Annotated in this window: 55 protein-coding genes and 2 pseudogenes (2 of these 57 cut by a window edge); 53 read left to right on the forward strand and 4 right to left on the reverse strand. The window is 72.7% G+C overall.

The genetic code is table 11. From position 1 onward, the window contains the following. Positions 1–599, forward strand: the 3' portion of a protein-coding gene (secF, locus tag K318_RS0107840) for a protein translocase subunit SecF (RefSeq protein ID WP_029089078.1). The gene continues 436 nt to the left of window position 1, outside the view; the window shows 599 of its 1035 coding nt (coding positions 437–1035); its start codon lies off the left edge, out of view; it ends in the stop codon at positions 597–599. 74 nt (positions 600–673) lie between these two features. Further along, complete coding sequence (locus K318_RS0107845; protein ID WP_029089079.1) at positions 674–2953, forward strand: RelA/SpoT family protein; 2280 nt, start codon at positions 674–676, stop codon at positions 2951–2953. Here K318_RS0107845 and K318_RS0107850 read toward each other — a convergent pair. Both K318_RS0107850 and K318_RS0107855 read right to left on the reverse strand, forming a co-directional pair. Beyond that, positions 2935–3519: a hypothetical protein gene (locus K318_RS0107850; RefSeq protein ID WP_029089080.1), complete on the reverse strand. Its 585-nt coding sequence runs from the start codon at positions 3517–3519 to the stop codon at positions 2935–2937. The genes K318_RS0107845 and K318_RS0107850 overlap by 19 nt on opposite strands. A 66-nt stretch (positions 3520–3585) precedes the next feature. Beyond that, complete coding sequence (locus tag K318_RS0107855) at positions 3586–4953, reverse strand: DUF349 domain-containing protein (protein WP_029089081.1); 1368 nt, start codon at positions 4951–4953, stop codon at positions 3586–3588. Between the two features lie 108 nt (positions 4954–5061). Between K318_RS0107855 and K318_RS0107860 the strand changes: the two genes are divergently transcribed. After that, entirely contained in the window at positions 5062–5736 is a 675-nt protein-coding gene (locus K318_RS0107860; RefSeq protein ID WP_029089082.1) for an MBL fold metallo-hydrolase, read from the forward strand. 27 nt (positions 5737–5763) lie between these two features. Beyond that, positions 5764–7116: a histidine--tRNA ligase gene (gene hisS, locus K318_RS0107865; protein ID WP_029089083.1), complete on the forward strand. Its 1353-nt coding sequence runs from the start codon at positions 5764–5766 to the stop codon at positions 7114–7116. Between the two features lie 49 nt (positions 7117–7165). Here hisS and K318_RS0107870 read toward each other — a convergent pair whose 3' ends face one another. After that, positions 7166–7516: an ArsR/SmtB family transcription factor gene (locus tag K318_RS0107870; protein ID WP_029089084.1), complete on the reverse strand. Its 351-nt coding sequence runs from the start codon at positions 7514–7516 to the stop codon at positions 7166–7168. A 60-nt stretch (positions 7517–7576) separates the two neighbouring features. Between K318_RS0107870 and aspS the strand changes: the two genes are divergently transcribed. From aspS to K318_RS0108005, 27 genes and pseudogenes are all read left to right on the forward strand, one after another. Next, complete coding sequence (aspS, locus tag K318_RS0107875; RefSeq protein WP_029089085.1) at positions 7577–9352, forward strand: aspartate--tRNA ligase; 1776 nt, start codon at positions 7577–7579, stop codon at positions 9350–9352. A gap of 69 nt (positions 9353–9421) precedes the next feature. After that, positions 9422–10759: a replication-associated recombination protein A gene (locus K318_RS0107880; RefSeq protein ID WP_084499864.1), complete on the forward strand. Its 1338-nt coding sequence runs from the start codon at positions 9422–9424 to the stop codon at positions 10757–10759. 166 nt (positions 10760–10925) lie between these two features. After that, positions 10926–11552: a 30S ribosomal protein S4 gene (gene rpsD / locus K318_RS0107885; RefSeq protein ID WP_029089087.1), complete on the forward strand. Its 627-nt coding sequence runs from the start codon at positions 10926–10928 to the stop codon at positions 11550–11552. Between the two features lie 148 nt (positions 11553–11700). Further along, on the forward strand, positions 11701–14355 hold the full coding sequence (gene alaS, locus K318_RS0107890; RefSeq protein ID WP_029089088.1) for an alanine--tRNA ligase: 2655 nt from the start codon (positions 11701–11703) through the stop codon (positions 14353–14355). Further along, entirely contained in the window at positions 14352–14816 is a 465-nt protein-coding gene (ruvX, locus tag K318_RS0107895; RefSeq protein ID WP_029089089.1) for a Holliday junction resolvase RuvX, read from the forward strand. The genes alaS and ruvX overlap by 4 nt, the downstream gene beginning before the upstream one ends. Before the next feature lie 27 nt (positions 14817–14843). After that, positions 14844–15986, forward strand: coding sequence for an endolytic transglycosylase MltG (mltG, locus tag K318_RS0107900; protein WP_245579811.1), 1143 nt, complete (start codon positions 14844–14846; stop codon positions 15984–15986). Next, positions 15979–16830: a hypothetical protein gene (locus tag K318_RS20280; RefSeq protein WP_035281132.1), complete on the forward strand. Its 852-nt coding sequence runs from the start codon at positions 15979–15981 to the stop codon at positions 16828–16830. Before mltG ends, K318_RS20280 begins: the two co-directional genes overlap by 8 nt. Beyond that, the gene (locus tag K318_RS23630) at positions 16827–17507 is read left to right on the forward strand and encodes a prepilin peptidase (RefSeq protein ID WP_051297702.1); all 681 of its coding nucleotides are present in this window, start codon (positions 16827–16829) and stop codon (positions 17505–17507) included. Before K318_RS20280 ends, K318_RS23630 begins: the two co-directional genes overlap by 4 nt. Before the next feature lie 10 nt (positions 17508–17517). Further along, a complete protein-coding gene (gene aroC, locus K318_RS0107915) occupies positions 17518–18702 on the forward strand; it encodes a chorismate synthase (RefSeq protein ID WP_029089091.1) in 1185 nt (394 codons plus the stop codon). A gap of 14 nt (positions 18703–18716) precedes the next feature. Next, positions 18717–19412 carry a shikimate kinase gene (locus K318_RS20290; RefSeq protein ID WP_084499866.1) on the forward strand — a complete coding sequence of 232 codons (696 nt, stop codon included), beginning with the start codon at positions 18717–18719 and terminating at the stop codon, positions 19410–19412. Further along, positions 19409–20527, forward strand: a complete 1119-nt coding sequence (aroB, locus tag K318_RS0107925; RefSeq protein WP_029089092.1) for a 3-dehydroquinate synthase — start codon at positions 19409–19411, stop codon at positions 20525–20527. The genes K318_RS20290 and aroB overlap by 4 nt, the downstream gene beginning before the upstream one ends. Before the next feature lie 77 nt (positions 20528–20604). Next, positions 20605–21168, forward strand: a complete 564-nt coding sequence (efp, locus tag K318_RS0107930) for an elongation factor P (protein ID WP_029089093.1) — start codon at positions 20605–20607, stop codon at positions 21166–21168. Beyond that, entirely contained in the window at positions 21165–21563 is a 399-nt protein-coding gene (nusB, locus tag K318_RS0107935; RefSeq protein ID WP_029089094.1) for a transcription antitermination factor NusB, read from the forward strand. The genes efp and nusB overlap by 4 nt, the downstream gene beginning before the upstream one ends. 127 nt (positions 21564–21690) lie before the next feature. Continuing rightward, complete coding sequence (pyrR, locus tag K318_RS0107940; RefSeq protein WP_029089095.1) at positions 21691–22257, forward strand: bifunctional pyr operon transcriptional regulator/uracil phosphoribosyltransferase PyrR; 567 nt, start codon at positions 21691–21693, stop codon at positions 22255–22257. After that, positions 22254–23249: an aspartate carbamoyltransferase catalytic subunit gene (locus K318_RS0107945; RefSeq protein WP_029089096.1), complete on the forward strand. Its 996-nt coding sequence runs from the start codon at positions 22254–22256 to the stop codon at positions 23247–23249. The genes pyrR and K318_RS0107945 overlap by 4 nt, the downstream gene beginning before the upstream one ends. Beyond that, a complete protein-coding gene (locus K318_RS0107950) occupies positions 23246–24562 on the forward strand; it encodes a dihydroorotase (protein WP_029089097.1) in 1317 nt (438 codons plus the stop codon). Before K318_RS0107945 ends, K318_RS0107950 begins: the two co-directional genes overlap by 4 nt. Then, positions 24550–25044: a PH-like domain-containing protein gene (locus K318_RS0107955; RefSeq protein ID WP_029089098.1), complete on the forward strand. Its 495-nt coding sequence runs from the start codon at positions 24550–24552 to the stop codon at positions 25042–25044. The genes K318_RS0107950 and K318_RS0107955 overlap by 13 nt, the downstream gene beginning before the upstream one ends. Before the next feature lies 1 nt (position 25045). Next, entirely contained in the window at positions 25046–26227 is a 1182-nt protein-coding gene (carA, locus tag K318_RS0107960) for a glutamine-hydrolyzing carbamoyl-phosphate synthase small subunit (RefSeq protein ID WP_051297703.1), read from the forward strand. 22 nt (positions 26228–26249) lie between these two features. Next, a complete protein-coding gene (carB, locus tag K318_RS0107965; protein ID WP_029089100.1) occupies positions 26250–29525 on the forward strand; it encodes a carbamoyl-phosphate synthase large subunit in 3276 nt (1091 codons plus the stop codon). After that, entirely contained in the window at positions 29525–30379 is an 855-nt protein-coding gene (gene pyrF, locus K318_RS0107970) for an orotidine-5'-phosphate decarboxylase (protein ID WP_029089101.1), read from the forward strand. Before carB ends, pyrF begins: the two co-directional genes overlap by 1 nt. Positions 30380–30433: 54 nt before the next feature. Continuing rightward, a complete protein-coding gene (gene mihF / locus K318_RS0107975) occupies positions 30434–30766 on the forward strand; it encodes an integration host factor, actinobacterial type (RefSeq protein ID WP_029089102.1) in 333 nt (110 codons plus the stop codon). A gap of 19 nt (positions 30767–30785) precedes the next feature. Then, positions 30786–31358 (forward strand): guanylate kinase, encoded by a 573-nt coding sequence (gmk, locus tag K318_RS0107980; protein ID WP_029089103.1) that lies wholly within the window; start codon positions 30786–30788, stop codon positions 31356–31358. Beyond that, positions 31355–31633: pseudogene (rpoZ, locus tag K318_RS25885) on the forward strand (DNA-directed RNA polymerase subunit omega); the annotation flags it as partial. The gene gmk and the pseudogene rpoZ, both read left to right, overlap by 4 nt. A 155-nt stretch (positions 31634–31788) precedes the next feature. Beyond that, complete coding sequence (coaBC, locus tag K318_RS0107990) at positions 31789–33060, forward strand: bifunctional phosphopantothenoylcysteine decarboxylase/phosphopantothenate--cysteine ligase CoaBC (RefSeq protein ID WP_029089104.1); 1272 nt, start codon at positions 31789–31791, stop codon at positions 33058–33060. 9 nt (positions 33061–33069) lie between these two features. Then, the gene (gene metK / locus K318_RS0107995; RefSeq protein ID WP_029089105.1) at positions 33070–34275 is read left to right on the forward strand and encodes a methionine adenosyltransferase; all 1206 of its coding nucleotides are present in this window, start codon (positions 33070–33072) and stop codon (positions 34273–34275) included. Between the two features lies 1 nt (position 34276). Then, the gene (locus tag K318_RS20300) at positions 34277–36355 is read left to right on the forward strand and encodes a primosomal protein N' family DNA-binding protein (RefSeq protein WP_051297704.1); all 2079 of its coding nucleotides are present in this window, start codon (positions 34277–34279) and stop codon (positions 36353–36355) included. A 36-nt stretch (positions 36356–36391) separates the two neighbouring features. Next, positions 36392–36799: a GNAT family N-acetyltransferase gene (locus K318_RS0108005; RefSeq protein ID WP_029089106.1), complete on the forward strand. Its 408-nt coding sequence runs from the start codon at positions 36392–36394 to the stop codon at positions 36797–36799. Between the two features lie 132 nt (positions 36800–36931). On the opposite strand, the gene K318_RS23635 is transcribed toward K318_RS0108005, so the two are convergent. Beyond that, positions 36932–38992, reverse strand: a complete 2061-nt coding sequence (locus tag K318_RS23635; protein WP_029089107.1) for an HNH endonuclease signature motif containing protein — start codon at positions 38990–38992, stop codon at positions 36932–36934. A 457-nt stretch (positions 38993–39449) separates the two neighbouring features. Between K318_RS23635 and K318_RS20310 the strand changes: the two genes are divergently transcribed. From K318_RS20310 to gltB, 22 genes and pseudogenes are all read left to right on the forward strand, one after another. After that, entirely contained in the window at positions 39450–40067 is a 618-nt protein-coding gene (locus K318_RS20310) for a TetR/AcrR family transcriptional regulator (RefSeq protein ID WP_084499870.1), read from the forward strand. Next, positions 40064–40837 (forward strand): ABC transporter ATP-binding protein, encoded by a 774-nt coding sequence (locus tag K318_RS20315; protein WP_084499872.1) that lies wholly within the window; start codon positions 40064–40066, stop codon positions 40835–40837. Before K318_RS20310 ends, K318_RS20315 begins: the two co-directional genes overlap by 4 nt. After that, complete coding sequence (locus K318_RS0108025) at positions 40834–41598, forward strand: ABC transporter permease (protein ID WP_051297706.1); 765 nt, start codon at positions 40834–40836, stop codon at positions 41596–41598. The genes K318_RS20315 and K318_RS0108025 overlap by 4 nt, the downstream gene beginning before the upstream one ends. Before the next feature lie 74 nt (positions 41599–41672). Next, positions 41673–42584 (forward strand): annotated as a pseudogene (gene fmt / locus K318_RS20320) (methionyl-tRNA formyltransferase); the annotation flags it as partial. Between the two features lie 232 nt (positions 42585–42816). After that, positions 42817–44427 (forward strand): RsmB/NOP family class I SAM-dependent RNA methyltransferase, encoded by a 1611-nt coding sequence (locus K318_RS0108035; protein WP_029089109.1) that lies wholly within the window; start codon positions 42817–42819, stop codon positions 44425–44427. A gap of 50 nt (positions 44428–44477) precedes the next feature. Continuing rightward, a complete protein-coding gene (gene rpe / locus K318_RS0108040; protein ID WP_029089110.1) occupies positions 44478–45158 on the forward strand; it encodes a ribulose-phosphate 3-epimerase in 681 nt (226 codons plus the stop codon). A gap of 29 nt (positions 45159–45187) precedes the next feature. Next, entirely contained in the window at positions 45188–45853 is a 666-nt protein-coding gene (locus K318_RS0108045; protein ID WP_035281255.1) for a nicotinamide mononucleotide transporter family protein, read from the forward strand. 33 nt (positions 45854–45886) lie between these two features. Then, on the forward strand, positions 45887–46150 hold the full coding sequence (locus K318_RS0108050) for a phosphoribosyl-ATP diphosphatase (protein WP_029089112.1): 264 nt from the start codon (positions 45887–45889) through the stop codon (positions 46148–46150). Between the two features lie 36 nt (positions 46151–46186). Beyond that, positions 46187–47035 carry an ATP phosphoribosyltransferase gene (hisG, locus tag K318_RS0108055; RefSeq protein ID WP_029089113.1) on the forward strand — a complete coding sequence of 283 codons (849 nt, stop codon included), beginning with the start codon at positions 46187–46189 and terminating at the stop codon, positions 47033–47035. After that, a complete protein-coding gene (locus K318_RS20325; protein ID WP_084499876.1) occupies positions 47028–47534 on the forward strand; it encodes a PH domain-containing protein in 507 nt (168 codons plus the stop codon). The genes hisG and K318_RS20325 overlap by 8 nt, the downstream gene beginning before the upstream one ends. Next, positions 47531–48730, forward strand: a complete 1200-nt coding sequence (locus tag K318_RS0108065) for a CaiB/BaiF CoA transferase family protein (RefSeq protein ID WP_029089114.1) — start codon at positions 47531–47533, stop codon at positions 48728–48730. The genes K318_RS20325 and K318_RS0108065 overlap by 4 nt, the downstream gene beginning before the upstream one ends. A gap of 1 nt (position 48731) precedes the next feature. After that, entirely contained in the window at positions 48732–50234 is a 1503-nt protein-coding gene (locus tag K318_RS0108070; protein ID WP_029089115.1) for a carboxyl transferase domain-containing protein, read from the forward strand. Beyond that, positions 50231–51001, forward strand: a complete 771-nt coding sequence (hisF, locus tag K318_RS0108075) for an imidazole glycerol phosphate synthase subunit HisF (protein WP_029089116.1) — start codon at positions 50231–50233, stop codon at positions 50999–51001. Before K318_RS0108070 ends, hisF begins: the two co-directional genes overlap by 4 nt. Further along, positions 50979–51329, forward strand: a complete 351-nt coding sequence (gene hisI / locus K318_RS0108080) for a phosphoribosyl-AMP cyclohydrolase (protein WP_029089117.1) — start codon at positions 50979–50981, stop codon at positions 51327–51329. Before hisF ends, hisI begins: the two co-directional genes overlap by 23 nt. Beyond that, positions 51304–52836 carry an anthranilate synthase component I gene (locus K318_RS0108085; protein ID WP_029089118.1) on the forward strand — a complete coding sequence of 511 codons (1533 nt, stop codon included), beginning with the start codon at positions 51304–51306 and terminating at the stop codon, positions 52834–52836. The genes hisI and K318_RS0108085 overlap by 26 nt, the downstream gene beginning before the upstream one ends. Then, positions 52833–53339, forward strand: a complete 507-nt coding sequence (locus K318_RS0108090; RefSeq protein ID WP_051297707.1) for a Trp biosynthesis-associated membrane protein — start codon at positions 52833–52835, stop codon at positions 53337–53339. The genes K318_RS0108085 and K318_RS0108090 overlap by 4 nt, the downstream gene beginning before the upstream one ends. Before the next feature lie 65 nt (positions 53340–53404). Then, positions 53405–53665, forward strand: a complete 261-nt coding sequence (locus tag K318_RS0108095) for an HGxxPAAW family protein (protein WP_051297708.1) — start codon at positions 53405–53407, stop codon at positions 53663–53665. Then, on the forward strand, positions 53662–54468 hold the full coding sequence (gene trpC, locus K318_RS0108100; RefSeq protein WP_029089121.1) for an indole-3-glycerol phosphate synthase TrpC: 807 nt from the start codon (positions 53662–53664) through the stop codon (positions 54466–54468). The genes K318_RS0108095 and trpC overlap by 4 nt, the downstream gene beginning before the upstream one ends. Before the next feature lie 7 nt (positions 54469–54475). Beyond that, complete coding sequence (trpB, locus tag K318_RS0108105) at positions 54476–55726, forward strand: tryptophan synthase subunit beta (protein ID WP_029089122.1); 1251 nt, start codon at positions 54476–54478, stop codon at positions 55724–55726. Beyond that, positions 55723–56502, forward strand: coding sequence for a tryptophan synthase subunit alpha (gene trpA, locus K318_RS0108110; RefSeq protein ID WP_029089123.1), 780 nt, complete (start codon positions 55723–55725; stop codon positions 56500–56502). Before trpB ends, trpA begins: the two co-directional genes overlap by 4 nt. After that, entirely contained in the window at positions 56486–56770 is a 285-nt protein-coding gene (locus K318_RS0108115; protein WP_029089124.1) for a hypothetical protein, read from the forward strand. The genes trpA and K318_RS0108115 overlap by 17 nt, the downstream gene beginning before the upstream one ends. 183 nt (positions 56771–56953) lie before the next feature. Continuing rightward, positions 56954–57251, forward strand: the 5' end (the start) of a protein-coding gene (gene gltB / locus K318_RS0108120) for a glutamate synthase large subunit (protein ID WP_029089125.1). The gene runs 4361 nt beyond the window's last position; only the first 298 of its 4659 coding nucleotides appear in the window; the start codon lies at positions 56954–56956; its stop codon lies off the right edge, out of view.

Consider the following 57251-nt stretch of genomic DNA (forward strand, 5'->3'; position numbering starts at 1 on the left):
TCGTGATCTTCGTGGCGCTCGCGATGGTCGTCATGGCCGTCTACTTCCGCACCTGGAAGATGTCGATCGCCGCGATCGTGGGCGTGGCCGCCGTCATGCTCATCACGATCGGGATCTACTCGGCCACCGGATTCGAGGTCACGCCCGCGGCGATCATCGGCTTCCTCACGGTGCTGAGCTTCTCGATCTACGACACCGTCGTGGTGTTCGACAAGATCCGGGAGAACACCGCCGGCTTCCGCGACAACGTGCACATGACGTTCTCGGAGCTCGTGAACCTCGGCGTCAACCAGACGACGGTGCGCTCGATCAACACCTCGATGATCTCCGCCCTGCCCATCGGCGCGATCCTCTTCATCGGCGTGTTCATGCTGGGCGCGGGCACGCTCGTCGACATCTCGCTGTCGCTGTTCATCGGACAGATCGTCGCGGGCCTGTCGACGCTGTTCGTCGCCGCCCCCCTCTACGCCGCGCTCCGCTCGCGGGAGCCTGCGGTGCGCGAGCAGGAGGCCGCCGTCATCGCCCGCCGGAAGGAGAAGGGCCTCCCGGACCGCCCGCCGGTCCTCATGAGCGAGGCGCCGGTGAGCGCCGGCCGCTGATCCCATTGCCTCTCGGGGGTGTGCGTGGCATAGCATGAGTGCTCAGGCACCGCCGAGGGACGAGGAGGACGGTCGTGGCACAGGTCGATGAGACCTCCAGGCGCAGAGGGATCGGGCGGCTGGCGTTCTGGACCGCGCGGTCCCAGCAGGACCCGTCCCGCCCCAAGGCGCTCGGGCCCCTGCTGCAGGCGCTCGAGGCCGCGCACCCGGGCAGCGACACGCAGCTCGTGGTGCGGGCCTACCGCACGGCGGAGGGCGCCCACACGGGGCAGATGCGCAAATCCGGGGACCCCTACATCACGCATCCCGTCGCGGTCGCGACGATCCTCGCCGAGATCGGGATGGACCCGACCACGCTGGCCGCGGCCCTCCTCCACGACACCGTCGAGGACACGGACTACTCGCTCGCACAGCTGAGGGAGGACTTCGGCGAGGAGATCGCCGTCATGGTCGACGGCGTCACGAAGCTCGACAAGATCGAGTACGGGGCCGCGGCGCAGTCCGAGACCGTCCGCAAGATGATCGTCGCGATGAGCCGGGACATCCGCGTCCTCGTCATCAAGCTCGCGGACCGGCTGCACAATGCGCGCACGTGGAAGTACGTGGCGGCCTCCTCGAGCTCGAAGAAGGCCAAGGAGACGCTGGAGATCTTCGCGCCGCTGGCCCACCGCCTCGGCATGAACACGATCAAATGGGAGCTCGAGGACCTCTCCTTCCAGGTCCTGTACCCCAAGGTGTACGAGGAGATCGTCCGCCTCGTGGCCGAGCGCACCCCCGAGCGGGAGAAGTACCTCGGGATCGTGTCGAAGGAGCTCGGCGAGGGGCTGAGCGAATCGCAGATCGACGCGACGATCTCGGGCCGGCCCAAGCACTACTACTCGATCTACCAGAAGATGGTCGTCCGCGGCCACGAGTTCGCGGACATCTACGACCTCGTGGGCGTGCGCGTCCTCGTGGACACGGTGCGCGAGTGCTACGGCGCGCTCGGCATCGTCCATGCGAAGTGGTCTCCGGTGGCCGGCCGGTTCAAGGACTACATCGCGATGCCCAAGTTCAACATGTACCAGAGCCTGCACACCACCGTGATCGGTCCCTACGGCCGCCCCGTCGAGATCCAGATCCGCACGCGAGAGATGCACCGGCGCGCGGAGTACGGCGTGGCCGCGCACTGGAAGTACAAGGACCGGCCGGCGGCGCGCGCGGCCGGCGGGCGCACGGCCAAGGTGGGCGACACCGGCGCCGTCGACGACGTGACATGGCTGCGGCAGCTGCTCGACTGGCAGAAGGAGGTCACGGATCCCGACGAGTTCCTCGACAGCCTCCGCTTCGAGGTGAACTCGAAGGAGGTCTACGTCTTCACCCCGAAGGGCGACATCGTCTCCCTGCCCGCGGGAGCCACTCCCGTCGACTTCGCGTACAGCGTGCACACCGAGGTGGGCCATCGCACGATGGGCGCGCGCGTCAACGGCCGCCTCGTCGCCCTCGAATCGGAGCTGAACAACGGCGATGTCGTCGAGGTGTTCACCTCGAAGGACGAGACCGCAGGACCCAGCCGTGACTGGCTGAGCTTCGTGAAGTCCGCTCGCGCGAAGAACAAGATCCGGCAGTGGTTCTCGAAGGAGCGCCGGGAGGAGGCGATCGAGTCCGGCCGCCAGCTGCTGGCCCGGGCGATCAAACGCCACCGGCTGTCGGCGGAGACCCTCATGAGCGCGGCCGGCCTCGTGCGCGTGGCCGAGGAGCTCAACCTGCCCGATGTGTCCTCGCTGTACGCCGCGATCGGCAACGGCACGAGCTCGGCCGCACACGTCGTCGACCTGCTGGCGAAGGAGATCGAGCCGGAGGAGGCCGAGGAGGTGCCGCTGCGGCCGTCCAACCGGACGGGGCGCTCGAGCGGACACCACTCGTCCGCCGACGGCGTGCGGGTGAAGGGCTCCGACGGCCTCCTCATCAAGCTCGCGCGGTGCTGCACCCCGGTGCCGGGTGACGCGATCGTGGGGTTCGTCACGCGCGGACAGGGGGTGAGCGTGCACCGCAGCGACTGCACCAATCTGGGCTCGATGCGCGCGGAGCCGGAGCGGTTCGTCGAGGTCGAGTGGACGGGCAGCACACAGGGCACCTATCTCGTGAACATCCAGGTCGAGGCGCTCGACCGCGCGGGCCTGCTCTCGGACATCACGCGGGTGCTCTCGGAGACCCATGTGAACATCCTCTCGGCCTCCGTCGCGACCTCGCGCGCCCGGGTGGCGCAGTCGCGCTTCGTGTTCGAGATGAGCGACGGCAGCCACCTCGACTCCGTGCTCGCGGCGGTGCGGAAGGTCGACGGGGTCTTCGACGTCTACCGCGTGAGCGGCTGAGCGCCCCCGGCTGCGGGGCCCTGCGCGAAGACCGTGAGCGCGAGCTCGCGGACGAGGGCGGCATAGGGGCGCCTGCGGGCGCCGTCGAGCCAGCGCACGAAGGTGTGACGGTCGCCGGCGGGCACGCGCTCGAGGCGCTCGGCCGCAGTCCGCAGGGGCGCATCCGCGTCATGGCACAGCCGCAGGAGGTCGAACAGCGTCCGCTCGGGTGAGGTCACCCAGCGTCCGGCCAGGCGCATGCGCTCGGACGGCGGGACGTCCCGCTCGTAGACGATGTGCGCGCTCCGGCCGCCGCGGACGCGCCGGCGGACCGTCGTCGTGTACTCGCCCGGCTCGGGGGCCCGCCCCGTCCGGGAGCCCCACCAGATCCAGGCCGCGCTCCTGTGCGAGTGCGCGAACACGGGCCGCGGCGGGGGATCGAGGGCCGAGGCCCGGAGCACGGGATCGGGCACGGTGCCCGCCGGCACCCACACCGTCTCGGTGAGGCGGTCGAGGAGGCCGTCGCGTTCGAGCGCCAGCAGCCCCGTGCGGGGGAGGGGCTCACCGGCCCGGTGGAGGAGGTCCATGAACCCACACTCGTGCGGATCGGCCGGCCCCGCAAGGGGGTCCGGCCGATCTGTGGACAGCGGTGCTCAGCCGAGGTCCTCCGCCGAGCGCGCGAGCTGGTCGTACCAGGCCTGCTTGGTGGCAAGCTCCTCGCGCACCCGCGACGCCGCCCGGGCATCGCCGGCGGCCTCGGCACTCTCGAGCCGCGTGCGCAGCTCGGCCAGGCCGTCCTCCAGCTGGGCGAGCATGCCCGTCGCCCGCGCGCGGTGCTCGGGGTTCGAGCGCTTCCACGCGGCTTCCTCGGCCTCGGCGACGGCGCGCTCGACCTCGCGCAGTCCCCCCTCCATGCGGGAGACGTCCGCCCGCGGCACGCGGCCGGCGTCCTCCCAGCGCTCCTGGAGGCCGCGCAGCGCCGCCTTGGTGCGCTCGAGGTCCTTCACCGGCAGGAGCCCGCGGGCCTCGGCCAGCAGCGCCTCCTTGGCGACGAGGTTCTCGCGGTAGCCGGCGTCGATCCGCTCGTTCTCCGCCGTGCGCGCGTCGAAGAACACGTCCTGCGCGGCGCGGAACCGCGCCCACAGCGCATCGTCGTGCTTGCGCCCGGCGCGCGGGGCAGCCTTCCACTCGTCCATGAGCTCGCGGTACTTCGCGGCCGTCTCGCGCCACTGGGTCGAGGAGGAGAGCTCCTCCGCGCGGGCGATGAGCTTCTCCTTGATCCGGCGGCCCTCGGCGGAGCGCGCATCGAGCTCGGAGAAGTGCGCGCGGCGGCCCCTGTCGAACTCCGCACGGGCCGCGGAGAAGCGGCCCCACAGTGCGCGGTCCTCGGCCCGCGGCAGGCGCGGGTAGCCGGACTGCACGGACTTCCACATCTCGAACAGCTCCCGCATCCGGGCCGCGGACTGCTTCCACTGCGTGCGGGCGGGGTCCTGGCCGGCGATCTCCTCGGCCTCGACGACCACGGCGGTGCGCAGGCGACGGCCCTCCTCGAGCTGTGCCGCACGGGCCGAGGCCTGCTCCGCGGCGGCGGTCCCGGCCGCGGCGATGAGTGCGTCGGTCCGGGCTGCGAGGGCGTCGACGTCGCCGACGACATTGGCCTCGGCGAGCTCCTCGCGGCGGGCGCGGGCGGAGGCGCCCACATCGGCGGCATCCGCCCCGGACTCGAGGCGGGCCTCGAGCAGGGCGATCTGCTCGACGAGGTCGAGGTGCTTGCCGGCGAAGTAGCGCAGGGCCTCCTCCGGCGAGGCGTCCGGGTACTGGCCCACCTCGCGCTCACCGGAGGCGGTGCGGAGGAAGACGCGGCCGGACTCGTCCGCGCGGCCGTGGGCGAGCGCCTCCGCGAGCGCGGCCTCGCGGTCTCCGGCGGCGGGCCCCGCGGGGGCGGGAGCAGCCGGGCGGACGACGCTCGGCGCGGGGCCGGGGACGGGTCCGGGCTTGGGCGGCTGCGGGCTGGTGCTCATCGTGTACCTCGGGGGGTCGGCGTCATCGCTGCCCGGACCTGCGCGCAGACGTGAGCGGCTGACCCGGGCCGGGTCCCAGCATATCGGTAGGTCATTACACTGGTGCGCATGGAGATCACCGGTGTGCGCGCATCCCTGCTCGAGGTCAACTGCTACGCGCTGGCCGCGGGTGCGGGGGAGCCGGGTGCCGAGTGCGTGCTCGTCGACGCCGGCTGGGACTGCGGCGCGGACATGGCCGCGCTGCTGGCCGAGCGCGGCTGGCGGCCCGTCGCCGTCGTCCTCACGCACGGCCACGCCGATCATGTGCTGGGCCTGCCGAACCTCCTGCGCGCGTGCGGGGAGGACCTGCCGGTCCACCTGGGCCGCGCCGATGTCCACCGGCTCGCGGACCCCGCCGCCGGCGTCTCCGCGCAGTTCGCCCGGGCGCTCGAGCCCCTGACGCAGGACTGGGCCGCACCCGCGGTGCGCCCCGTCGACGACGGGGACGTGCTCGAGTGCGCCGGACTCACGCTCACGGCCCGCGCCGCCCCCGGCCACACCGAGGGATCGACCCTCTTCACCGTCGAGGACCCGCGGGCCGGCGAGGGCGAGTCCGCCGTGCTCGTGAGCGGCGACGTCCTCTTCGCCGGCAGCGTGGGCAGGACCGATCTGCCGGGAGGCGATCCCGCCGCGATGGCCCGCACGCTCGCAGCCCTCCGCACGCTGCCGGACACCCCCGTGCTGCCGGGACACGGTCCGGCCACGCGGCTCTCGCACGAGCTCGCGGCCAACCCCTTCCTCTGACAGACCCCGATCAGGAGTATCGCTTCCATGGCACGTGCCGCATCGCTGTCCGGCTTCCCGGAATGGCTGCCCGCAGACCGCATCGTCGAGGAGCGGGTCATCGACCTGCTCAAGCACACCTTCGAGCTCAACGGCTTCGCGGCCGTCCACACCCGTGCGATGGAGCCCATCGCCGCGCTCGCGAAGGACGGCGAGATCGACAAGGAGGTCTTCGCCGTCTCCCGGCTGCACGGGGACGGCTCGGACGCGAAGAGCCCCCTCGGCCTGCACTTCGACCTCACGGTGCCGTTCGCCCGCTATGTGGTCGAGAACGCCGGGCAGCTCGCCTTCCCCTTCAAGCGCTACCAGATCCAGCCCGTGTGGCGCGGCGAGCGCCCCCAGGACGGCCGCTTCCGCGAATTCATCCAGGCCGATATCGACGTCGTGGGCGAGGACGAGCTCGCCGACCACTTCGAGGTCGAGGTGCCGCTCGTCATGGCACAGGCCTTCGACCGCCTGTCGGAGCTCGGCGTGCCGCCGGTGCGCATCCTCGCCAACGACCGGCGCCTCATCGAGGGCTTCGCCCGCGGGGCCGGGCTCACGGACGTCCCGGCCGTGCTCCGGGCGATCGACAAGCTCGACAAGATCGGCGAGGAGAAGGTCGCAGCCCTGCTCGCCGCCGAGGCCGGTGCCGATGCGCGCCAGCAGGAGCTCTGCCTCGCGCTCGCCCGGATCGAGAGCCCGGACGCCTCCTTCGCTGACGAGGTGCGCGCGCTCGGCGTGACCCACCCCCTGCTCGAGGAGGGCCTCGCCTCGCTCGTGCGCCTGCTCGAGGCCGCGCACCGGCGCGCGCCCGGGACGGTGTGGGCGCAGCTGAAGATCGCCCGCGGGCTCGACTACTACACCGGCGCCGTCTACGAGACCCAGCTCATCGGCCACGAGGGCCTGGGCTCGGTGGCCTCCGGCGGGCGCTACGACGCGCTGGCGAGCACCGGGAAGCGCACCTACCCCGGCGTGGGCATGTCGCTGGGCGTCTCCCGCCTCATGTCCCGGCTCGTGGGAGCCTCGCGCATGGTCGAGGCGACGCGGCCGGTGCCCACCGCCGTGCTCGTCGCGGTCTCGACGGAGGAGGACCGGCCCGCCTCCGATGCCGTGGCCGAGGCCCTGCGCGCCCGCGGCATCCCGGCCGACGTCGCCCCGGCGGCGGCGAAGTTCGGCCGGCAGATCCGCTTCGCCGACCGCCGCGGGATCCCCTTCGTGTGGTTCCCGGACGGGGAGTCCGGCCATGAGGTCAAGGACATCCGCTCGGGTGCGCAGGTGAGCGCGGACCCGCAGGTGTGGACCCCGCCGGCCGAGGACGTGTGGCCGCGCGTGGAGCAGCTCGCCCCCGCCGGGGACTGAGCCGGTCCGGGGACTGAGCCCGTCCGGGAGCTGAGCCGGATCGGCCGGCTCAGCTCCGCTGCGGGCGCCGTTCGACGGGGTCCGGCGCGAGCGAGCCGTCCGGGGCGATGTGGTCGAAGATCTCCTCGACCATCGTCACGACATGGGGGTCGTCGACCGTGTAGATGATCCTGCGGCCCTCGCGCCGCGAGCTCACGAGCCCGGCCAGGCGCAGCTTCGCGAGGTGCTGCGAGACGGCCTGGACGCTCACATCGGCCAGCGCCGCGAGCGAGGAGACGTCGTGCTCGTCGTCGACGAGGATGCGCACGATGAGCAGGCGGGTGGCCGAGGACAGCATGCGGAAGGTCTCGGCGGCCACCTCCACCTGGGCCGAAGTGGGCAGGTCCTCCTCATCGCGCATGCGTCTAGGACTATCATGGACCTGATTCTTTTCCCCATATCCCCCCGAGGAGCCCTCCACGTGTTGCGAACCCACCAGGCCGGAGAACTGCGCGGTGCAGATGCAGGTACGACGATCACGCTCGCGGGCTGGGTCGACCGGAGGCGCGATCACGGGGGAGTGGCCTTCATCGACCTGCGCGACGCCTCGGGCATCGTCCAGGTGGTCGTCCGCGAACAGGTCGCCGACCAGCTGAAGAACGAGTCGGTCGTCTCCGTCACCGGCACGGTGGCCCTGCGGCCGGCGGGCAATGCGAATCCGGCGCTGCCGACGGGCGAGATCGAGGTCGTCGACACCGATGTCACGCTGCTGTCGCAGGCCGAGGCGCTGCCCTTCCAGGTCTCCGACCACGCGGAGGACGCGGGCCAGGTGGGCGAGGAGACCCGCCTGCGCTACCGCTACCTCGATCTGCGCCGCTCGGGCCCGGCGAAGACGATCCGGCTGCGCTCGGCGGTCAACCGCGAGGCCCGCAAGGTGCTCGAGGCGCACGACTTCGTCGAGGTCGAGACGCCCACGCTCACCCGCTCCACGCCCGAGGGCGCGCGCGACTTCCTCGTCCCAGCCCGCCTCAGGCCCGGCTCCTGGTACGCGCTGCCCCAGTCCCCGCAGCTGTTCAAGCAGCTGCTCCAGGTGGGCGGCCTCGAGCGCTACTACCAGATCGCCCGCTGCTACCGCGACGAGGACTTCCGCGCCGACCGCCAGCCGGAGTTCACCCAGCTCGACATCGAGGCGAGCTTCGTCGAGCAGGACGATGTCATCGGCCTCGCCGAGGAGATCCTCAGCGCCCTCTGGCAGCTCATCGGCATCGAGCTGAGCGGCCCCTTCGACCGCATCACCTACCGCGAGGCGATGGAGAAGTACGGCTCGGACAAGCCGGACCTGCGCTTCGGCCTCGAGCTCGTGGATCTCACGGAGTTCTTCTCCGAGACCCCCTTCCGCGTCTTCCGGTCCCCCCATGTGGGCGCGGTCGTCTACCCCGGCGGCGCCAAGCTGCCCCGCCGCCAGCTCGACGGCTGGCAGGAGTGGGCGAAGCAGCGGGGTGCGAAGGGCCTGGCCTATGTGCTCGTCCAGCCCGACGGAGAGCTCACCGGTCCCGTCGCGAAGAACATCTCCGAGGCCGAGCGCGCCGGGCTCGCCGCCGCGGCCGGCGCCCGTCCCGGCGATGCCGTCTTCTTCGCCGCCGATGAGCCGGGCCCCGCGCGCGCCCTGCTGGGAGCGGCCCGCAAGGAGATCGCGACCCGCGAGGAGCTCTACGACCCCGCCTCGTGGTCCTTCGTCTGGGTCGTCGACGCCCCGCTCTTCGAATCCGCGGCCGCGGCCGAGGCCTCCGGCGACGTGGCCGTGGGTGCGGGCTCGTGGACCGCCGTCCACCACGCCTTCACCTCGCCCAAGCCCGAGTTCCTCGACACCTTCGACCAGGATCCCGGGCAGGCGCTGGCCTATGCCTACGACATCGTGTGCAACGGCAACGAGATCGGCGGCGGCTCCATCCGCATCCACGACCGGGCGGTGCAGGAGCGCGTGTTCGAGGTCATGGGCATCTCGCAGGAGGAGGCCGCGGAGAAGTTCGGCTTCCTGCTCGAGGCCTTCAAGTACGGCGCCCCGCCGCACGGCGGCATCGCCTTCGGTTGGGACCGGATCGTCTCCCTGCTGGCCGGTGCGGACTCGATCCGCGAGGTGATCGCCTTCCCCAAGTCCGGCGGCGGCTACGATCCGCTCACCGAGGCGCCGGCCCCCATCACGGCGGCGCAGCGAGCCGAGGCCGGGGTCGACCACACCGAGGACGAGGAGGACTGACCTCTGAGCGCTGACCTCTTCGCGGACTCCCCGGAGGCGGGCCGGGCACTCGACCCGCTGGCCGTCCGCATGCGGCCGCGCAGCCTCGACGAGGTCGTGGGACAGGAGCACCTCACCTTCCCCGGCTCGCCGCTGCGGCAGCTCGTCGAGGCCGGCTCCGGCTCGCGGACGGGCCCGGCCTCGGTGATCCTGTGGGGGCCGCCGGGCGTGGGCAAGACGACGCTCGCGCACGTGATCTCGCATGCGGAGGGCCGTGCCTTCGTCGAGCTCTCTGCGATCACGGCGGGCGTCAAGGACGTGCGCACCGTCATCGAGAACGCCCGCCGGGCGCGCGAGATGTACGGGCAGACGACGGTCCTGTTCCTCGACGAGATCCACCGGTTCTCCAAGGCCCAGCAGGATGCGCTCCTGCCCGCGGTGGAGAACCGGCTCGTCGTCCTCGTGGCCGCGACGACGGAGAACCCGAGCTTCTCCGTCATCTCCCCCCTGCTCTCCCGGTCCCTGCTGCTCACGCTCAGGCCGCTCGACGATGCCGCGATCGCCGCGCTGCTCGACCGCGCGGCCTCCGATCCCCGCGGCCTGGCCGGCGAGTTCGCGCTCACCGACGAGGCCCGCGAGATGGCGGTGCGGGTCGCCGGTGCGGACGCCCGGCGCTCGCTCACGATCCTCGAGGCCGCCTGCGGCATCGCCCGGGCGCGGGCCGGCGCCGCGGAGGACGCGGATGAGGGGGATGAGGGGGATGAAGCCGAGGCCGCCGCGCTCCCGGTGCAGGTCGAGGACGTCTCCGAGGCGGCTTCGGAGGCGGTGCTCCGCTATGACCGCAACGGAGATCAGCACTACGACGTCGTCTCCGCCTTCATCAAGTCGATCCGCGGCTCCGATCCGGACGCCGCGCTCCACTACCTCGCGCGGATGATCGTCGCCGGCGAGGACCCGCGCTTCATCTGCCGCCGCGTCGTCATCTCCGCGGCGGAGGACATCGGCATGGCGGACCCGCAGGCGCTCGCGGTCGCGGTGAGCGCGCACCAGGCCGTCGAGCGGATCGGCATGCCCGAGGGCCGGATCCCGCTCGCCGAGGCCGTCGTCTACCTCGCGACGGCCCCGAAGTCGAACGCCTCCTATCACGCGCTGGACGAGGCGATCGCCGATGTCCGGGCCGGGCACGCGGGCCAGGTGCCCATGCACCTGCGCGATGCGCACTATCCGGGTGCGAAGGCCCTCGGCCACGGCGAGGGCTACCGGTACTCGCACGACTGGCCCTTCTCCGTCTCCCCGCAGCAGTACCTGCCCGATCCGCTCGCGGACCGGCGGTACTACGCGCCCACCGGCAACGGGGCCGAGGCGCGGATGGAGGAGAGGCTGCGCACACTCCGGCGCCTGCGCACGGGTGAGCCGCCCTCGGCCTGAGCGGCGTGGTAGGCTTTTGCGTTGCTGTGCCTCGCACTCAAGGAGGCGGTCGGGCGGAACCGGACTCGCGGTCCCGCCCCTCTTTCCCGGACAGGGGGAAACAGCGGTCCGGAACCCGGCCGAGTCGCACCGGCCCGGACAGAAGACACGAACGAAAGGCATGAACATGACTGCTCCCGCACGTCATCGCCGCACCGTGCGCCTCTCGCGCGCGCTCGGCATCCCGCTGACCCCCAAGGCCGAGAAGTACTTCGAGCGCCGCCCCTACCCGCCGGGCGAGCACGGCCGCGCACGCCGCCGCAACGACTCGGACTACTCGGTCCGCCTCAAGGAGAAGCAGCGGCTGCGCGCGCAGTACGGCATCCGCGAGGCGCAGATGCTGGCCGCCTACAAGGAGGCCAAGCGCCTCCCGGGCCTGACCGGTGAGAACCTCGTCGAGCTGCTCGAGGTCCGCCTCGACGCCCTCGTCCTCCGCTCCGGCTTCGCCCGCACGATGGCCCAGGCCCGTCAGCTCGTCGTGCACCGCCACATCATGGTCGACGGCAAGCGCGTCGACCGTCCCTCCTTCAAGGTCAAGGAGGGCCAGATGATCCACGTGCACGAGAAGTCCGCGCAGACGGAGCCCTTCCAGATCGCCGCGGCCGGCGGCCACCGCGATGTGCTGCCGGCGACGCCCGGCTACCTCAACGTGCAGCTCGACGCGCTGCAGTCGACGCTGGTGCGGAAGCCCAAGCGCGAAGAGGTGCCCGTCACCGCCGACGTCCAGCTGGTCGTCGAGCACTACTCCCGCTGATCCCAGCTCGCGGCGCACGGGCCGCCTCGCATCTCCCAGGGGTGCGAGGCGGCCCGTGTCCGATTCACCGTCGTCTACACTGTGAGGCGGCGGTCCGGCGGGCCGCAGAAGCTTCTCCCCACCTGCAGACGAGGACGGCATCAGTCATATGAGGACAGCAGAGATCCGGCGGCGCTGGCTCGAATTCTTCGAGGCGAAGGGCCACGCCGTGGTCCCCTCGGCGAGCGTCATCAGCGACGACCCGTCGATTCTCTTCAACATCGCCGGGATGGTGCAGTTCATCCCCTACCTCACGGGACGCGAGCCGGCGCCGTTCGAGCGGGCGACGAGCGTGCAGAAGTGCGTGCGCACGGAGGACATCGACGAGGTCGGCAAGACCACCCGTCACGGCACCTTCTTCCAGATGAACGGCAACTTCTCCTTCGGCGACTACTTCAAGGCCGGGGCCATCCGCTTCGCCTGGGAACTGCTGACGACCCCCGAGGAGGCCGGCGGTCTGGGCTTCGACCCCGAGCGGCTGTGGGCGACCGTCCACCACGAGGACGCGGAGACCGTCGACCTGTGGCTGCAGGAGACGAGCCTGCCGCGTGAGCGCATCCAGTTCCGCGGCAGCGAGGACAACTATTGGCACACCGGCCAACCGGGACCCGGCGGCTACTGCTCCGAGATCTACTTCGACCGCGGGCCCGCCTACGGCACTGAGGGCGGGCCGGAGGCCGACGAGGACCGCTACATCGAGATCTGGAACCTCGTGTTCATGGAGTTCGAGCTCTCCGCCGTCCGCTCCAAGACGGACTTCGACGTCGCAGGCGAGCTGCCGGCCAAGAACATCGACACCGGCATGGGCCTCGAGCGCGTCGCCTTCCTCAAGCAGGGCGTCGAGAACATGTACGAGATCGACGAGGTCTACCCCGTCATCGAGGCCGCGAGCCGGCTGTCCGGCAGGCGCTACGGCGCCGAGCACGAGGACGACGTCCGCATGCGCGTCGTCGCCGACCACGTGCGCGCCGCCCTCATCATCATCGGCGACGGGGTCCGGCCCGGCAACGAGGGCCGCGACTACATCCTGCGCCGTCTGCTCCGGCGCGCCGTGCGCGCGATGCGCCTGCTGGGCGTGACCGAGCCGGTGCTCCCGGAGCTGCTGCCGGTGTCGATGGGCGTCATGAAGGACTCGTATCCCGAGCTCGAACGCGATTTCGACCGGATCTCGCGGGTGGCCTATGCCGAGGAGACCGCCTTCCTGCGCACGCTGGAGTCCGGCACGCAGCTGCTGAATGCGGCGGTGGAGCGGGCCGGGGAGGGCGGCACCCTCACCGGCGACATCGCCTTCGCCCTGCACGACACGCACGGCTTCCCCATCGACCTCACGCTGGAGATGGCCGCCGAGCACGGCGTCGAGGTCGACGCCGAGGGCTTCCGCGTGCTCATGGGCGCACAGCGCGAGCGCGCCCGCGCGGACGCGAAGGCGAAGAAGGGCGGGGCGAGGGACCTCAGCGCATACTCGCAGCTGCTCGAGTCCGGCCGCACCGAATTCATCGGCTACGACGCGCTCAGCTCCGAGGCCCGGGTGCGCGGGCTCGTGCGGGAGGGCGCGGCGGTGGAGCGCGCACTGCCCGGCGACACCCTCGACCTCGTCCTCGACGTCACCCCGTTCTACGCGGAGTCCGGCGGTCAGCGCGCGGACTCGGGCGTCATCACCGGCGACGGCTTCACCGCCCGCGTCCTCGACGTCCAGGCCCCCGTCAAGGGGCTCTCGGCCCACCGCGTCGAGATCGTCTCCGGTGAGCTCGCTCCCGGCGCGGACGTCCTCGCGCAGGTCGACGCGGGCCACCGGCTGGCCTCGGCGCAGGCGCATTCGGCCACCCACCTCGTCCATTCGGCGCTGCGGACCGTGCTGGGCCCGCACGCGGTGCAGGCGGGCTCGCTCAACCAGCCCGGCTACATGCGCTTCGACTACGCCTTCCCGGAGGCGCTGAGCGCGGCCGCGCGCGCGGAGATCGAGGACGCGGCGAACATCGCGGTCCGCGACGACCTCGCCGTGAGCTACGAGCACCTCCCGCTGGAGACCGCCCGGGCCTCGGGCGCGCTCGCGCTGTTCGGCGAGAAGTACCCGGAGATCGTGCGGGTCGTCGACATCGGCGGACCGTTCTCCCGTGAGCTGTGCGGCGGCACGCACGTGGCCTCGACGGCGCAGATCGGGCCGATCTCCGTCCTCTCCGAGGCCTCCGTCGGCTCCGGCACCCGCCGGATCGAGGCCTCGGTGGGCCTCGAGGCCTTCCGCGGGCTCGCGAAGGAGCGGACGATCCTGCAGTCGCTGTCCGAGCTGCTCAAGGTCCCGGGCGCGGACGTGCCCGAGCGCGTGGCCTCCCTCATGGAGCGGCTGCGCGAGGCCGAGCGGACGATCGCGGACCTCGGGCGGCAGCGCGTGCTCGCGGCGGCCGCGGGTGCCGCGGACTCCGCACGGGAGATCGCAGGCACGGCGGTGACGACGACGGACCTCGGCACGCTGGCCGATGCCGGGGACGTCCGCACCTTCGTCACCGACGTCCGCGAGCGCATGGGCGAGGCCGCAGCCGTCGTGGCCGCGGCCGGCACCGTGAACGGCAAGCCGAGCATCGTGATCGCGGTGAACCCGGCCGCGCGGGAGAACGGCCTGCGGGCCGGGGATCTCGTGAAGGAGGCCTGCGGCGTGCTGGGCGGCGGGGGCGGTGGCAAGCCGGACCTCGCCCAGGGCGGCGGACAGGACGCGACGAAGATCGCAGAGGCCCTCGCCGCCGTCGCCGCGGCGGTGGGCAGGCGATGAGCGGATTCCGCCGGGGCCGCAGGCTCGCGCTCGATGTCGGCAGCGTCCGCATCGGGGTCGCCGCCTGCGATCCCGACGGGATCCTCGCGACCCCGCTCGCGACCGTGCGGCGGAAGGACGGCGACGGACCGGCGCTCGACGCGCTCTCGGCCCTCATCGCCGAGCACGAGCCCCTCGAGCTCATCGCCGGACGGCCGACCTCGCTCGACGGCGCCGACCGCGCCGCCGTGGACCACGCAGGGGAGTTCCTCCGGGCCCTGGCCGCACGCACGGACGTGCCCATCCGCCTCGTGGACGAGCGCTTCACGACGGTGCAGGCGCACGGCGTGCTGGCCTCGGCCGGGCGGAGCTCGAAGCAGCGGCGGGAGATCGTCGACTCGGTCGCCGCCGTCCTCATCCTCCAGTCGGCGCTCGACGCGGAGAAGGGCAGCGGGCAGCCCGCCGGGACGCCGCTTCCCTGAGCACTAGGAGCTCTCACCATGCATTCGATGGAAGACCTCGGAACGGAGGCCGGCCTCACCCGGTCGGAGCGCAGCGCGCGCCGACGGCGGATGATGCGGCGCCGGCGGCGGACCGTCACCATCATCGTGTCCGCGCTCGTGCTGCTGCTGGGCGGGGGAGCGATCGCCGTGACCGTGACGGGCGGGGCGATCTCGGAGGTGCTCGGCCGGGACTCGGACTACGAGGGTGAAGGCGGCGAGGAGACCGTCGTGGAGGTCCTGCCCGGCTCCTCGCTCACCCAGATCGCGAACCAGCTGGTGGAGGAGGAGGTCATCATGTCCTCGCGGCCCTTCATCAGGGAGGCGGAGCGGCGGGAGGCCTCATTCCAGGCCCGCTCCTACACGCTGCGGCGGCACATGAGCTCGGAGGCCGCCGTCGAGGCGATGCTCAACCCCGCGACGTCCCCGCAGGTGCAGATCCCCGAGGGGATGCGGCTGTCCGACATCGAGGCCCGCATGGTCGAATCGGGGATGGACCCGGACGCGGTGACCGCCGCGCTCGAGGGCAGGACGCCGGCCGACTACGGGCTCGAGGTCGAGGCGCCCTCGCTCGAGGGCTATCTGTTCCCGGCCACCTACGAGGTCGGCCCCGGTGCGACCGCGGAGTCCGTCGTGCAGGAGATGGTCGACCGGACCGCCGCGGAGATCACCGAGCTCGGCATCGAGCCCGACGAGGTCAACGAGCTGCTCACGCTCGCGAGCCTCGTCGAGGTGGAGGCGCCGGGGGACCCGGAGGTGCGCCGGAAGGTCGCGCGGGTGTTCCTCAACCGGATCGGGGAGGATTCGGAGACCGACGGCCTCATCCAGTCCGATGCGACGGTCGCCTACATCCACGGCGCCCGGGCGGACCTCTCGACCACGGCCGAGGAGCGGGCGAGCGAGGACCCGTACAACACCTACAGGCATCCCGGCCTGCCGCCGGGCCCCATCAACTCCCCGGGCCGGGAGACGGTCGATGCGGTGCAGGATCCCGCCGAGGGCGACTGGCAGTACTTCGTCGCGGTCGATCCGGACACCGGGGAGACGAAGTTCGCCGAGACCTACGCCGAGCACCAGGACAACGTCGTCGAGTACCAGGAGTGGCTGCGGAACCACCGCAGCGCGAACCCCGAGGAGGGGGCGGATGGCTGAGTTCGCGGTCGCGGGCAGTCCCGTCGCGCATTCGCTCTCGCCGCTGCTGCACCGCGCGGCGGCAGCGGCCCTCGGGCTGAGTGACTTCTCCTACGGACGCTGCGAGCTCACCGCCGGGGAGCTCGCACCGCATCTCGATGCGCACCCCGGGCTGCGGGGGCTCTCTGCGACCATGCCGCTCAAGCGCCGGCTCGCCGAGCTCGCCGCAGCGCGCGGGTGGCGACGCGCGCCCGCCGTCGAGGCGACGGGGGCGGCGAACACCCTGCTGCGCACCCCGGACGGCGGAGAGGTGCTCAACACGGACGTCGGCGGCATCGTCGCGGCGGTGCGGGAGGCCGCGGAGACCGAGGCCTGGGCCGAGGTCGACGTCCTGGGCGGCGGCGCGACGGCCGGCTCCGCCCTCGCCGCGGCGGCCGAGCTCGGCTGCGTGCACGCGAACCTCTTCGTCCGCAGCCGGAACCGCGCGGGCGAGGCCCGGTCCGTCGCCGAGGCCGTGGGGCTCACGACGACGGTGTGCGAGCTGCCGGACTGGGTGCCCGGCGAGCGCGGCCTCACCCTCTCGACCCTGCCTGCGGGAGTCATGGGCCCAGCCGCCGCCGCGCTGCCGGCCCGGATCGAGGCAGTCGTCTTCGATGCCGCCTACGCCGCCGAGGCGCACGCCTGGCACAGGGCGCTCACCGGTCACGGGGCCCGCGTCGTCGACGGCAGCCGGATGCTCCTGCACCAGGCCGTCGCACAGCACGTGCGGTTCGCCGCGCTCGCGGGACTGTCCGCGGCCGCGGCCGAGGCCGCCCGGCCCGCCATCCTCGCCGCGATGGAGGCGGCGCTGGCAGAGCGCGCATGATCCTCCTGTGGGCCGGGCTCACCGCGGCTGCGGTCTCCGGCCTGCTCGCCCTCCGCCTGCCGTGGCTCCTCGCCGACGAGGCGGGCATGCGCCTGCTCCGCCGGCACCGGTCGCTGCCGGTGCTCGCGCTCTGTGCGGGACCGTGCCTGGCCGTGTTCGCCGCGGCCTGCTGGCCGGTGCCGCTGACGCCCCTGCTCGCCTGCGCGCTCGGTGCGCAGGCCGCGGCCGCTCCCGTCCTCGCCGTCGTCGACGTGCGCATCCGCCGCCTGCCCGACCGGATCGTCCTCCCGCTGTCGGGCCTCACGCTCGCACTCCTCGGCGCCCAGGCGCTCCTGGACGCCCCTGCCTCCGCGGGGTCACCCGCCCTCACCGCCCTGCTCACGGGCGCGGCCGGCAGCGCGGTCCTGCTGCTGCTCTCACTCGCCGGCGGCCGGGGCCGCGGGCTGGCGCTCGGCCTCGGCGACGTCAAGGTCGCGTTCTGCGTGGGCGCGGTCGCGGGACTCGTCTCGCCGCTCACGGCCGTGGGCGCATTCCTGGCCGCGAACCTCACGGGGCTGCTCGAAGCGGGCGTGCGCACCGCGCTCCTCCGGCAGCCGCTCACGACCCGGTTCGCGCTCGGCCCGCACCTGCTCCTCGGCATGTGGGCGGTGCCGCTGGCGGTCTCCGCCCTTCGGTAGTATCTGTGGAATGTTGCGTTGGCTGACTGCAGGCGAGTCCCACGGTGAGGCGCTCGTCGGAATCCTCGAGGGCCTCCCGGCCCATGTCCCCATCACCCGCGAGCGGATCGCGGCCGCGCTGGCCCGCCGGCGGCTCGGCTACGGCCGCGGTGCGCGGATGAAGTTCGAGGCGGACGAGCTCCGCCTCCTCGGCGGCATCCGCCACGGTGAGACCCTCGGCGGCCCCGTGGCCATCGAGATCGGCAACACGGAATGGCCCAAATGGGAGACGGTCATGAGCCCGGACCCCGTGGACCCCGAGGCGCTCGCGGGCTCGGCCCGGGGCGCCCTCCTCACGCGGCCCCGGCCGGGACACGCGGACCTCGCGGGCATGCAGAAGTACGCCTTCGGCGAGGCCCGGCCCGTCCTCGAGCGCGCGAGCGCGCGCGAGACCGCGACCCGGGTCGCCCTCGGCGCCGTCGCGCAGTCGCTGCTCGCGGAGCTCGGCATCGGGGTGGTCTCCCACACCGTCGCGATCGGTCCCGTCGAGGGTGCGAGGGACGCCGCGGTGCCCGGCCCCGAGGACGTCGCCGCCCTCGATGCCGATCCCGTGCGCTGCTTCGACCCCGCGCTCTCGGCCCGCATGGTCGCGGAGATCGACGATGCGAAGAGGGCCGGCGACACGCTCGGCGGCGTCGTCGAGGTCGCGGTGTGGGGCCTCCCGCCGGGGCTCGGCTCCTTCGTCCACGGCGACCGTCGCCTGGACAGCAGACTGGCCGGTGCGCTCATGGGCATCCAGGCGATCAAGGGCGTCGAGGTCGGGGACGGCTTCGAGACCGCTCGCCGCCGCGGTTCTGCCGCGCACGACGAGATGGTGCCGGCCGCCGGCGGCGTGCGCAGGCTGAGCGACCGCGCCGGCGGCATCGAGGGCGGCATGTCCACCGGCACCGTGCTCCGCGTGCGCGCGGGCATGAAGCCGATCGCGACCGTCCCCCGCGCGCTGCGGACCGTCGACACCGCGACGGGCGAGGCCGCCACAGCGCACCACCAGCGCTCGGACGTGTGCGCCGTGCCGGCGGCCGGGGTCGTCGCGGAGGGCATGGTCGCGCTCGTCGTCGCACAGGCCGTCCTCGAGAAGTTCGGCGGGGACTCCGTCGACGAGGTCCGGCGCAATCGCGACTCCTACCTCGCGTCCCTCCGACCCGGAATCGGATGAAGGACGCATGCGCCATGACCTCCGAAGAGCGGCCCGTGCCCCGGCCTGCTCCGCCGCTCGACCCGGTGCCGGCCGCGGCCGCGAGGATCGTGCTCATCGGTCCCCCCGCGGCGGGGAAGTCGACGATCGGGAGGCTGCTCGCCCTGCGCCTCGGACTCCCGTTCTTCGACACGGACGCCGAGATCGTCGCAGCCCACGGCCCCATCGGTGAGATCTTCGCCGCCCGCGGCGAGGCGCGCTTCCGGGAGATCGAGCGCGAGGCCGTCCGGCGGGCGCTCCGCCGGCTCCTCGACACCCCCGGCGTCGTCTCCCTCGGGGGCGGGGCGATCCTCAACCCGGGGACGCGGGCGCAGCTGCGCCACCCCGCCGTCAAGGTGATCGGGATCGAGATCGACGAGGAGACGGCGGCCGCGCGCCTGGGCGGCTCCCACCGCCCGCTGCTGGCAGGCGAGGCCGATCCGCTCACGCGCTGGCGGGCGCTCACCCAGGAGCGGAGGCCCCTGTACGAGGCGCTCGCGACCGCGACGGTCGCGGCCTCGCACGGCCCGCCGGCGACGGTCGTGAACCGGATCGTCGACGTCCTCACCGGCCTGCAGCGCGCGGAGGAGTACGCTCGGTTCGCACACGCGGACGAACAGCACGACCCGCACAGCCGGCACGGCCGCGCGGAGGCACCGGAGCACACGGAAGAAGGAGAACAGGACGCATGACGGTACGCAGCAGGCTCGAGATCGGCGGCGGCGCGGGCACGCAGGTGGTGCTCGGCCGCGGTCTGCTGGGCGAGCTCGCGGGCCTCGTGGGGCCGCGCGCCCACCGGGTGCTCGTGGTCCACCCGCGGGCGCTGCGCCAGACCGGCGAAGTCGTCCGCGAGGAGCTCTCCGCCGCCGGCTACGAGGCGATCAGCGCGGAGATCCCGGACGCGGAGGAGGCCAAGCACGTCCAGGTGGCCTCCTTCTGCTGGGAGATCCTCGGGAAGTCCGATTTCACGCGGACGGACGCCATCGTGGGCGTGGGCGGGGGTGCGGTCACCGATCTCGCGGGCTTCGTCGCGGCGACCTGGCTGCGCGGCATCCGCTATGTGAATGTGCCCACGACCGTCCTCGGCATGGTCGATGCGGCCGTGGGCGGCAAGACCGCGATCAACACCGCCGAGGGCAAGAACCTCGTGGGCGCCTTCCACGCGCCCGCCGGTGTGCTCATCGACACGGAGACGCTCGCCACACTGCCGCAGAACGAGCTGCTCACGGGCCTGGCCGAGGCCGTGAAGTGCGGCTTCATCGCGGATCCGGCCATCCTCGACCTCCTGGAGGAGCACCCGCTCGAGGAGATCGCCGACCCCTCCTCGGAGGTCCTCGCCGAGATCGTCGAGCGCGCCGTGCGGGTCAAGGCCGGTGTCGTCACAGGCGACTTCCGGGAGTCCGGGGCGCGGGAGATCCTCAACTACGGCCACACGCTGGCCCATGCCATCGAGCGCAATGAGCGCTACCAGTGGCGCCACGGGGCCGCTGTGGCCGTCGGCATGGTCTTCGCCGCCGAGCTCTCCGCCGTGATGCGCTCCCTGCCGGCCGAGGTCGTCGACCGCCACCGGGCGATCCTCGGCAAGCTGGGCCTGCCCACGGGCTACCGGGGCGACCGCTGGCCGCAGCTGCTCGAGACGATGCGGCGGGACAAGAAGGCCCGCGGCACCATCCTGCGCTTCGTCCTCCTCGACGGCGTCGGGGCGCCCGTCGTCGCGGAGATCCCGGACGACGGGATCCTGTTCGCGGCCTACCAGGAGATCGGAGAGGCCGCACCCGTGCAGACGCTCGGACCGGTCTCCCTCTGAGTTTCCTCGAGGACTCCGGGCATCCGCTAGAATCGACCCTCGCACACCCTCATCCTCCACACGAAGGACGCACATACGTGGCAACGACGAACGACCTGAAGAACGGAATGGTTCTCAACCTGGAAGGCCAGCTGTGGCAGGTCCAGGAGTTCCTTCACGTCAAGCCGGGCAAGGGCCCCGCCTTCGTGCGGACCAAGCTCAAGAACGTGCTCAGCGGCAAGATCATCGACAAGACGTTCAATGCGGGCACCAAGGTGGAGACGGCCACGGTCGATCGCCGCGACATGCAGTACCTGTACCACGACGGCACGGACTACGTCTTCATGGACGCGCGGGACTACGACCAGGTCCCGCTCACCGAGGCGCTCGTGGGCGATGCCGCGAACTACCTGCTGGAGAACCAGGACGTGCAGGTCGCCTTCCACGAGGGCACCGCGCTGTACGTCGAGCTGCCCCCGGCCGTCGAGCTCACCATCACGCACACCGAGCCCGGTCTCCAGGGTGACCGCTCCTCCGGCGGCACGAAGCCCGCGACCGTCGAGACCGGCCTCGAGATCCAGGTGCCGCTGTTCCTCGACGAGGGCGTGAAGGTGCGCGTCGACACCCGCACGGGCGACTACCTGGGTCGCGTCAAGGAGTGAGCGCCCGCACACGCGCGCGCCGCAGGGCGCTCGAGCTGCTCTTCGAGTCCGAGGCCAGGGGCATCGCGCTCGGGGAGATCATCGCCCTGCGGTCCGACGACCCCACGTATCCCATGAAGGAGTACGCGGTCGAGATCGTCGACGGGGTGGCTGCCCACGCCGAGGAGATCGACGAGCTCATCCGCACCTATGCGCGCGGCTGGGAGCTCGACCGCATGCCCGGCGTCGATCGCGCCCTGCTGCGCATCGCGACCTGGGAGATCCTGCACAACGACGCCGTCGACGCGCCCGTCGCGATCAGCGAGGCGCGGAGCCTCGCGCGGGAGTTCTCGACCGACGATTCGCCGGCCTTCATCGGCGGCGTGCTCACGAAGATCGCAGACCTCGGGGACTGAGCCCCGGCAGGTCGAGGTCGTGCAGGCGACGGACCGGTGCGGGGGACCGCGCCGGTCCGCGCTACAATCGAATCCGCTACGCCTGACACTCCTTTAACGCCGTCCGGAGAGACGGGGAAGGACCACCATGAGACAGCGCACTGTGCTCGATGAGGCGGAGATCTCACGAGCGCTCACCCGCATCGCCCACGAGGTGCTCGAGGCGAACAAGGGGGCCGAGGGCCTCCTCCTGCTCGGCATCCCCACCCGGGGCGTCCCGCTCGCGGCCCGCCTCGCCGCGCTCATCGCCCGGATCGAACCGGGCTGCGACGCGGATGCCCTCGCCGGCAGCCTCGACATCACCCTGCACCGGGACGATCTGCGCACCGGGCCGCTGCGTGCGGCCGGCCGCACCGAGATCCCCGGCGGCACCGTCGACGGCCGGACCGTCGTCCTCGTCGACGACGTCCTCTTCTCCGGCCGCAGCGTCCGGGCCGCGCTCGATGCGCTCTCCGGCCTCGGCCGGCCGGCGGCGGTGCGGCTCGCCGTCCTCGTCGACCGGGGCCACCGGCGGCTGCCCATCCGCGCCGACCATGTGGGCAAGAACCTCCCGAGCGCCCTCGACGAGCGCGTGGGCGTGCAGCTGAGCGAGACCGACGGCACTGACGCCGTCGTCATCTCCGGCGCGGCGGAGCCGGGGGAGGAGGGCGCATGAAGCACCTGCTGTCCACCGCGGACCTCAGCCGGGCCGAGGCGATCGACCTCCTCGACGTCGCCGAGGAGATGAGCCGGGCAACCGCCCGCGAGGTCAAGAAACTGCCCGTGCTGCGGGGACTCACCGTCGTCAACCTGTTCTTCGAGGACTCGACGCGCACCCGCATCTCCTTCGAGGCCGCCGCCAAGCGGCTCTCGGCCGATGTCATCAACTTCGCGGCGAAGGGCTCCTCGGTGTCCAAGGGCGAGAGCCTGCAGGACACGGCGCAGACGCTCTCGGCGATGGGCGCCGACGGCGTCGTCATCCGCCATGCCGGCTCCGGCGCCCCGCACCGGCTGGCCTCGGCCGGCTGGATCGACGCCCCCGTCGTCAATGCGGGCGACGGGACCCACGAGCACCCCACCCAGGCCCTGCTCGACGCCTTCACGCTGCGCCGCGTGCTGAACGGGAAGCCGGCCTCGGGCGCTGCGACGGGCACGGAGGGCGCCGGCCTCGACGGGGCGAGGGTCGCGATCGTCGGCGACGTCCTGCACTCGCGGGTGGCCCGCTCCAACGTCCACCTGCTCACGACTCTGGGCGCACGGGTCGTGCTCATCGCCCCGCCCACCCTGCTCCCGGTGGGCGTGGGCAGCTGGGACTGCGAGGTCGCCTACGATTTCGACGAGGCGCTGGCCGAGCACGACTTCGACGCCGTCATGATGCTGCGCGTCCAGGCCGAGCGGATGCACGCGGCGTTCTTCCCGACCGAGCGCGAGTACGCCAGGCGCTGGGGCATGACGGACGCCCGGGCGGCCGCCCTCGGCCCGGAGTGCGCCATCATGCACCCCGGCCCCATGAACCGCGGCTTCGAGATCAGCGCGGCCGCCGCAGACTCCCCGCGCGCCGTCGTCCTCGACCAGGTCGCCAACGGAGTGAGCGTGCGCATGGCCGTCCTCTACCGCCTGCTGACCGCACAGACCGCCGCCGGCAGCGGCACGGAAGGAGAAGCGTGAGAGACACGACCCTCATCAGGGGCGCACAGCTGCCCGACGGGACCACGGGGGACGTCGCAGTGGCCGCAGGCCGCATCGTCGAACCCGCCGCGCTCGGGACCCCGGACGCCGTGGTCGACGCGGCGGGCCTCATCGCACTGCCCGGCTTCGTGGACATGCACACGCACCTGCGCGAGCCCGGCCGCGAGGACGCCGAGACGGTGCTCACCGGCTCGCAGTCGGCGGCGGCCGGAGGGTTCACCGCCGTCCATGCGATGGCCAACACCTCGCCCGTGGCGGACACCGCCGGCGTCGTCGAGCAGGTCTTCCGGCTGGGTCTGGCCGCCGGCTACACCGAGGTCCGGCCCGTGGGCGCCGTGACGGTGGGCCTGGCGGGCAGCCAGCTGGCCGAACTCGGCGCGATGGCCGATTCGCAGGCGGCGGTGCGGGTGTTCTCCGACGACGGCCACTGCGTGCACGATCCGCTCGTCATGCGCAGGGCGCTCGAGTACGTGAAGTCCTTCGACGGCATCATCGCCCAGCACGCCCAGGAGCCCCGCCTCACCGAGGGCGCGCAGATGAACGAGGGCGCCGTGAGCGCGGAGCTCGGCCTCCCCGGCTGGCCCGCGGTCGCCGAGGAGTCGATCATCGCCCGCGATGTGCTCCTGGCCGAGCACGTGGGCTCGCGGCTGCACGTCTGCCACGTCTCGACGGCCGGCAGCGTCGACCTCATCCGCTGGGCCAAGTCCCGCGGCATCAGGGTCACCGCCGAGGTCACCCCGCACCACCTCGTGCTCACGGACGAGCGGGTGCGCTCCTTCGACCCGGTCTTCAAGGTGAACCCCCCGCTGCGGCGGGCCGAGGACGTCGAGGCCCTGCGTGCGGGCCTGCTCGACGGGACGATCGACGTCATCGGCACGGACCACGCCCCGCATCCGGCCGAGCACAAGTGCGCGGAGTGGACTGCGGCGGCGATGGGCATGGTCGGCATGGAGACCGCGGCCGCGGTCGTCCTCGAGGCGATGAGGGACACGGAGTTCTCCTTCGCGGACCTCGCCCGCGTCATGAGCACCCGGCCGGCGGAGATCACGGGCCTCTCCGCACATGGTTCGCTCGCGGTCGGGGCGCCCGCCAACCTCGTCCTGCTCGATCCCGACGCCCCGCACACGGTGGAGCCGGCCGCGCACCTGACGAAGGGCCGGAACAATCCCTTCGGCGGCACGACCCTGCACGCGCGGATCACCGACACCTTCCTCTACGGCCGGCGCGTCCTGGCCGAGGGCGCGCTGGCCGCACCGCGCCCGGAATCCGGGGCCGCCGCATGGAGCGTCTGATCCCCACCCTCGTCCTGCTGGGCGTGGCCGGCCTCGTCTTCGCCGGGATGTGGTGGGGCTGGCGCCGGCGCAGCCGTGCGCAGCAGGGGCTGCCCGCCCCGCCCGCCCCCGTCGAGGGCTCCGAGGTCCTCGCCGCACCCGTCGAGGGTATGTACGTCGCGACGACCACGGCCGGCGATCCCTACGACCGGATCGCCGCGCACGGCCTCGGGCTGCGGACGCAGGCCCTCGTCGTCGCGACGGCCGCCGGCCTCGTCATCGAGCGCTCCGGCACCCGCGACCTCCTGCTCCCCTGGGAGGCGATCACCGGCGTGCGCGCCGGCCAGGGGATGATCGGGAAGTTCGTCGAGCCCGCCGGCCTCGTCATCGTGGGCTGGCGCCTCGGGGACACCGAGGTGGAGACCGGCTTCCGCACGCGCGCCGCCGCCCTCCGCACACCACTCATCGAGACCATCCGCCGCCTGCACCAGGAGGAGCGCTGACATGGACCAGCCGCAGATCAGACAGTCACAGTTCGACCGCAGCCCTGCGGCCCTCGTCCTCGAGGACGGCCGGGTGTTCCGCGGTCGCGCCTACGGGGCGCTGGGCAGGACCCTGGGCGAGATCGTCTTCACGACCGGGATGACCGGCTACCAGGAGACCCTCACCGACCCCTCCTATGCGGGCCAGATCGTGGTGCAGACCGCACCGCACATCGGCAACACCGGGGTCAACGACGAGGACGACGAATCGGCGGACTACTGGGTCGCGGGCTACGCCGTCTCGCGGGCCTCCCGCCGCGTCTCCAACTGGCGGGCCACGGAGAGCCTCGAGGACCGCCTCATCGCCAGGGGGATCGTCGGCATCTCAGGCATCGACACCCGTGCGCTCACCCGCCACCTCCGCGACCGGGGCGCGATGCGCGCGGGCATCTTCTCCGGCTCCGCGGCCGGGCTCGGCGAGGCGGAGATGCTCGCCGCCGTGCGCGAGGCTCCGGCGATGGCCGGCCGCTCGCTCACCGACACCGTCACGACGCGGGAGGCCTACACCGTGCCCGCCGTCGGCGAGAAGCGCTTCACCGTCGTCGCCTTCGACCTCGGCATCAAGGCCGCGACGCCGGCCCAGCTGGCCGAGCGCGGCATCGAGGTCCGCATCGTGCCCGCGGACACGACCTTCGAGGAGGTGCAGCGGCTCGCGCCCGACGGCGTGTTCTTCTCCAACGGCCCCGGCGATCCCGCGACCGCCGACCATCAGGTGGACGTCCTCCGCCAGGTGCTCGCCGCCCGCATCCCGTTCTTCGGCATCTGCTTCGGCAACCAGCTGCTCGGGCGCGCGCTCGGCTTCGGCACCTACAAGCTCGTGTTCGGCCACCGCGGCGCCAACCAGCCGGTGCTCGACGTCGCGAGCGGCCGGGTCGAGATCACCTGCCAGAACCACGGCTTCGCCGTCGACGCGCCCATCGGGGAGGCCGTCGAGGCGCCGGCGGGCGGCCTCGGCCGGGTCGAGGTCAGCCACATCGGTCTCAACGACCAGGTCGTCGAGGGGCTCCGCTGCCTCGACGTGCCCGCCTTCTCCGTCCAGTTCCACCCGGAGTCCGCCGCCGGCCCGCACGACTCGCGCAGCCTCTTCGACCGCTTCGCGCAGCTGCTCGCCGCCAGCTCCTCCTCCGCCCCCGCCTCCGCCTGAGCCGCACCCAAGGAGTACACACGTGCCAATCAGAGACGATCTGAAATCCGTCCTCGTCATCGGCTCCGGTCCCATCGTGATCGGTCAGGCCTGCGAGTTCGACTACTCGGGTACGCAGGCCTGCCGCGTGCTGCGCCGCGAGGGCCTGCGGGTCATCCTCGTGAACTCGAACCCCGCCACGATCATGACCGACCCCGAGATCGCGGATGCGACCTACGTCGAGCCGATCTCGCCCGAGGTCATCGAGTCGATCATCGCGAAGGAGCGCCCGGACGCGGTGCTGCCGACCCTCGGCGGGCAGACGGCGCTCAACGCCGCCATCGCCCTGCACGACGCCGGCGTCCTCGAGAAGTACGGCGTCGAGATGATCGGCGCCGATGTCGAGGCGATCCAGCGCGGCGAGGACCGCCAGAAGTTCAAGGACGTCGTGGAGCGGGTGGGCGGCGAGGTCGCGCGGTCCGTCATCTGCCACACGATGGACGAGGTCCTCGCGGGCGCCGATGAGCTCGGCTACCCCATGGTCGTGCGGCCCTCGTTCACGATGGGCGGCCTCGGCTCGGGCATGGCCTATGACGAGGCCGACCTCCGCCGCATCGCCGGCGACGGGCTCCACGACTCGATCACCACGGAGGTGCTGCTCGAGGAGTCGATCCTCGGGTGGAAGGAGTACGAGCTCGAGCTCATGCGCGACAAGAACGACAACGTCGTGGTGATCTGCTCGATCGAGAACGTCGATCCGGTCGGCGTGCACACGGGCGATTCGATCACGGTCGCCCCTGCCCTCACGCTCACGGACCGCGAGTACCAGCGGATGCGCGACATCGGCATCGACGTCATCCGCGAGGTGGGCGTCGAGACCGGCGGCTGCAACATCCAGTACGCCGTGCACCCGGAGACCGGCCGCATCGTCGTCATCGAGATGAACCCGCGCGTGTCCCGCTCCTCGGCGCTGGCCTCGAAGGCCACGGGCTTCCCCATCGCGAAGATCGCGGCGAAGCTCGCCGTGGGCTACACGCTCGACGAGATCCCCAACGACATCACGAAGGTCACGCCGGCCTCCTTCGAGCCCGCGCTCGACTACATCGTCGTGAAGATCCCGCGCTTCGCCTTCGAGAAGTTCCCGGCCGCCGATCCCACGCTCACGACCACCATGAAGAGCGTGGGCGAGGTCATGGCGCTCGGCCGCACCTTCGGCTCCGCACTGCTCAAGGCGATGCGCTCGCTGGAGCAGTCGGGCAGCGAGTTCGACTTCTCCCACCGGGTGGACCTCGCGGCTCCCGGCGTGCGCGAGGAGCTGTCCGCGAAGCTGGCCCATCCCACCGCCGACCGCCTGCACAGCGTGCGCCTGGCGCTGGCCTCGGGTATGAGCGTCGAGGAGGTCTTCGAGGCCTCGTGGATCGACCCCTGGTACCTCGACCAGATCCTCGAGCTGCAGGACGTCGCGGATGCGGTCGCCGCCGCTCCCGCGCTCACGGCCGAGGTGCTCCGGCTCGCGAAGGAGACGGGCCTGTCCGATGCGCAGGTGGCCGGCCTGCGCGGCATGTCCGAGCCCGTGGTGCGCGGCGTCCGCCACGCCCTCGGCCTCCACCCCGTGTACAAGACGGTGGACACGTGCGCCGGCGAGTTCGAGGCGAAGACCCCGTACCACTACTCGAGCTACGAGGACGAGTCCGAGGTCGCCGGCCGCGAGCGCGAGGCCGTCCTCATCCTGGGCTCGGGGCCCAACCGGATCGGCCAGGGCATCGAGTTCGACTACTCCTGCGTCCACGCCACGATGGCGCTGCGGGAGGCCGGCTACGAGACCGTCATGGTCAACTGCAACCCGGAGACCGTCTCGACGGACTACGACACCGCCGACCGCCTCTACTTCGAGCCGCTCACCTTCGAGGACGTCTACGAGGTCTACCAGGCCGAGCTCGCGGCCGGTCCGGTCGCCGGCGTCGTCTGCACCCTGGGCGGGCAGACGCCGCTGGGCCTGGCCGCGGACCTCAAGGCCGCGGGCGTGCCGGTGCTCGGCACCCAGCCCGAGGCCATCGACCTCGCCGAGGACCGCCGCGAGTTCGGCGTCGTGCTCGAGGAGGCCGGCCTCCAGTCCCCGCAGCACGGCACCGCGATCACCTCGGACGAGGCCGTCGCGATCGCCGAGGGGATCGGCTACCCCGTGCTCGTCCGCCCCTCGTATGTGCTCGGCGGCCGCGGCATGCAGATCGTCTACGACCGCGAGCAGCTGCTCGGCTACATGGCGACGGCGACGGAGATCTCCGCGACCCGCCCCGTCCTCGTCGACCGCTTCCTCGAGGATGCGATCGAGATCGACGTCGATGCGCTCTACGACGGCGAGGAGACCTTCATCGGCGGCATCATGGAGCACATCGAGGAGGCCGGCATCCACTCCGGCGACTCCGCGTGCATCCTGCCCCCGCTCACCCTGGGCGAGGCGCTCCTCGAGCGGGTCCGCCTGGCCACGGCCCGGATCGCCGAGGGCACGGGCGTGCGCGGGCTGCTCAACATGCAGTTCGCGGTCTCCGCCGATGTCCTCTACGTCATCGAGGCCAATCCCCGCGCCTCGCGGACCGTGCCCTTCGTCTCGAAGGCGACGGGCACGCAGCTCGCGAAGGCCGCCGCCCTGCTGGCCGCGGGCCGCACCATCGCGGACCTGCGCGGGAACGTGCTGCCGGAGTCCGGGGACGGCTCGCGCCTGCCGCTGACCCACCCCATCGCGGTGAAGGAGGCCGTGCTGCCCTTCCGCCGCTTCCGGACGGTGGGCGGCAAAGCCGTCGACTCGCTGCTGGGGCCGGAGATGCGCTCGACGGGCGAGGTCATGGGCATCGCGCCGACCTTCCCGCACGCCTTCGGCAAGGCGATGCTCGGCGCCGGCACCGCGCTGCCGTCCTCGGGCGCGGTGTTCGTCTCGGTCGCGGACCGGGACAAGCGGGCACTCGTGAACCCCGTCAAGCAACTCGCCGACCGGGGCTTCGAGATCGTCGCGACCGCGGGCACCGCCGCGGTGCTCACGCGCTACGGCATCGAGGTGCAGACGCTCGGCAAGAACTTCGAGGCGGCGGAGGGGGAGCGGACCGTCATCGACGACATCGCCGATGCGCGGTTCGGGCTCGTCGTCAACGTGCCCGGCGGCCGTGAGGAGCGCGCCGACGGCTACGAGATCAGGGCCGCCGCGACCGCCTCCGCGGTGCCGCTGCTCACGACCGTCGCGGAGTTCGCGGCGGCGGTCTCGGCGATCGAGGCGACGGCCTCCGGGCCGGCGGAGGTCCGCTCCCTGCAGGCCTGGGCCGGCTGATGCCCACGGCACCCGAGCGGCTGCGCGCCGCGCTCCTGGCCAGCCCTCTGTGCGTGGGCATCGACCCCCATGCGGGGGAGCTCGCCGCCTGGGGCCTGCCGGACACGGCCGCCGGGGCGCGCGAGTTCTCCCTGCGCCTGCTCGAGGCCGTGACGGCCTCGGGCGCGTGCGGGGTGCTCAAGCCCCAGGTCGCGCTGTTCGAGCGCTTCGGCGCGGCCGGCTACGCGGTGCTCGAGGAGGTGCTCGCGGCCGCGGGGGAGGCGGGTCTGTTCACGATCGCCGATGCCAAGCGCGGGGACATCGGCTCGACGATGGCCGGCTACGCCGAGGCGTGGCTGAGCCCCGCCTCCCCGCTCCGCTCGGATGCCGTGACGGTCTCGCCCTATCTGGGCTTCGGCTCCCTCGAGCCCGTCGTGGCCGCCGCGGACGAGCACGACGGGCTCGCCTTCGTGCTCGCGCTCACCTCCAACCCCTCCGGGCCGCAGGTGCAGCACGCGGTGACCGCGAGCGGCGCCTCGGTCGCCGCGACGATGGCCGCCGAGGCGGCAGGTGCGGCCTTCGCGGGCCCGGCTCCGCGGCTGGGCCTCGTCGTGGGCGCGACGGTGGGATCCGCTGCGCAGGACCTCGGGATCGACCTCGCGGGCTTCGCCGGCCCCGTCCTCACGCCCGGCTACGGGGCGCAGGGGGCCGGGGGCGAGGAGCTGCGCGCGCTGTTCGGCGACGCCGGTGCGGAGGGACGGCTGGCGGTCAACAGCTCGCGCGGGATCAGTGGTGCGGGACCGGAGCTCGCGGCGCTCACGGCCGCGATCTCGCGCACGGCAGGTGAACTCCGGGGGGCGCTGGGCTTAGACTGAGCCAAACCGCATAGCTCCACGCTCACCCACCCACCTATCGAGGAGATCGCAGCCGTGGCACTTCCGGAGCTGACCCCGCAGGAGAGAGAAGCCGCACTCGACAAGGCATTCGCCGCCAGACAGGCGCGTGCCGCGGTCAAGGCGGAGCTCAAGAGCGGGGACACGACACTGGCAGACGTCCTGAACCGCGCGGAGACGGACGAATCGCTCGAGAAGATGAAGGTGCACGACCTGCTGCGGTCTCTGCCCGGGGTGGGGGACCGGCGCGCGACCGCTCTCATGGAGACCTACGGCATCGCGGCCTCCCGTCGCATCAAGGGTCTCGGGGTGCATCAGCGCGCCGCACTGCTGGAGCACTTCGCCGCGGGCTCCGGCCCGGGCGAGTGACCGAAGAGACCAAGGACATATGACACGACTGACAGTACTGGCGGGCCCCACGGCCGTGGGCAAGGGCACCGTCAGCGCCTATATCCGCGAGCACTTCCCCCAGGTCTGGTTCTCCGTCTCCGCGACGACGAGGCCGCCGCGGCCGGGCGAGGTCGACGGGGTGCACTACCACTTCCTCAGCGATGCCGAGTTCGATGAGCTCATCGCCTCCGGCAGCCTGCTCGAATACGCCGTCGTCCACGGCCGCCACCGCTACGGCACGCCGCGGGCGGCGGTCGAGGCCGAGATCGCCCGCGGGGGCAGCCCCCTGCTGGAGATCGATCTGCAGGGCGCGCGCCAGGTGCGGGAGGCGATGCCCGAGGCGCTGTTCGTCTTCCTCGCCCCGCCCAGCTGGGAGGAGCTCGTCCGCAGGCTGGTGGGCCGCGGCACGGAGACGCAGGAGGAGCGGGAGCGCAGGCTTGCGAGCGCGAAGATCGAGCTCGCGGCCGAATCCGAGTTCGACAGGACCGTCGTCAACACCGAGGTGGGCGCGGCGGCCGGGGAGATAGTAGGATTGATGGGCTTGAACACTGACGAGATGGAGAACCTGTGACCAACACCCCCGAGGGCATCACCAACCCGCCGATCGACGACCTGCTGGCGGTCACCGACTCGAAGTACGAACTCGTCATCGAGAGCTCCCGCCGGGCCCGTCAGATCAACTCCTACTACGCGCAGCTGCAGGAGGGCCTGCTGGAGAACGTGGGCCCGCTCGTGACGCCCGAGCCCAACGAGAAGCCGCTGTCGATCGCGCTGCGCGAGATCCACGAGGGCAAGATCGTCATGCGCGAGGCCACGGAGGCGGACTTCGCCCCGGTCGAGGAGCCGGTCTACACCGACGACTTCGGCTTCGGCGAGGCCTTCGGCGGTCCGGCGATGCGCTTCGGCGCGGACAGCGCGGCCGCCGATCTCGCAGCCGGAGATCTCGCAGCGCCCGCGGAGGCGGACGCGGAGACCGAGCAGCCCCCGGCCGCAGACGCGGAATGAGGATCGTCCTCGGCGTCTCCGGGGGGATCGCCGCGTACAAGGCGGCGCACGTCCTGCGGGGACTCAGGGAGCGCGGACACGAGGTGAGGGTCGTCCCCACCCGTGCCGCGCTCCGCTTCGTGGGCGCCCCCACATGGGAGGCCCTGTCGGGGCAGCCGGTCGCCGCCGATGTGTTCGAGCGCGTCGACGAGGTCGAGCACGTGCGGGTGGGCCACGAGGCCGATCTCGTCGTGCTCGCACCGGCGACGGCGGACCTGCTGGCTCGCGCCCGGGCCGGGCTCGCCGACGACATGCTCACGGCCACCCTCCTCACCGCGACCTGCCCGGTCGTCGCCGCTCCCGCGATGCACACGCAGATGTGGGAGCACCCGGCGACCGTCGAGAACGTCGCGGTCCTGCGCGAGCGGGGCTGGACGGTCATCGAACCGGACTCCGGCCGCCTCACGGGCAGCGATTCCGGCCCCGGCCGGCTCCCGGAGCCCGAGGCGATCATCGGGCATGCGCTCGCGGCTGCGGGCGAGGGACCCGGGCCGGGGGCGGAGGCCCGCACGGCCGGGAAGGATGCGTCCGGACCGCTCGCGGGCCTCACCGTCGCCGTCTCGGCCGGAGGCACGCGGGAGCGGCTCGACCCGGTCCGCTTCCTCGGCAACCGCTCCTCGGGCAAGCAGGGAGCGGCACTGGCCGCCGCCGCGGCAGAAGCCGGCGCCGAGGTGGTGCTCGTGAGCGCGAACGTGGACTCCGCGGTGCTCGCCGGGCTGCCCGCGGGCGTCCGGGTGGACGAGGTCGAATCGACCGAGGAGCTGTTCGCCGCGATGGCGGGACTTGCCTCGGACGCGGACGTCATGATCATGGCCGCGGCGGTCGCGGACTACCGTCCCGCGGCCGCCGCCGAGCACAAGCTGAAGAAGTCCGGGCAGGGCCTGAGCATCGAGCTCGTCGAGAACCCGGACGTGCTCGCGGCCCTCGTGGCCGCGCGCGCGGAGGGCCGGTCCCGCAGCGGGCAGACGCTCGTGGGCTTCGCCGCCGAGACCGGCTCGCCGGAGAAGCCTGCGGCGGTCTATGCGCAGGAGAAGCTGCTGCGGAAGGGCTGTGACCTCCTCGTCTTCAACGACGTCTCGGAGGCTCGGGCGTTCGGCACCGAGGACAACGAGATCACCGTCTACCGGCCCGCCGCCGGGCGCGCGCAGGCCGTCGCCACCGCTTCGGGCTCCAAGCGCGAGGTGTCGGAAGAAGTCATGGCCGCGATCGTGGCCGAACGCAATCGTTAGGATGTCCCGGTGACCACATCACCTCTGCGCCAGTTCACCTCGGAGTCCGTGACGGAAGGCCATCCGGACAAGATCTGCGACCAGATCTCGGATGCCGTCCTCGACTCGCTCATCCGCCAGGACGCGAACGCGAAGGTCGCCGTCGAGACGATGGTGACGACGGGTCTCGTGCACGTCGCGGGCGAGATCAGGACGGAGGCCTACGCGGACATCGCCGGGATCGTGCGGAAGACGATCACGGACATCGGCTACGACTCCTCGGACAAGGGCTTCGACGGCCATTCGTGCGGTGTGTCCGTGTCCGTGGGCGAGCAGTCCAGCGACATCCACGCCGGGGTCATGACCTCCTATGAGCGCCGCACCGGCGGGGACGTCGAGGATGCCTCGACCGCGCTGGGCGCCGGGGACCAGGGGCTCATGTTCGGCTATGCGGACAGCTCGACGGATGTGCTCATGCCCCTGCCGATCCACCTCGCGCACCGGCTCTCGGAGCGGCTCACCGAGGTCCGCAAGAGCGGCGTGCTCGCCGATCTGCGGCCCGACGGCAAGACGCAGGTGACGATCGGCTACGACGGCGAGCGCGCCGTCAGCATCGAGGCCGTCGTCGTCTCCACGCAGCACGGCCTGCAGTTCCGCAACGACCAGGGCGCGCTGCGCGAGGCGCTGCACGAGCTCGTCATCGATCCCGTCCTCGCAGGCGTCGAGCTCGACCGCGAGGGCATGCGCTGCTTCATCAACCCGGCGGGTCCGTTCATCACGGGCGGGCCGATGGGCGACGCCGGGCTCACGGGCCGGAAGATCATCGTCGACACCTACGGCGGTTACGCCCGCCACGGCGGCGGTGCGTTCTCCGGCAAGGACCCCTCGAAGGTGGACCGCTCCGCGGCGTATGCGATGCGGTGGGTGGCGAAGAACATCGTGGCGGCCGGGCTCGCGGAGCGGGCCGAGGTGCAGGTCGCGTATGCGATCGGCGTCGCCGAGCCCGTGGGCCTCTACGTCGAGACCTTCGGCACGGAGAAGGTCGCACCCGAGCGGATCTCGGCCGCCGTCCGCGAGGTGTTCAACCTGCGCCCGGCCGCGATCATCCGGGACCTCGACCTGCTGCGCCCGGTGTACCGGGAGACGGCCGCGTACGGCCACTTCGGCCGCTCGGGCGAGGGCTTCACCTGGGAGCGCACCGACCGTGCGGAGGAGCTCGCCCGGCTGGCAGGCTGATATGGCCCGGCCGTCGGAGCCGCCGGGCCTGTTCGACGAGGAGGGCCTGCCCGGGGCGGGCCTGTCCGAGGCGAGTCTGTCCGCGTTCGTCGGGGTGCGTCTGCGCGGCGGTGCCGAGGCGGCCGGGGAGCTGCCGGTGGCGCAGGTGCTGCTCGAGGGGACCGTGCCGCATCTCGCGCGTCCCTTCGACTACGGCGTGCCCGCGACGCTCGACGCGCAGGTGCGTCCCGGTGTGCGTGTGCGCGTGCGGTTCTCCGGGCGGCTGCTCTCCGGTTTCGTGCTGGAGCGGACCGCGGAGACGGCGCACGCGGGGGAGCTCGCCCCCATCGAGCGCGTCGTCTCCGAACTGCCCGTCCTCACCCCGCCCGTGCGGACGCTCGCCGAGGCCGTTGCCGATCGCTGGGCGGGCACCGTGCCCGATGTCCTGCGGCTCGCGGTGCCCCCGCGGCATGCGGCGGGCGAGAGATCGGCGCTGGCGGCCGAGCCCGCCGCCGTTCCGGAGAACCTCGCCCAGGCCTTTCCCGCGCCGGGTGAGGCGGGTCCCGCGCCTGCCGGTGCGGGGGCGGGTGCGGTGTTCGCGGACTTCCTGTCCGCGCTGGAGGAGTCGGCCGGCCCCCGCGCGGCCTGGGCGCTCACCCCGGGCGAGGAGCCCGGCACCGGCTGGATCACCGCGGGTCTCGCGGCGGCGGCGCGGACGATCGCGGCCGGACGCGCGGTGCTCTGGATCGTGCCCGACCACCGTGAGCTCTCCGCGCTGGCGGCAAGGCTGGGGCCGCTCGCGCCGCTGACCGTCCGGCTGTCCGCGGACCAGGGGCCGCAGGCGCGCTGGTCGGCATGGGTGCGCGCCCACACCGGCACCGCGCGGCTCGTGATCGGCACGCGGGCGGCGGCGCTGGCCTCGGTACCGGATCTGGGACTCATCGTGCTCACGGATGACGGCAGCGACCACTACGCGGAGCCGCGTGCGCCGTATCCGCACGTCCGGGAAGTGTGCCTGCTGCGCGTGCGGCTCACGGAAGCGGGCCTGCTCATGCTCGGCAGCGACCGGACGGTGGAGGTGCAGCGGCTCGCGGAGACGGGCTGGCTGGCCTCGCTGGAGGACGGCCGCGCTGAGCGGCGGGAGCGGGCGCCCCTCGTGCTCATCCCGCGGGCGGACAGTGCGCAGGAGCGGATGCCGCGGGAGGTGTTCGAGGTCATCCGCGATGCGCTGGGGCGCACGCGGCGGGAGGTCGCGGAGGGACCGGTGCTCGTGCAGGTGCCGCGGGCCGGCTATCTGCCGATCGTCGCGTGCGCGCGGTGCGGGGATGTGCTCGCGTGCCCGCGGTGCGAGGCGCATCTCGCGGCCGCCGGGCCCCAGGGCCCGTTCGCGTGCGCGCACTGCGGTCTGCACGAGGAGCGGATCGCCTGCCCCCGGTGCCGTTCGGATCGGATGCGGGCCGTGGTCCGCGGCGTGGAGCGGACGGCCGAGGAGCTCGAGAGGGCGTTCGGGGACTTCCCCGTGCTGCGCTCGGCGGGGGAGTCGATCCTCGCGCAGGTGCCGGGGGAGCGCTCGATCGTCGTCGCGACGACGGGGGCCGAGCCCTATGCCGAGGGCGGCTATGCCGCGGCCGTGCTGCTCGACACGCTGTGGCCGGGACCGGGCCTCGACGGCATCGAGCGCGCTGTGAGCAGGCGGCTGCGGGCGCTCTCGCTCGTGCGCGCGGCCTCGGCCGGCGGGCGGGCGCTCGTGCTCGACGACACCCCCACCGTCGTGCGGACCCTGCAGACCTTCGATCCTGTGGGCCATGCGCGCGCGGTGCTCGAGGACAGGCGCGCGACGCGCCTGCCGCCCACTGTGCGCACCCTGCGGCTCGAGGGCGAGCGCAGGGAGGTCACCGCGTTCCTCGCCGAGGTCGAGGCGCAGACTCCCGATGCGCTCAGGCTCCTGCTCGCGGAGGAGGAGCCGCACAGCCGGCTGCTCGCCTTCGACTACGGCCGCGCGGCCGCCGTGTGCGCGACGGTGCGGGCGGTGTCCCTGCGCCGCTCGGCCGCAGGTGAGCCGGTCGTCCGCCATGTCATCGACTCGTACCGCCCGCTGTGAGCGGGCGGTGATCGCTGGTGCTGAGAGGATGGGATCATGACCGAGTACCGGCTCGTGGAGGAGCCTCCTGCGTGGCAGGACTACATGACGCTGCGGAGCGAATCGGGCCTCACACCTCGGTCCGAGGAGCAGGCGAGGGCGGCCGTGGGCGCCAGCTGGGCCTTCTGCCATGTCCGTGACGAGGCGGGGCGGGCCGTGGCGATGGGCAGGATCATCGGCGACGGCGGCTGGTACTTCCACATCGCCGATATCGCCACCCTGCCCGCGTATCAGCGCCAGGGCCTCGGCGAGCGGGTCATGCGGTGGCTGCTCGCCCAGATCGCCGAGCGAGCACCGGCGAACCCCTACATCACGCTCATCGCCGACCCGCCCGGACAGCCCCTGTACCGGAAGCTGGGCTTCGTCTCCACGGACCCCAGCCTCGGCATGGTTCTGCGGGGCTGATGCGGGCTGGATGTCGGCAAGCAGGGTGTCGGCAAGCAGGGTGTCGGCAGGCTGAGCGCGGGCGGGGCCGAGCACAGGCGGGGCTCCCTGGCTCAGGTGAACGGCGCGGTGTGAGCAGCTCTGGCGAGATCATCAGAACGGCGGAGGTGCGTCCTCCTGTGGAGAGGGCCTGGGCTGGCCGACCCCGATCAGGGCTGGGCTGCTCTGTTCTGCTGCCCCGTTCCGCTCTGCCGGAGCGCCGTGCTCTGCTGAGCTGATCGACGAATCGGACTCGTTCAGGAGCGCGGCGAGTTCGCGTGCGGCGAGGACATCGGCGATGTTCGCATCCGCGAGGCTGAGTGCCTCACGACCGTAGGGGTGGTTCCAGCGCTCCACGCCAGGTTCGTCCGCGTCCACCGTGACCGTGAGGATGCCCATCGTCTTGAGTCGATGGCAGTGGCGGCACAGGCTGTGGAGGTTCTGCGGTTCGGTCGGCCCGCCGCGGCCGGGGCTGCTGTGGTCGAAGGGCACGATGTGATCGGCCTCGCAGCGGGCGGCCGACCGCGTACAGCCCGGCGCCGCGCACTGACGGTGCTTGGCATCGACGGTGCGTCGCATGCCCGCGGGCACCCGATAGGTCCGTGCGACCTCGTCGAGCACGCGCCCGTCCGCGGCATCGGTGAGGAGCCGATGGAGCACCGACTGCGTCGACACGATGCGGCGGGCGATCTCGGCCGGGACGGGGGAGAGGCCTGCCAGGTCTCCGGGGAGTCTGCAGTCTCCATCGAGCAGGGTGAGCACCGGGACCGTCACGGCGACGCTTGCCTGCTGGGCGAGCCATTCGCCCTCGGTGGGGTAGCGGACGGTGAGGAGCTGGGGCTCCCCGAGGCCGACAGGGCCTGCCCGTGCTGCGTCATCGACGCCTGTACTGTTGAGGATTCCTGCATGGCCCTGTGTTCCAGCACGACCCTGTGTTCCAGCGCTGCCCTGTATTTCTGCGCTGTCCTCGGTCCCTGTGTTGTCCTCGGTCCCTGCGCTGTCCTGGATTCCTGCATGGCCCTCCTTCGCGCCCGCCCTGCCCGCTGCTGCCCGTGCGCACACGTGCGTGGCCGGGGCGGCGAGTGCGGCGAGATCGAACATGAGCTGATCGAGGGTCCGTTCGTCGGCGACCTCGACCCTCCGGGCATCGACCGCCTCGCCGTCGGAATCGGTGAGGATCAGCCCCCGGGCGCCGCGTTCGCGGATCACACGGGCCGTCGCCTCGAGGCGGGCCACCCAGGGCGCGAGGGTGGTGACGGAGCCTTCGAGCAGGACAGTGCCCATGCCGCTGGGCAGCGCCTCGAAGCTCAGGCGACGCTCGTCGTGGATCGTCTTCGCACGGGCCACGGGCGGGGCGCAGAGGTCGATGAGCCTCTGCACCTGTCGGGTGAAGGTCTCCACGGAGGCATCGAGGAGGCGCGAGTGCTCTCCGCTCAGTGCCACCTCGCGGTCGAGCCCGCGCAGATCGCCGAGCGGGAGGGCCGTGCTCCGGCGGATGAGCGCATCGAGCTTCGCAGCGCTCATCCGCCCGCACAGCACATGGTGGAGGCAGCGGGTGAAGCCGAGATAGGCGGTGAGTGCATCGGCGACCGCCCGCTTCGCGCGCGTCCGGGTGAGATCGGCATCCACGATGAGAGCGTGCACGACTTCCGGCGGCACCCGCGTGCAGGCGATCTCCCGGATCGAGAGGGCGCCGTCCGCGGTGAGCAGCCTGTCGAGGAGAGCGGGTTCGTCCTGGGCGAGTGCGGCCAGCGCGGTCTCGGCCACCGTGACGAGGTGCACTGCCGTGAGCCGGTCAAGCGCGTGTGCGGTCGTCTGCATACCCCGTGAGATGCGCTCGACCTCGATCGAGGCCGCCAGGGCATCGAGATCGGCGTTCGGAGCCCGCCCCGCGTCACCCTCGCGGGCAGGGGCGAAGACCGGCAGGCGGGGTGTGGTGCCGGCCTCCGGCGGGCCGAGGAGCCCGCCGCTTCCCCGGGCGAGGTAGCCGCAGAGATCCATTCCGTTCGTGAGCTCGACCTCCTGCGCCTCCGGGACCGGAGCGACGCTGAGGGGCCTGCATGCCGCTCGCTCGCGGGCGGCGGCGAACTTCCGGTGCGCGCGCGACCCGCGCCGCGGTCGCAGCCGCTGCGGTGCTTCCGCGGCGCATTCCTCACCGGCCGTTCCGATGCCCATGAGTCCCACCTCTCTGTGAGGACCTGTCCTTGTACAGACCTGTCGGATGCATTCGTCGTGATGCAGTCATCCGGATCTGCCAGTCGGAAGGCTCCTGTCTGTCGGAATACCCCGATCCGTCTCACCGATCCACATCACTGTTGATCTGTCTGCGACTTTACAATGAGGCACGGACACAACTCCGCGCGCAATGATGATCTATGCGTGCGCGCAGGTCAGAACCTGCGTGCGAGTCCTCCCTGCGTCCGGCTCCCTCCCTGCGTGCGGGCCCTTCCCTGTCCGGCTCCCTCCCCCTGTCCGGCTCCCTCCCCGTGCCCGGTTCCCTGCGCGTCCGGTCCCCTGCGGAGAGGATCCCCTGCGCGCAGAGCTCTCCGCCCATGCAGTGCCGTCAGTTCCCCTCCCCTCCCCGCCGGTTGCGCTCTTGTGCCCATAAATGTGAGTGACTAACATCAGACCCATGAGCCGATGGCAGCGCACTCACGAGGGACTGCGACGGGCGGCGATGGAGCTGTTCGTCCAGGACGGCTATGCGGCGACGACCACCGCCCGGATCGCGGCGCGCGCAGGGGTGAGCGAGATGACGCTGTTCCGTCACTTCGCATCGAAGGAGTCCCTGCTGCTCGACGATCCCTTCGATCCGCTCATGGCCGAGGCGGTCCGCGCGCGGCCGCAGAAGGAACGGTCCATGCGGGCGCTGGCGGAGGGCATCAGGGAGACCTGGGGCGGGATCGGCGCCGAGGCCGTGGCTCAGCAGCGTGAGCGCCTGCGGCTCCTCGCGGAGACGCCTGCGCTGCGGGGAGCGATCGAGCGCAACAGCACTGCGACGGCCGCCGCGCTCGCCTCGGCCCTCGGTGAGCGCGGAGTGCCGGACGGTGCGGCGCGTGCCGCGGCCGCCGCGATGATCGCCGGCCTGGGCGCCGTGCTCCTGGACTGGGCTCGCGCGCACACCGAGCCGGTCCAGCACGAGACGCCGGTCCAGCACGAGACACAGCACCAGCACACAGAGCCGGACGCAGTGAGCCTCGAACGGGCCCTGCACGCCGCGCTCGACGTCCTGGGCGGGGGTGCGCCATGACCGCGCCGCTCCTGTCGCTCGAGGGGGTCTCCCGGGGCTTTCGCGGCGACTCCGGGGTGGAGGAGCTCGTGCTCGAGGTCGCGGCGGGCGAGATCGTCGCGCTCATCGGGCTCAACGGCGCGGGCAAGACGACCCTCATGCGGCTGGCGCTCGGGATGCTCCGGCCGCGGGAGGGGACGATCCGGCTCTTCGGCGTCCCGCTGCCGCACCTGCCGAGGCGGATGTGGGCGCAGGTGGGCACGCTCATCGAGACGCCCCCGGCCTACCCGGAGCTGACGGTGAGGCAGAACCTGCGCCTGGCCTGCCTCCTGCGAGGCACGGAGCCCCGGTGCGCGGAGGCGGCCCTCGGGACCTGGCGGCTGGATGCCGTGGCCGCACGGCGGTTCCGCCGCCTCTCGCAGGGCAACCGGCAGCGCACCGGCCTCGCGCTCGCCCTCCAGCACGATCCCCGTCTCATCGTCCTCGACGAGCCGGGGAACGCCCTCGATCCCGCCTCCGTCCTCCTGCTGCGGGAGCAGCTCATGCGTAGGGCGGAAGCCGGTGCCGGGGTGCTGGTGAGCAGCCATCACCTCGACGAGGTCGCACGGATCGCCGACCGCATCCTCCTCATGAACGCCGGCCGGCTCATCGGGGAGCTCGATCCCGCAGGACAGGACCTCGAACGCGCGTTCTTCGCGCGCATCCGCGCAGACGACACCCACCGCGCCGACGACACCCACCGCACCCCTGACGGCGATTCCGCCGGGGGTACCCGAGGAGGCCCAGCATGATGCGCTCCGCGATCCTGGCCGAGACGCTCAAGCTCCTCCGCTCGCCGGTCGGGACGATCGGGACCCTGGCCCTCGTCCTCGGCGTCCTCGCACTCGTGGGAGGACTCATCCTCGGCATCGCGAGCGGCAGTCCCCGCCTCGTCGCGCAGGCGAAATTCTCCGGCATCGACGTCACGGCGGGCTGGCAGGGGCTGCTCTCCACCGCCGCGCAGATCACCGCCGCCGGGGCGCTCCTCGGCTTCGGGGTGGTGCTCGCGTGGATGTTCGCGCGCGAGTTCGCCGAGGGCACAGTCGCAGGCCTCTTCGCGCTGCCGGTGACGCGCGGACGCATCGCATTCGCCAAGTTCGCCGTCCACGGCCTCTGGGTGCTGCTGGTCGGCAGTGCTCTCACCGGTGCGCTCCTGGGCCTCGGCCTGCTGCTCGGCTACGGCCCGCCCGGGGCGGAGGCGCGGGCGGGCCTGGCTCGCCAGTTCGCGCTCACGCTGCTCTCCGGAGCGCTCACCGCTCCCGTCGCCTGGGTCGCCTCACTCACCCGCTCCCTGCTCGCCGGGACGGCCGCTGCGATCCTGCTCGTGATCATCGGGCAGATCGGGGCGCTCGCCGGGACCGGCGCATGGCTCCCGCCTGCCGCGCCCGCGCTCTGGGCGCTGTCCGAGGGGACGGAGGCGGGAGCGGCGCAGCTCGCCCTCGCGGTCTTGACGGCCGGCGCCTTCGCAGGGTTCACCTGCGCGCACTGGGCGCGGCTGCAGCTCGACAGCTGATCCGCCCTCGCTGGCCGGCGGGTGCCGGCCGCCTGCCCGAGGTGCCTCCGTCCCGCCCCAGTAGACTTGCCCGCGTGAGAATCGCCTTCGCCGGAACCCCCGCAGCAGCCGTGCCAGCGCTGAGAGCCCTTGCGGCCTCGGATCACGAGATCGTCACCGTCCTCACCCGGCCGGACGCCCCGGTGGGCCGGAAGCGCGTACTCACGCCCAGCCCCGTCAAGGCGGAGGCCGAGGCGCTGGGACTCCCGGTGCGCGAAGCCGCCCGCCTGCGCGGCGAGGTGCTCGCGGAACTCGCGGACCTGGAACTCGATGCGGTCGCCGTCGTCGCCTATGGCGCCATCGCGGGTCCGCGGGCGCTGGCCACGGCCCGCCTGGGCTGGTTCAACCTCCACTTCTCCCTGCTGCCGGAATGGCGCGGGGCCGCTCCCGTCCAGCGTGCGCTCATGGCCGGTCAGGAGACCTCGGGCCTCACGGTCTTCCGCATCGACGAGGGCATGGACACCGGCGAGGTGCTCCTCCAGCGGTCCCTGCCCCTGCCCGCCGCCGAGGCCGGCACCGTCCTCGAGGAGTACGCGCACGCCGGCGCCGGCCTCCTCGTCGAGGCCTTCGACGCGCTCGCCGCGGGTGCCGCCGTCCTGCGGCCGCAGACCGGCACGGCCAGCCATGCCGCGAAGATCGATCCCGCCGAGGGCCGTCTCGACTTCTCCGCCCCGGCCGCCGAGGTGCTGGCCCGGTACCGCGGGGTCAGCCCGGCCCCGGGCGCCTGGGCTGAGCTGGACGGGAAGCGGACCAAGCTCGGCGGCCTGAGCGCGGCAGCTGCCCTGCCGAGCGCGGAGCCCTCCCTGCCGAGGGCGCTGTCTCCCGGTGAGCTCGTGCCCTCCGGGGGAGCCGGGATCATCGGCACCGCGACGGAGCCGGTGCGGATCGAGCGCATCCAGCCCTTCGGCAAGCCGATGATGGACGTCGCGGACTTCCTCCGCGGCCGCGGGCCGGTGCGGTTCGACCAGCCGGAGCATGCGAGCGCGGCCGCACAGGAGAGCGTCACAGGGGGTAGCGCCAGAGAAGAGGGCAGCACCACACACGACAGAGCTGCACAGGATGCGGCCCCACAGGACAGGGGCGTACAGGACAGTGTCGCAGAGGACGCAGCCGCAGAGGACACAGCCGTACAGCACCGTACGCCGAAGAACCTGACCGCGCAGGCAGAGGAGAACTGAGATGGCACAGCAGCACGGACAGGGCGGTCGGGGCGGACAGGGAGACGGCCGGGGCGGACACGGCGGGCGCCGGAATCCGGAGGGCCCGCGCGGATCGGGCAGCCGCCGGAACCCGGGCGAACTGGCCCGCGGGAACCGGCAGCGCTCCGGAGACGGACAGCCCCGCGGACACAGGCAGACCCGCGGACACGGACAGACCCGCACCCGTTCCCGCAGCGAGAGCGTCCGCCCGCGCACGCCTCGTGAGGTCGCGCTCACGGTGCTGCGGGAGGTCGAGACCGAGGACGCCTACGCGAACCTCCTGCTGCCCGGGCGGATCCGGAACGCGGAGATGAGTCCGCGCGACTCCTCGCTGGCCACCGAGCTCACCTACGGCACCCTGCGCATGCAGGGCCTCTACGACCGCATCGTCCTCACGGCGGCCGAGCGCGATCCGGCCGATCTCGACCCCCTCACCCGCCAGGCGGTGCGCATGGGCGCCCACCAGCTGCTGGGCATGCGCGTGAGGGACCACGCCGCGGTCTCCGAGACCGTCGACGCCCTGCGCGCACTCGGCGGCGGTCGCGCCGCCGGACTCGCCAACGCCCTCCTCCGCCGGGTCTCCGAGCGCTCCCGCGAGGAGTGGCTCGCCGTTCTCACCGCGGACGTCCCGGAGACCGAGGCGCTCTCGCTCGCCCACTCGCACCCCGCCTGGATCGTGCGCGCGCTCGGGCAGGCCCTGCGCGGCCACAAGCGGGCGGACGCCCGCACGGGCGGTCTCGAGTCCGTCCTCGCCGCGGACAACGCCCCCGCGAAGGTCACCCTCGCCGCCCTGCCCGGACTCGCGGACGCCGAGGAGCTCGCGCTCACAGCCGGTCACCGCGGTGCGCTCTCACCGCTGGCCGTCGTCCTCGACGGCGGCGATCCCCGCGACGTCCCCGGTGTGGACGCCGCACGCGTGCGGGTGCAGGACGAGGGCTCGCAGCTCATCGCCCTCGCGCTCGCGCAGGCGAGCGCCGCGGAGCACCCCCGCTGGCTCGATCTGTGCGCCGGTCCCGGGGGCAAGACCGCGGTGCTCGCCGCGCTCGCCGCCCAGCGGGGAGGCCGCGTCGAGGCGGTGGACGCCTCCGCGCACCGGGCGGAGCTGGTGCGGGACTCCGTCCGGGCGAGCGCCGATGTCGTCGACATCGCCCGGGCCGACGGCCGCGCATTCGCCGCCGACCGCCCCGAGCGCTTCGACGGCGTGCTCGTCGATGCCCCCTGCACCGGCCTCGGCGCCCTCCGCAGGCGCCCCGAGGCGCGCTGGCGCAGGCGCCCGGAGGACGTCGCCGCACTCGCCGAGGTGCAGCTGGGCCTGCTCGACGCCGCGCTCACCGCCTGCGCCCCCGGCGGGGTCGTCGCCTATTCGACGTGCTCCCCGCACTGGGCGGAGACCGGGAGCATCGTCGACGAGGTGCTCGCCGGACGCCGGGACGCGGAGGTCCTCGACGCCGCCGCCGTGCTCGCCGAGGTGACGGGGGCCGAGGCGGACTCCTTCGCCTCGGCGGTCCGCGGCGAGGGGCGCTTCGTCCAGCTGTGGCCGGACGTCCACGGCACGGACGGGATGTTCCTCGCCCTCATCCGCAGGCGCTGAGAGCTGCGCCCCTGAGCCGCTGCGCCCCTGAGCCGCTAGGATCGACTGCCGTGGGCATTCACATCAATCCGAGCATCCTGTCAGCCGATTTCGCGCAGCTGGGCGCCGAACTCCAGCGCATCAGCACCGCGGACATGGCGCACGTCGACGTCATGGACAACAGCTTCGTCCCCAACCTCACCTTCGGCCCGCCCGTCGTCGAGCGGATCAGAGCGGTCTCGCCCGTCCCGCTCGACGCGCACCTCATGATCGCGGACCCGGACCGCTGGGCGCCGCAGTACGCCGATCTCGGCTGCGCCTCCGTGACCTTCCACCTCGAGGCCGCCGCGGCCCCCGTGCGCCTGGCCCGCGAGCTGCGGGCGCTCGGGGCGCGGGCCAGCGTCGCAGTGCGTCCGGCCACCCCGGTCGAACCGCTCATCGACCTCCTCCCCGAGTTCGACCAGGTGCTCATCATGACGGTGGAGCCCGGATTCGGCGGGCAGAAGTTCCTCGACGTGTGCCTGCCCAAGATCACCCGCATGCGGCAGGCGATCTCGGCCTCGGGCCTCGACATCGCCCTCCAGGTGGACGGCGGCGTCTCCGAGTCGACGGTGGACCGGGTCGTGGATGCGGGTGCGAACGTGCTCGTCGCGGGCTCGGCGGTCTACGGCGCCGAGAGCGCGGAGGCCGCCATCGCCTCCCTGCGCACCCGTGCCGAGGAGCGGGCCGAGGAGCGGGCCGGGTCCCGCTGAGTCCGGCCGCGGGGCTACCCTTGGTGGTCGTGGACATCCTCGACCTCCTCAACACGCCCGTCTTCACCCTGGGCGCCGTGCCGGTGCCGATCTCCGATCTCATCGGCAACATCTGCGCGCTCGCGACGGTGTACCTCGCCCTGCGGCGCAACATCCTCTCGTGGCCCGTGCAGATCCTCGGCTCGATCCTGCTGCTGAGCGCGAGCATCGGCGCGGGCCTCGGCGGCAACGCCTCCCGGCAGGTCGTCATCATCGCCGCGGCGGTGTGGGGCTGGACCCGCTGGAAGGCGGCGAAGGAGGAGGCTGGGGAGGTCCAGGTCCGCTGGGGCACGTGGAAGGAGCGGATCTGGCTCATCGCGGTGCTCGCGGCGGGCACGGCCGGGTTCGGCGCGCTGCTGGACTGGGGCGGCTGGTCGTGGAACCCGTACCCGGACGCCTACATCTTCGTGGGCTCGCTCGTCGCCATGGTCGCGCAGGGGCGGGCGATCGTCGAGTTCTGGTTCGTGTGGCTCGCCGTCGACCTCGTCGGCATCCCGCTCGCGATCTCCGGGGGGCTCCTGTTCTCCGGCATCGTCTACCTCATCTTCCTCGTGATGGTGATCATCGGGATCGTCGACTGGGGCAGGCGGTCCAAGCAGCGCATCTCCTCCCCGCACGACATCTCCGCCGACGTCTCGCGTCCCGACCCCGCGTGACGCGGGGCCGGCCGTCTGGACTACCCTGGCCCTGTGAAGGACTTCGACACTCTCTACGCCGAACTCTCCGAGAAGGCGCGCACCCGGCCCACCGGCTCGTCCACCGTCGCGGAGCTCGACGCGGGGGTCCATCAGATCGGCAAGAAGGTCGTCGAGGAGGCCGCGGAGGTCTGGATGGCCGCGGAGTACCAGAGCGATGCCGAGCTCGCGGAGGAGATCTCCCAGGCCCTCTACCATCTGCAGGTCATGATGATCGCCCGCGGGCTGACCCCCGCGGACGTCTACCGCTTCCTCTGAGCCGCACACGCCACCGCACCCAGGAGCCCCATCACCATGCTGCGCATCGCCGTCCCCAACAAGGGCGCGCTGTCCGAATCGGCCACGACCATGCTGCGCGAGGCCGGCTACTCCCTCCGCACGAGCACCAAGAGCCTCGTGAGCCGCGATGCGGACGCGGGCATCGAGTTCTTCTACCTCCGCCCCCGTGACATCGCGGTGTACGTGGGCGAGGGCATCCTCGACCTCGGCATCACCGGCCGCGATCTCCTGCTCGAGTCCGAGGCCGAGGCCGGGGAGATCCTGCCGCTGGGCTTCGGCCGCTCGCGGTTCCACTACGCCGCGCGCGCCGGCGCCTTCGCGGACATCGGAGAGCTCGCGGGCCGGCGCATCGCGACGAGCTATCCCGTCCTCGTCGCCCAGGATCTCGCCGCGCGCGGGATCGAGGCGCGCACCGTGAGCCTCGACGGCGCCGTCGAGGTCTCGATCGAGCTCGGCGTCGCCGATGCCATCGCCGACGTCGTGGAGACCGGCACGACGCTGCGACAGGCCGGACTCGAGACGTTCGGCGAGGCGGTCATGCACTCCGAGGGCGTGCTCATCTCCCGCCGGGAGCGCGCGGAGCTCACGGAGGAGGCGCAGGTCGTCGTCCGCCGCCTCGAGTCCGTCATGGTGGCCCGCAGCTATGTCCTCATCGACTACGACATCCCGGTCGAGAAGCTCTCGGCCGCCGTCGCGGTCACCCCCGGCTTCGAGAGCCCCACGGTCTCGCCCATGCGCGATCCGGAATGGGTCGCGGTGCGCTCGATGGTCTCGGTCGCGCAGCAGCACGCCGTCATGGACCGCCTCTACGAGGTGGGAGCGCGGGCCATCCTCGTCACCTCGATCGCGGCCTGCCGTGTCTGAGCAGCCCGGCGATGCGCTCGTGATCCGCCCGCGCCAGGTGCGGATCGTCGGCTTCGTGCTCGCCCCGCTCGTCGTTCTCGCCTTCGCGGCGGCCTCGGTCGCGTTCTCGCTCATGGACTTCCCGGGCTGGCGCGCGCACGTCGATCCGGTCTGGATGACCGGCATCGGGGTGCTCATCGCCGCGGTGCTGCTGCGCTTCGCCGCCCTGTGCGCCCGCGCCCGGGCAGACGGCCTCTTCGTCCGCAATCTCACGCACTCCCGCACCTACCCCTGGGAGCAGCTCGTCGGGCTGACCTACTCGGCGGCCGGCGGCGATCCCTGGGCCCGGCTCGACCTCGTCGACGGCACGACCGCCTCCGTCATGGCGATCCAGTCCGCGGACGGCCCGCGCGCCGAGGCCGCGGCACAGCGTCTGCGTATCCTCATAGACCAGCACCTGCCCCCGGGACCCCGAGAACCGGGCCCCCGAGAACCACGACCCCACGGAGGAGACTCGTGAGCATTCCCACCACACCGCGAACGGCAGGACCGCTCGCCGGCACCGTCGTCGTCGACCTGTCCCGCGCGCTGGCCGGCCCGCACGCCGGGCAGATGCTCGGCGATCAGGGCGCGCGCGTCATCAAGGTCGAGACCCCGGGGTCCGGTGACGACTCCCGCAGCTGGGGACCTCCGTTCACGGGACCCGAGGACGCACCCGAGTCCACCTACTTCCTCTCCTGCAACCGCAACAAGGAGTCCATCGCGCTCGACCTCAAGAGCGACGACGGCCGGGAGACGCTCACGGGCCTCATCCGGCGCGCGGACGTGCTCATCGAGAACTTCCGCTCCGGCGTCCTGGACCGGCTCGGCTTCTCCACGGCGACGCTCATGGAGCTCAACCCGCGCCTCATCGTCCTCTCGATCACCGGCTTCGGCCACGACGGGCCCGAGGCCGCCCGGGCCGGCTACGACCAGATCGCCCAGGGCGAGGGCGGGCTCATGTCGCTCACGGGCTCGGGGCCCGACGACATGCAGCGCGTGGGCGTGCCCATCGCGGACCTGCTCGCGGGCATCCACGGCGCCTACGGCGTGCTCGCCGCGCTGCTCGAGCGCGAGCGGACGGGCCGCGGCAAGATCGTGCGCACCTCGCTCATCGCGGGCATGGTGGGCGTGCACGCCTTCCAGGGCACGCGCGCGACGGTCGCGGGCATGACGCCCGAGCCCGGCGGCAACCACCACGCGACGCTCGCGCCCTACGGCCTGTTCTCCTGCCGGGACGGGGCGGTGCAGATCTCGGTGGGCAACGAGAAGATGTGGACCCGCTTCTGCGAGGCCTTCGGCCTCGATCCGGCCGAGCCCGGCTTCGAGACCAACGGCGCCCGGTTCGCCAACCGCGCACGCCTCATCGAGGTCATCGAGGGCGTCTTCGCGGACTACGACGGCGAGGAGCTGCTGCAGAAGCTCGACGCCGCGGGCATCCCCTCCGGCGTCGTGCGGACCCTGCCCGAGGTCTACCAGTGGGAGCAGGCGCTCTCCCAGGGGCTGAAGATCACCGCGGAGCACTCCTCGGCGGGCCCCATCGACCTGCCCGGCCCGCCGCTGCGCTTCTTCGACGCGGACGCCGAGGGGGAGACGGAGACGACCGTCACCGAGCACCTCGCGCCCCCGCGCCTGTCCGAGCACGAATCCGTCATCCGCACCTGGCTGGAGGGCTGAGATGGGCAAGCGCCTGTCCTCACGCGAGCTCATCGACATGGTCGTCGACCCCGGCAGCTTCGTGTCCTGGGACTCGGAACCCGTGGTCCCCGGCGCCGGGCTGAGCGAGGAGTACGCCGCGGAGCTCGCCGCCGCGCAGGAGAAGTCCGGCGTGGACGAGGCCGTCGTCACGGGCGAGGGGCTCATCCACGGGCGCCGCGTGTGCGTCGTCGCCTGTGAGTTCCGGTTCCTCGCCGGCTCGATCGGCGTCGCCGCCGCCCAGCGGCTCGTCGAGGCCATCGAGCGCGCCACGATGGAGGGGCTGCCCGTGCTCGCCGGGCCGGCCTCGGGCGGCACGCGCATGCAGGAGGGGACCGTCGCGTTCCTCTCGATGGTGAAGATCACCGCCGCCGTGACCGCGCACAAGCGCGCCGGCCTGCCCTTCCTCGTCTATCTGCGGCACCCCACGACGGGCGGGGTCTTCGCCTCGTGGGGCTCGCTGGGCCATGTGACGGTCGCGGAGCCCGACGCGCTCATCGGCTTCCTCGGCCCGCGCGTGTTCGAGCAGCTCTACGGCACGGAGTTCCCCGCCGGCGTGCAGTCGGGCGAGAACCTCCAGCGCCGCGGCCTCATCGACGCCGTGCTGCCGCCGGAGCGCCTGCACGAGACCGTCGCCCGCGTGCTCGCGGTGCTCCTGGGCGCGCGCGAGCTGCCCCCGGCGGTGCCGGACCCGGACTCGCGCCCGGCCGCACCGGACACCCGGCCGGCCTGGGACGTCATCACCGCCTCCCGGCGCGCCGAGCGCCCCGGCGTCCGCGATCTGCTCCGGCACGGGGCCACCCACGTCCTCCCGCTGCGGGGCACGGGCGAGGGGGAGAAGGACCCGGGTCTGCTGCTCGCGCTCGCGCGGTTCGGCTCCGCACCCTGCGTCGTCCTCGGCCAGGACCGCTTCCGCCAGGACCGCCGCGAGCCGATGGGGCCGGCGGCCCTCCGCGAGGCCCGCCGCGGCATGCGGCTCTCGGCCGAGCTGGGAATCCCGCTGGTGACGATCATCGACACGCCGGGGGCGGCGCTGTCGAAGGAGGCGGAGGAGGGCGGCATGGCCGGTGAGATCGCTCGCAGCCTCGCCGATCTCATCAACCTCTCCTCGCCGAGCGTCTCGGTGATCATGGGGGAGGGCTCGGGCGGGGGCGCGCTCGCGCTCGTCCCTGCCGACCGCGTGCTCTCGGCGCAGAACGGCTGGCTCTCGCCGCTGCCGCCGGAGGGCGCATCCGCGATCGTCCACCGGGACACCGAGCACGCCGCGGAGATGGCTCAGCAGCAGCAGGTGCAGGCCGCGGCCCTCGAGCGCAGCGGCGTGATCGACCGCATCGTCGCCGAACCCGTCGACGCCTCGGACGATCCCCGCGGCTTCGTCGCCCGCCTCTCCGAGACGCTCGAGTACGAGCTCATCACGCTCATGCGCACCCCGGCCTACCTGCGCCAGGACACCCGCATCGCGAAGTACCGGGGGCTGGGCCTGTGACTGCCGTCCGCGTCATCCCCTGCCTCGACGTGGACTCGGGCCGCGTCGTCAAGGGCGTGAACTTCACGGATCTGCGCGATGCCGGCGATCCGGTCGAGCTCGCGCGCAGCTACGGCGCGGCCGGAGCCGATGAGCTCACGTTCCTCGACGTCACCGCGACGACGGGGGACCGGGAGACGACGTACGAGATGGTCACCCGCTGCGCCGAGCAGATCTTCATCCCGCTCACGGTGGGCGGGGGCGTGCGCACCGTCGCCGATGTCGACCGGCTGCTGAAGTCCGGCGCGGACAAGGTGGGCGTGAACTCGGCGGCGGTCGCCCGCCCCGAGCTGCTCGCGGAGATCGCACAGCGGTTCGGCAACCAGGTGCTCGTGCTCTCGGTGGACGCCCGCAGGGTGCCTGCAGGGGAGCCGGGGACCGCCTCGGGCTTCGAGGTGACGACGCACGGCGGCCGGCGGGGCACGGGCGTCTGCGCCGTCGAATGGGCCGCGCGCGCGGCCGCGCTCGGGGCGGGGGAGATCCTGCTCAACAGCATCGACGCCGACGGCACGAAGGCCGGCTTCGACCTCGAGATGCTCGCGGCGGTCCGGGCGGAGGTCTCGGTGCCGCTCATCGCCTCCGGCGGGGCGGGAGCGCCCGCGCACTTCCCGCCCGCGGTCGAGGCCGGGGCCGATGCCGTGCTCGCGGCGAGCATCCTCCACTTCCAGGAGACGACGATCGGCGAGATCAAGGGGGCGCTGTCCGATGCCGGACACGAGGTTCGCTGAGCTCACGTTCGACGAGCGGGGGCTCATCCCCGTCGTCGTGCAGGAGGCCGGGACCCGCGACGTGCTCATGCTCGCCTGGGCCGATGCCGAGGCGCTCGCACGCACACTGGACACGGGCCGGGCCACCTACTGGTCGCGGTCGCGGCAGGAGATCTGGGTGAAGGGCGAGACCTCGGGCAACACCCAGCGCGTCGTCGCGGTGCACCGCGACTGCGACGGCGACACCCTCCTCTACGAGGTGGAGCAGTCCGGACCCGCCTGCCATACGGGGACCGCGACGTGCTTCACCGGAAGGGAGATCAGTGGATCTCACACCGACGCTGCCTGAGTTCCGGCGGATCGGGGCGCACCGCCGCCTCGTACCCGTGCACACGACCGTGCTCGCGGACGCGGAGACGCCGCTGAGCCTGTACCGCAGGCTCGCCGAGGGGCGGGCCGGCGGCTTCCTCCTCGAATCGGCCGAACAGGGGGCCTGGAGCCGCTACTCCTTCGTGGGCCGCCACCCCGTCGCGACGCTTACGGAGTCCGGCGGCGAGGCCGTCTGGTTCGGGACGCCCCCGGCGGGGCTGCCCGCGGGCGGGGACCCGCACACCGTCCTCAGCGCCGCGCTCGAACTGCTGCGCACGGAGCGGACGGCGGACGACCTCCCGCCCATGGTCTCCTCCTTCGTGGGCTATCTGGGCTGGGACTCCGTCCGCCGCTTCGAGGACCTCGGTCCGGGACCGGAGGCGGAGCACCCGGTGCCCGAGCTGTCGATGTCGATCCCCGGCGACGTCGCGATCTACGACCACTACACCTCGCGGCTCACGCTCGTCGCCAACGCCGTCAACATCGACGGTGAGGACTCGGGCATCGACGCCGCCTATGCCCGGGCCGAGGAGCGGATCGCCGGGATGCTCGCCGAGCTCGCCGCCCCGCTGCCGTCCTCGGTGGCCGTGCACGGGCTCCCGGAGCCCGAGGTCCTCTCGCGCACCCGGCCGGAGGACTACCTCGCCTCGGTCGCCGAGGCCAAGCGCGAGATCGTCGACGGCGAGATCTTCCAGGTGGTGCTGGGACAGCGGTTCGACTCCGCGGTCGAGGCCACCGCCGCGGACGTCTACCGGATGCTGCGGACGACGAACCCGAGCCCGTACATGTACCTCCTCGACGTGCCGGTGCCCGAGGGCAGCCCGCTCACGATCGTGGGCTCCTCGCCCGAGGCGCTCGTGACGGTGACCGACGGCCGGGTGACGACGAACCCCATCGCCGGCTCGCGCCCGCGCGGGCACACGGCTGCTGAGGACAGGGCGCTCGCCGCCGATCTCCTCGCCGACGAGAAGGAGCGGGCCGAGCACCTCATGCTCGTGGACCTCGCGCGCAACGACCTCGCGAAGATCAGCGTGCCGGGGACCGTGGACGTCGTCCAGTTCATGGAGATCGAGCGCTACAGCCACATCATGCACATCGTCTCGACGGTCTCGGGCGAGCTCGCCGACGGCGTGGACGGGATCGGGGTGCTGCGGGCCACGTTCCCCGCGGGCACCCTCTCCGGCGCCCCGAAGCCCCGCGCGCTCGAGATCATCGACCGGCTCGAGCCCACCGCGCGCGGCGTGTACGGGGGAGTCGTCGGCTACCTCTCGTTCACGGGCGATCTGGACGCGGCGATCGCGATCCGCACCGGCATCATCCGCGACGGTCTGCTCACGGTGTCCGCGGGCGCCGGGATCGTCGCGGACTCTGACCCGGAGACCGAGCTCGCGGAATGCCGGACCAAAGCGACCGCGGTCCTGCGCGCGGCGGCCGCCGCGGGAACGCTGCGCCCGGCGGGCCCGGACCGCACGGAGGGGCAGTCATGAGCCGGGTGCTGACGAAGGGGCGGACGCTGCTGGCTTTGCTCGTCCTCGCCGGCGCGCTGTGGTACCTGTCGGGGCTGCCGTGGACGTCCCCGGGCGCGACGGCGCCCACCCCCGTGCCGGGCGTCGCCGAGGTGACCGGCCCGGACGAGACCGTCGGCTCGCCGCTGCTCACCGCGGCAGCCGCCGTGCTCGCCGTCTCGGCCCTCCTGCTCGCGATGCTGGGCAGGGCGGGCCGGTACGTCGTGTTCGGCCTCGTGGGCCTCATCGGGGCAGGCTGCGCGGGGGTGGCGCTCGCGGCGGCGGGCTCGGCACCCGCTGCGAGCGTGTGGCCGACCGCGGCCGCAGGCGTGCTCGTGCTCGCCCTGGCCGTGTGCGCGGGCGCGGCCAGCCGGCACTGGAAGGCCTCGGCGCGGTACGAGCGCGCGCGGACGGCTCCGGCCGATCCCGAGGACGACCCGACCGCTGCCTGGGACGCGCTGTCCAGGGGCGAGGACCCGAGCTGAACGCACCCTGGGACCGTGAGACAATGATCGCGAGACCCATCCGCTGACCTCAGATGAGGAGAGACATGTCCCCCACCGTCCGCAACGGAGCCCACGACCTCGACCCGTCGTCGATCGACTACGAGGCCATCAAGGATCCCGGCCACGGCAACACGCCCGCGGCCTGGACCGGGGTCTTCGTCATGCTCATCGGCATCGCGATCGCGACCTACGGCAACATCGTCGCGAGCATGCCGGTGTTCTGGGCCGGCGGCGCGGTGGCCGTGATCGGACTCGCCGCCGGGATCGCGATGCGCTTCGCAGGCAAGGGCAAGCCGCGCAGGTGACCGTCCTCGACTCGATCATCGCCGGCGTGGCCGAGGATCTCGAGGAGCGCAGGCGCGAGGTCCCGCTCGCCGAGATCCGCGCCCGGGCCGCAGCGGCGCCGGGCGCGCGCCCGTTCCCGGCCGAGGCCGGCTTCGGCCTCATCTGCGAGGTGAAGCGGCGGTCGCCGTCCAAGGGCGCACTCGCGGACATCCCCGATCCCGCCGCGCTGGCCGCGGCCTATGCCCGCGGGGGAGCGGCGGCCATCAGCGTGCTCACCGAGCGTCGCCGCTTCGACGGCACGCTCGCGGATCTCGACGCCGTCCGCGCAGCCGTGGACGTGCCGGTCCTGCGCAAGGACTTCATGGTAGACGAGTACCAGTTCCACGAGGCCCGCGCGCACGGGGCGGACATCGTCCTGCTCATCGTCGCCGCCCTCACCGACGCGCAGCTGAGCGAGTTCCTCGAACTCAGCCGCGCGCTCGGCATGGCGGCCCTCGTCGAGGCGCACACCGCCGAGGAGCTCGCCCGCGCGTCAGCCGCCGGCGCCTCGCTCGTGGGCGTGAACACCCGCAATCTCAAGGACCTCAGCGTCGATCCGGCGCGGTTCGGCCCCCTGGCCGCGCACGCTCCCGCGGGCGCCTGCCTCGTGGCCGAGTCCGGCGTGAGCGATGCGGAATCCGTGGCCGCCTACGCCGCCGCGGGCGCCCGCCTCGTCCTCGTGGGCGAGGCCCTCGTCACGGGAGGCGAGCCCGAGGCCGCCGTGGCCCGGTTCACCGCCGCCGGCGCTGGGGCGCTCACCTCCTCCCCGTCCACCCAGGAGTGATCCGCGCATGACCGATACGCGCACACCAGACCAGTTCTCCGCCCCGGATTCGCCGCTGCCGCAGGGGCCGCGCTTCGGCGAGTTCGGCGGCCGCTTCATCCCCGAGGCCCTGCTGCCGGCCTGCGAGGAGATCGAGGAGGCCTTCGCGAAGGCCGTCCTGGACGAGGAGTTCCGCACCGAGTACCAGCGCCTGCTGGCCGAGTTCGTGGGCCGCCCCAGCCTGCTGAGCGAGGCCCCGCGCTTCTCCGCGCACGCGGGCGGGGCGCGCATCCTCCTCAAGCGCGAGGACCTCAACCACACCGGGGCGCACAAGATCAACAACGCGCTCGGCCAGGCGCTGCTCGCCCAGCGGATGGGCAAGAAGCGCCTCATCGCGGAGACCGGCGCGGGCCAGCACGGCGTCGCGACCGCGACCGCGGCGGCCCTCCTGGGGATGGAGTGCCGGATCTACATGGGCGCCGTCGACGTCGAGCGGCAGGCCCTCAACGTCGCCCGCATGCGGCTGCTCGGCGCGGAGGTGACCTCGGTCGAGGCCGGCACCGCGACGCTCAAGGACGCGATCAACGAGACCTTCCGCGACTGGGTGGCCTCGGTGGACTCCACGCACTACGTGTTCGGCACCGTGGCAGGGCCGCACCCGTTCCCGCTGCTCGTCCGCGAGTTCCAGCGCATCATCGGCCTCGAGGCGCGCGCGCAGGTCCAGGAGCTCACGGGCGCCCTGCCGGAGGCCGTCGTGGCCTGCGTGGGCGGAGGCTCGAACGCGATCGGCGCCTTCCACGCCTTCATCGAGGACGAGTCCGTGCGCCTCGTGGGCTGCGAGGCCGCGGGCGACGGCATCGACACCCCCCGCCATGCCGCGACCCTGACGAAGGGGACCGTGGGCGTCCTCCACGGCGCGCGGTCCTATCAGCTGCAGGACTCGGACGGGCAGACGCTGGAGAGCCATTCGATCTCCGCCGGCCTCGACTACTCCGGGGTCGGTCCCGAGCACGCGTGGCTGCACGCGACGGGGCGGGCGGAGTACCGGCCGGTCACGGACGCCGAGGCGATGGACGCCTTCGCGCTCCTGTGCCGCACCGAGGGGATCATCCCCGCCATCGAGAGCTCGCACGCGCTCGCGGGGGCGCTGATGCTGGGCCGCGAGCTGGGTCCCGGTGCGACGATCCTCGTGTGCCTGTCCGGGCGCGGAGACAAGGACGTGACGACGGCCGGACGCTGGTTCGGCTATCTCGACGGAGAAGGAGAGCTTCCGGGATGACGACGGCAGACGTGCTCGCCCAGGCGCGGGCGGAGGGCCGTGCGGCCCTCATCGGCTACCTCCCGGTGGGTGCGCCCACCCTGACCGCCTCGCTCGACGGCGTCCGCGCTCTCGTCGCCGGCGGCGCCGACATCGTCGAGGTCGGCCTGCCGTACACCGACCCGGGCATGGACGGCCCCGTCATCGAGGCGGCGGCGGTGGCCGCGCTCGCGAACGGCACGCGGGTGCGCGACGGCTTCGCCGCCGTCGAGGCCGCGGCCGAGGCCGGTGCGGTCCCGGTCGTCATGAGCTACTGGAACCTCATCCTCCAGTACGGCGTCGACGCCTATGCGCGGGATCTCGCGGCGGCCGGGGGCGCGGGCATCATCACGCCCGATCTCGTGCCCGATGAGGCCGAGGACTGGTTCGCGGCCTCGGGCGCGCATGGCCTCGACCGCATCTTCCTCGTCGCGCCCTCGTCGACGGAGGAGCGGCTGGCCCGGGTGGCGGCCGCCTCGCGCGGCTTCGTGTACGCGGCCTCGACGATGGGCGTGACGGGCACGCGCGGGCAGGTCGGCGCCCACGCCGCCGATCTCGTCGCCCGCACGCGCGCCGCGGGAGCGGAGCACGTGTGCGTGGGCCTGGGCGTCTCCACCCGCGCGCAGGCCGCCGAGGTGGCCGGCTATGCCGACGGCGTCATCGTGGGCTCGGCCTTCGTCCGCGCGCTGCAGGAGGAGGGGCCGGCGGCCGTCGCCCGGCTCGCGGAGGAGTTCGGGGAGGGTGTGCGCGATCGCTGAGGCCGCCCTCCTCGCACTGCTCGCCTGCCTGCTCTGCCTCGCGGCGGGCGCCGCTGTCCTCTTCGCGCTCCTCGTCCGCAGGCGCCGCAGGCGCGCGGCCGAGGAGCGGGAGGCCGCCATCGCCTCGGCAGGGCAGGAACCGCGCCCGTCCGGGGAGCGCAGCTTCGGGTTCTTCGGGGCGATGACCTCGACGATCTCGATCGTGCCCCAGCTCGACGGCCGGCCGCGGCGTCCCACGGTGCGCCGGCAGGAGGGCGAACGGGACTGAGTCCCAGCCTGTGATCGGATCGTGAGATGGCTGCTGACTGCGAGGGCCTCCGGGTGTAAAGTTCTCTTCTCAGGAGCGCATGGGTGACTGCCGTCACAGGACGACGGCCCTCGCTCCCGCGCAGCACCGACAGCGCCGTTGGCTGTGGACTCATGTCCGACGACCAGGAAGGGCGGTGCTCCGATGAGACCTGCCTCCGCACGCACGCATCCCGAACTCCCCCACTCCGGGAGGCCTCCCGCCCACGGTCTCGCGGACCCCGCCGATGAGCACGATGCCTGCGGTCTCGCCTTCGTCGCACGCTACCGCGGCGAGGCCGATCACGCCGTCGTCGTCCAGGCGCTCACCGCGCTGCGGAACATGGAGCACCGCGGGGGAGTGGGCGGCGACGAGGGCACGGGCGACGGCGCGGGCATCAATGTGCAGGTCCCGCACGCCTTCCTCTCCGCCGTCACGGACTTCGCGCTGCCGGGCGCCGGCG

Origin of the sequence: Brevibacterium album DSM 18261 (assembly GCF_000426445.1) — a bacterium.
In the GTDB taxonomy this organism is placed as follows: domain Bacteria; phylum Actinomycetota; class Actinomycetes; order Actinomycetales; family Brevibacteriaceae; genus Brevibacterium; species Brevibacterium album.

Bases quoted from the DNA above. Each gene is read 5' to 3' on its own strand.
- K318_RS0107850 (WP_029089080.1), bottom strand. From the start codon at position 3,519: ATGGACCTCCTCCACCGGGCCGGTGAGCCCCTCCCCCGCACGGGGCTG.
- K318_RS0107855 (WP_029089081.1), bottom strand. From the start codon at position 4,953: ATGAGCACCAGCCCGCAGCCGCCCAAGCCCGGACCCGTCCCCGGCCCC.
- K318_RS0107860 (WP_029089082.1), top strand. From the start codon at position 5,062: ATGGAGATCACCGGTGTGCGCGCATCCCTGCTCGAGGTCAACTGCTAC.
- hisS (WP_029089083.1), top strand. From the start codon at position 5,764: ATGGCACGTGCCGCATCGCTGTCCGGCTTCCCGGAATGGCTGCCCGCA.
- K318_RS0107870 (WP_029089084.1), bottom strand. From the start codon at position 7,516: ATGCGCGATGAGGAGGACCTGCCCACTTCGGCCCAGGTGGAGGTGGCC.
- K318_RS0107880 (WP_084499864.1), top strand. From the start codon at position 9,422: ATGCGGCCGCGCAGCCTCGACGAGGTCGTGGGACAGGAGCACCTCACC.
- rpsD (WP_029089087.1), top strand. From the start codon at position 10,926: ATGACTGCTCCCGCACGTCATCGCCGCACCGTGCGCCTCTCGCGCGCG.
- alaS (WP_029089088.1), top strand. From the start codon at position 11,701: ATGAGGACAGCAGAGATCCGGCGGCGCTGGCTCGAATTCTTCGAGGCG.
- ruvX (WP_029089089.1), top strand. From the start codon at position 14,352: ATGAGCGGATTCCGCCGGGGCCGCAGGCTCGCGCTCGATGTCGGCAGC.
- mltG (WP_245579811.1), top strand. From the start codon at position 14,844: ATGGAAGACCTCGGAACGGAGGCCGGCCTCACCCGGTCGGAGCGCAGC.
- K318_RS20280 (WP_035281132.1), top strand. From the start codon at position 15,979: ATGGCTGAGTTCGCGGTCGCGGGCAGTCCCGTCGCGCATTCGCTCTCG.
- K318_RS23630 (WP_051297702.1), top strand. From the start codon at position 16,827: ATGATCCTCCTGTGGGCCGGGCTCACCGCGGCTGCGGTCTCCGGCCTG.
- aroC (WP_029089091.1), top strand. From the start codon at position 17,518: ATGTTGCGTTGGCTGACTGCAGGCGAGTCCCACGGTGAGGCGCTCGTC.
- K318_RS20290 (WP_084499866.1), top strand. From the start codon at position 18,717: ATGACCTCCGAAGAGCGGCCCGTGCCCCGGCCTGCTCCGCCGCTCGAC.
- aroB (WP_029089092.1), top strand. From the start codon at position 19,409: ATGACGGTACGCAGCAGGCTCGAGATCGGCGGCGGCGCGGGCACGCAG.
- pyrR (WP_029089095.1), top strand. From the start codon at position 21,691: ATGAGACAGCGCACTGTGCTCGATGAGGCGGAGATCTCACGAGCGCTC.
- K318_RS0107945 (WP_029089096.1), top strand. From the start codon at position 22,254: ATGAAGCACCTGCTGTCCACCGCGGACCTCAGCCGGGCCGAGGCGATC.
- K318_RS0107955 (WP_029089098.1), top strand. From the start codon at position 24,550: ATGGAGCGTCTGATCCCCACCCTCGTCCTGCTGGGCGTGGCCGGCCTC.
- carA (WP_051297703.1), top strand. From the start codon at position 25,046: ATGGACCAGCCGCAGATCAGACAGTCACAGTTCGACCGCAGCCCTGCG.
- pyrF (WP_029089101.1), top strand. From the start codon at position 29,525: ATGCCCACGGCACCCGAGCGGCTGCGCGCCGCGCTCCTGGCCAGCCCT.
- gmk (WP_029089103.1), top strand. From the start codon at position 30,786: ATGACACGACTGACAGTACTGGCGGGCCCCACGGCCGTGGGCAAGGGC.
- coaBC (WP_029089104.1), top strand. From the start codon at position 31,789: ATGAGGATCGTCCTCGGCGTCTCCGGGGGGATCGCCGCGTACAAGGCG.
- K318_RS20300 (WP_051297704.1), top strand. From the start codon at position 34,277: ATGGCCCGGCCGTCGGAGCCGCCGGGCCTGTTCGACGAGGAGGGCCTG.
- K318_RS0108005 (WP_029089106.1), top strand. From the start codon at position 36,392: ATGACCGAGTACCGGCTCGTGGAGGAGCCTCCTGCGTGGCAGGACTAC.
- K318_RS23635 (WP_029089107.1), bottom strand. From the start codon at position 38,992: ATGGGCATCGGAACGGCCGGTGAGGAATGCGCCGCGGAAGCACCGCAG.
- K318_RS20310 (WP_084499870.1), top strand. From the start codon at position 39,450: ATGAGCCGATGGCAGCGCACTCACGAGGGACTGCGACGGGCGGCGATG.
- K318_RS20315 (WP_084499872.1), top strand. From the start codon at position 40,064: ATGACCGCGCCGCTCCTGTCGCTCGAGGGGGTCTCCCGGGGCTTTCGC.
- K318_RS0108025 (WP_051297706.1), top strand. From the start codon at position 40,834: ATGATGCGCTCCGCGATCCTGGCCGAGACGCTCAAGCTCCTCCGCTCG.
- K318_RS0108035 (WP_029089109.1), top strand. From the start codon at position 42,817: ATGGCACAGCAGCACGGACAGGGCGGTCGGGGCGGACAGGGAGACGGC.
- hisG (WP_029089113.1), top strand. From the start codon at position 46,187: ATGCTGCGCATCGCCGTCCCCAACAAGGGCGCGCTGTCCGAATCGGCC.
- K318_RS0108070 (WP_029089115.1), top strand. From the start codon at position 48,732: ATGGGCAAGCGCCTGTCCTCACGCGAGCTCATCGACATGGTCGTCGAC.
- hisI (WP_029089117.1), top strand. From the start codon at position 50,979: ATGCCGGACACGAGGTTCGCTGAGCTCACGTTCGACGAGCGGGGGCTC.
- K318_RS0108090 (WP_051297707.1), top strand. From the start codon at position 52,833: ATGAGCCGGGTGCTGACGAAGGGGCGGACGCTGCTGGCTTTGCTCGTC.
- K318_RS0108095 (WP_051297708.1), top strand. From the start codon at position 53,405: ATGTCCCCCACCGTCCGCAACGGAGCCCACGACCTCGACCCGTCGTCG.
- trpB (WP_029089122.1), top strand. From the start codon at position 54,476: ATGACCGATACGCGCACACCAGACCAGTTCTCCGCCCCGGATTCGCCG.
- trpA (WP_029089123.1), top strand. From the start codon at position 55,723: ATGACGACGGCAGACGTGCTCGCCCAGGCGCGGGCGGAGGGCCGTGCG.